Annotated in this window: 54 protein-coding genes and 1 pseudogene (2 of these 55 running past the window's edge); 25 read left to right on the top strand and 30 right to left on the bottom strand. The window is 60.9% G+C overall.

Features of this window, described 5'->3' with window-relative positions; translation table 11 throughout:
• From BFQ01_RS07420 to BFQ01_RS31230, 8 genes and pseudogenes are all read right to left on the bottom strand, one after another.
• Positions 1-40 carry the start of an HNH endonuclease gene (locus BFQ01_RS07420; protein WP_141691253.1) on the bottom strand. The gene continues 1,172 nt to the left of window position 1, outside the view, so only the first 40 of its 1,212 coding nucleotides appear in the window; it begins with the start codon at positions 38-40; its stop codon lies off the left edge, out of view.
• Between the two features lie 1,291 nt (positions 41-1,331).
• Positions 1,332-1,601 carry a short-chain dehydrogenase gene (locus BFQ01_RS07415; protein ID WP_065924801.1) on the bottom strand — a complete coding sequence of 90 codons (270 nt, stop codon included), beginning with the start codon at positions 1,599-1,601 and terminating at the stop codon, positions 1,332-1,334.
• A 338-nt stretch (positions 1,602-1,939) separates the two neighbouring features.
• Complete coding sequence (locus BFQ01_RS07410; RefSeq protein WP_065924800.1) at positions 1,940-2,980, bottom strand: DMT family transporter; 1,041 nt, start codon at positions 2,978-2,980, stop codon at positions 1,940-1,942.
• 62 nt (positions 2,981-3,042) lie between these two features.
• Positions 3,043-3,378 (bottom strand): hypothetical protein, encoded by a 336-nt coding sequence (locus tag BFQ01_RS07405; protein ID WP_032887540.1) that lies wholly within the window; start codon positions 3,376-3,378, stop codon positions 3,043-3,045.
• Between the two features lie 91 nt (positions 3,379-3,469).
• Positions 3,470-4,048 carry a DUF4337 domain-containing protein gene (locus BFQ01_RS07400; RefSeq protein WP_065924799.1) on the bottom strand — a complete coding sequence of 193 codons (579 nt, stop codon included), beginning with the start codon at positions 4,046-4,048 and terminating at the stop codon, positions 3,470-3,472.
• 54 nt (positions 4,049-4,102) lie between these two features.
• Positions 4,103-4,468 (bottom strand): DUF2784 domain-containing protein, encoded by a 366-nt coding sequence (locus tag BFQ01_RS07395; RefSeq protein ID WP_065924798.1) that lies wholly within the window; start codon positions 4,466-4,468, stop codon positions 4,103-4,105.
• Positions 4,469-4,517: 49 nt separating this feature from the next.
• A complete protein-coding gene (locus BFQ01_RS07390) occupies positions 4,518-4,844 on the bottom strand; it encodes a helix-turn-helix domain-containing protein (RefSeq protein ID WP_065924797.1) in 327 nt (108 codons plus the stop codon).
• A pseudogene (locus BFQ01_RS31230) lies at positions 4,828-5,079 on the bottom strand (type II toxin-antitoxin system RelE/ParE family toxin); the annotation flags it as partial. The pseudogene BFQ01_RS31230 and the gene BFQ01_RS07390, both read right to left, overlap by 17 nt.
• 259 nt (positions 5,080-5,338) lie before the next feature.
• Between BFQ01_RS31230 and BFQ01_RS07385 the strand changes: the two are divergent.
• Positions 5,339-6,028: an HAD-IA family hydrolase gene (locus BFQ01_RS07385; RefSeq protein ID WP_053132697.1), complete on the top strand. Its 690-nt coding sequence runs from the start codon at positions 5,339-5,341 to the stop codon at positions 6,026-6,028.
• A 48-nt stretch (positions 6,029-6,076) separates the two neighbouring features.
• Here the strand turns inward: BFQ01_RS07385 and BFQ01_RS07380 are convergent, their stop codons facing one another.
• On the bottom strand, positions 6,077-6,823 hold the full coding sequence (locus BFQ01_RS07380) for a 3-oxoacyl-ACP reductase family protein (RefSeq protein WP_027603657.1): 747 nt from the start codon (positions 6,821-6,823) through the stop codon (positions 6,077-6,079).
• Positions 6,824-6,949: 126 nt separating this feature from the next.
• On the opposite strand from BFQ01_RS07380, the gene BFQ01_RS07375 reads away from it, so the two are divergent.
• Positions 6,950-7,873: a LysR family transcriptional regulator gene (locus tag BFQ01_RS07375; protein WP_065924796.1), complete on the top strand. Its 924-nt coding sequence runs from the start codon at positions 6,950-6,952 to the stop codon at positions 7,871-7,873.
• Positions 7,874-7,886: 13 nt separating this feature from the next.
• Here BFQ01_RS07375 and BFQ01_RS07370 read toward each other — a convergent pair whose 3' ends face one another.
• From BFQ01_RS07370 to BFQ01_RS07360, 3 genes are all read right to left on the bottom strand, one after another.
• The gene (locus BFQ01_RS07370) at positions 7,887-8,615 is read right to left on the bottom strand and encodes an aspartate/glutamate racemase family protein (RefSeq protein WP_027603659.1); all 729 of its coding nucleotides are present in this window, start codon (positions 8,613-8,615) and stop codon (positions 7,887-7,889) included.
• Positions 8,616-8,628: 13 nt separating this feature from the next.
• Complete coding sequence (locus BFQ01_RS07365) at positions 8,629-10,158, bottom strand: NCS1 family nucleobase:cation symporter-1 (RefSeq protein WP_065924795.1); 1,530 nt, start codon at positions 10,156-10,158, stop codon at positions 8,629-8,631.
• A 574-nt stretch (positions 10,159-10,732) separates the two neighbouring features.
• Positions 10,733-11,467, bottom strand: a complete 735-nt coding sequence (locus tag BFQ01_RS07360; protein ID WP_027603661.1) for a phosphoadenylyl-sulfate reductase — start codon at positions 11,465-11,467, stop codon at positions 10,733-10,735.
• Between the two features lie 151 nt (positions 11,468-11,618).
• Between BFQ01_RS07360 and thrH the strand changes: the two genes are divergently transcribed.
• The gene (thrH, locus tag BFQ01_RS07355) at positions 11,619-12,236 is read left to right on the top strand and encodes a bifunctional phosphoserine phosphatase/homoserine phosphotransferase ThrH (protein WP_065924794.1); all 618 of its coding nucleotides are present in this window, start codon (positions 11,619-11,621) and stop codon (positions 12,234-12,236) included.
• Positions 12,237-12,312: 76 nt separating this feature from the next.
• Here the strand turns inward: thrH and BFQ01_RS07350 are convergent, their stop codons facing one another.
• From BFQ01_RS07350 to BFQ01_RS07325, 6 genes are all read right to left on the bottom strand, one after another.
• Complete coding sequence (locus BFQ01_RS07350) at positions 12,313-12,669, bottom strand: helix-turn-helix domain-containing protein (RefSeq protein ID WP_065924793.1); 357 nt, start codon at positions 12,667-12,669, stop codon at positions 12,313-12,315.
• A complete protein-coding gene (locus BFQ01_RS07345) occupies positions 12,669-12,971 on the bottom strand; it encodes a type II toxin-antitoxin system HigB family toxin (protein WP_065924792.1) in 303 nt (100 codons plus the stop codon). Before BFQ01_RS07345 ends, BFQ01_RS07350 begins: the two co-directional genes overlap by 1 nt.
• Before the next feature lie 229 nt (positions 12,972-13,200).
• Complete coding sequence (gene pabB / locus BFQ01_RS07340; RefSeq protein WP_065924791.1) at positions 13,201-14,544, bottom strand: aminodeoxychorismate synthase component I; 1,344 nt, start codon at positions 14,542-14,544, stop codon at positions 13,201-13,203.
• Positions 14,545-14,646: 102 nt separating this feature from the next.
• A complete protein-coding gene (locus BFQ01_RS07335; RefSeq protein ID WP_027603666.1) occupies positions 14,647-15,633 on the bottom strand; it encodes an alpha-L-glutamate ligase-like protein in 987 nt (328 codons plus the stop codon).
• Entirely contained in the window at positions 15,633-17,165 is a 1,533-nt protein-coding gene (locus BFQ01_RS07330) for an osmotic stress tolerance membrane protein RloB (protein ID WP_065924790.1), read from the bottom strand. Before BFQ01_RS07330 ends, BFQ01_RS07335 begins: the two co-directional genes overlap by 1 nt.
• Positions 17,166-17,170: 5 nt before the next feature.
• Entirely contained in the window at positions 17,171-17,707 is a 537-nt protein-coding gene (locus tag BFQ01_RS07325) for a retropepsin-like aspartic peptidase RloA (protein ID WP_065924789.1), read from the bottom strand.
• A gap of 273 nt (positions 17,708-17,980) precedes the next feature.
• Here BFQ01_RS07325 and BFQ01_RS07320 point away from each other — a divergent pair, with 273 nt between their 5' ends.
• From BFQ01_RS07320 to prpD, 6 genes are all read left to right on the top strand, one after another.
• A complete protein-coding gene (locus BFQ01_RS07320) occupies positions 17,981-18,691 on the top strand; it encodes a GntR family transcriptional regulator (protein ID WP_027603669.1) in 711 nt (236 codons plus the stop codon).
• Complete coding sequence (prpB, locus tag BFQ01_RS07315) at positions 18,688-19,581, top strand: methylisocitrate lyase (protein WP_027603670.1); 894 nt, start codon at positions 18,688-18,690, stop codon at positions 19,579-19,581. The genes BFQ01_RS07320 and prpB overlap by 4 nt, the downstream gene beginning before the upstream one ends.
• A 42-nt stretch (positions 19,582-19,623) precedes the next feature.
• Positions 19,624-20,751, top strand: coding sequence for a bifunctional 2-methylcitrate synthase/citrate synthase (gene prpC, locus BFQ01_RS07310; protein ID WP_065924788.1), 1,128 nt, complete (start codon positions 19,624-19,626; stop codon positions 20,749-20,751).
• Between the two features lie 148 nt (positions 20,752-20,899).
• On the top strand, positions 20,900-23,494 hold the full coding sequence (gene acnD / locus BFQ01_RS07305; RefSeq protein ID WP_065924787.1) for a Fe/S-dependent 2-methylisocitrate dehydratase AcnD: 2,595 nt from the start codon (positions 20,900-20,902) through the stop codon (positions 23,492-23,494).
• An 11-nt stretch (positions 23,495-23,505) separates the two neighbouring features.
• Positions 23,506-24,696 (top strand): 2-methylaconitate cis-trans isomerase PrpF, encoded by a 1,191-nt coding sequence (gene prpF / locus BFQ01_RS07300; RefSeq protein ID WP_065924824.1) that lies wholly within the window; start codon positions 23,506-23,508, stop codon positions 24,694-24,696.
• Between the two features lie 268 nt (positions 24,697-24,964).
• A complete protein-coding gene (gene prpD / locus BFQ01_RS07295) occupies positions 24,965-26,449 on the top strand; it encodes a 2-methylcitrate dehydratase (RefSeq protein WP_065924786.1) in 1,485 nt (494 codons plus the stop codon).
• A gap of 57 nt (positions 26,450-26,506) precedes the next feature.
• Here the strand turns inward: prpD and BFQ01_RS07290 are convergent, their stop codons facing one another.
• The 5 genes from BFQ01_RS07290 to BFQ01_RS07270 are packed head-to-tail and all read right to left on the bottom strand — an operon-like array spanning position 26,507 to position 31,977.
• Positions 26,507-27,235, bottom strand: a complete 729-nt coding sequence (locus BFQ01_RS07290; RefSeq protein WP_027603675.1) for an alanyl-tRNA editing protein — start codon at positions 27,233-27,235, stop codon at positions 26,507-26,509.
• A gap of 2 nt (positions 27,236-27,237) precedes the next feature.
• Complete coding sequence (locus BFQ01_RS07285) at positions 27,238-28,230, bottom strand: serine O-acetyltransferase (RefSeq protein WP_065924785.1); 993 nt, start codon at positions 28,228-28,230, stop codon at positions 27,238-27,240.
• 37 nt (positions 28,231-28,267) lie between these two features.
• Positions 28,268-29,182: a PLP-dependent cysteine synthase family protein gene (locus BFQ01_RS07280; protein ID WP_065924784.1), complete on the bottom strand. Its 915-nt coding sequence runs from the start codon at positions 29,180-29,182 to the stop codon at positions 28,268-28,270.
• Between the two features lie 15 nt (positions 29,183-29,197).
• Complete coding sequence (gene moeB / locus BFQ01_RS07275) at positions 29,198-31,060, bottom strand: molybdopterin-synthase adenylyltransferase MoeB (protein WP_065924783.1); 1,863 nt, start codon at positions 31,058-31,060, stop codon at positions 29,198-29,200.
• 23 nt (positions 31,061-31,083) lie between these two features.
• Positions 31,084-31,977, bottom strand: coding sequence for a DMT family transporter (locus BFQ01_RS07270; RefSeq protein ID WP_161985727.1), 894 nt, complete (start codon positions 31,975-31,977; stop codon positions 31,084-31,086).
• Positions 31,978-32,137: 160 nt separating this feature from the next.
• Between BFQ01_RS07270 and BFQ01_RS07265 the strand changes: the two genes are divergently transcribed.
• Complete coding sequence (locus BFQ01_RS07265; protein WP_065924781.1) at positions 32,138-33,562, top strand: aminotransferase-like domain-containing protein; 1,425 nt, start codon at positions 32,138-32,140, stop codon at positions 33,560-33,562.
• Between the two features lie 199 nt (positions 33,563-33,761).
• On the opposite strand, the gene BFQ01_RS07260 is transcribed toward BFQ01_RS07265, so the two are convergent.
• A complete protein-coding gene (locus BFQ01_RS07260; protein WP_027603681.1) occupies positions 33,762-34,580 on the bottom strand; it encodes a posphoenolpyruvate synthetase regulatory kinase/phosphorylase PpsR in 819 nt (272 codons plus the stop codon).
• A 177-nt stretch (positions 34,581-34,757) separates the two neighbouring features.
• Between BFQ01_RS07260 and ppsA the strand changes: the two genes are divergently transcribed.
• From ppsA to BFQ01_RS07220, 8 genes are all read left to right on the top strand, one after another.
• Complete coding sequence (gene ppsA / locus BFQ01_RS07255; protein ID WP_065924780.1) at positions 34,758-37,133, top strand: phosphoenolpyruvate synthase; 2,376 nt, start codon at positions 34,758-34,760, stop codon at positions 37,131-37,133.
• 104 nt (positions 37,134-37,237) lie between these two features.
• A complete protein-coding gene (locus tag BFQ01_RS07250) occupies positions 37,238-38,227 on the top strand; it encodes an alpha/beta fold hydrolase (RefSeq protein WP_065924779.1) in 990 nt (329 codons plus the stop codon).
• Positions 38,228-38,415: 188 nt separating this feature from the next.
• Entirely contained in the window at positions 38,416-38,907 is a 492-nt protein-coding gene (rraA, locus tag BFQ01_RS07245) for a ribonuclease E activity regulator RraA (protein WP_065924778.1), read from the top strand.
• A 25-nt stretch (positions 38,908-38,932) separates the two neighbouring features.
• Positions 38,933-39,928 (top strand): zinc transporter ZntB, encoded by a 996-nt coding sequence (locus BFQ01_RS07240; protein WP_065924777.1) that lies wholly within the window; start codon positions 38,933-38,935, stop codon positions 39,926-39,928.
• 86 nt (positions 39,929-40,014) lie between these two features.
• Positions 40,015-40,260, top strand: a complete 246-nt coding sequence (locus BFQ01_RS07235; protein ID WP_015885347.1) for a hypothetical protein — start codon at positions 40,015-40,017, stop codon at positions 40,258-40,260.
• A 2-nt stretch (positions 40,261-40,262) separates the two neighbouring features.
• Positions 40,263-41,087 (top strand): mechanosensitive ion channel family protein, encoded by an 825-nt coding sequence (locus BFQ01_RS07230; protein WP_003175519.1) that lies wholly within the window; start codon positions 40,263-40,265, stop codon positions 41,085-41,087.
• A gap of 87 nt (positions 41,088-41,174) precedes the next feature.
• Positions 41,175-41,765: an RNA polymerase sigma factor SigX gene (gene sigX, locus BFQ01_RS07225; RefSeq protein ID WP_003175518.1), complete on the top strand. Its 591-nt coding sequence runs from the start codon at positions 41,175-41,177 to the stop codon at positions 41,763-41,765.
• A gap of 107 nt (positions 41,766-41,872) precedes the next feature.
• Entirely contained in the window at positions 41,873-42,853 is a 981-nt protein-coding gene (locus BFQ01_RS07220; RefSeq protein WP_065873888.1) for an OmpA family protein, read from the top strand.
• 58 nt (positions 42,854-42,911) lie between these two features.
• Here the strand turns inward: BFQ01_RS07220 and cobA are convergent, their stop codons facing one another.
• From cobA to BFQ01_RS07195, 5 genes are all read right to left on the bottom strand, one after another.
• The gene (gene cobA, locus BFQ01_RS07215) at positions 42,912-43,655 is read right to left on the bottom strand and encodes a uroporphyrinogen-III C-methyltransferase (RefSeq protein WP_065924776.1); all 744 of its coding nucleotides are present in this window, start codon (positions 43,653-43,655) and stop codon (positions 42,912-42,914) included.
• A gap of 26 nt (positions 43,656-43,681) precedes the next feature.
• Positions 43,682-45,352: a bifunctional protein-serine/threonine kinase/phosphatase gene (locus BFQ01_RS07210; RefSeq protein WP_065924775.1), complete on the bottom strand. Its 1,671-nt coding sequence runs from the start codon at positions 45,350-45,352 to the stop codon at positions 43,682-43,684.
• Positions 45,352-46,563 (bottom strand): nitrate/nitrite transporter, encoded by a 1,212-nt coding sequence (locus BFQ01_RS07205; protein WP_053132785.1) that lies wholly within the window; start codon positions 46,561-46,563, stop codon positions 45,352-45,354. The genes BFQ01_RS07210 and BFQ01_RS07205 overlap by 1 nt, the downstream gene beginning before the upstream one ends.
• A gap of 227 nt (positions 46,564-46,790) precedes the next feature.
• Positions 46,791-47,366, bottom strand: coding sequence for an ANTAR domain-containing response regulator (locus BFQ01_RS07200; protein WP_027603690.1), 576 nt, complete (start codon positions 47,364-47,366; stop codon positions 46,791-46,793).
• Positions 47,367-47,379: 13 nt separating this feature from the next.
• Positions 47,380-48,606 (bottom strand): CmpA/NrtA family ABC transporter substrate-binding protein, encoded by a 1,227-nt coding sequence (locus tag BFQ01_RS07195; RefSeq protein WP_065924774.1) that lies wholly within the window; start codon positions 48,604-48,606, stop codon positions 47,380-47,382.
• Positions 48,607-48,912: 306 nt separating this feature from the next.
• Here BFQ01_RS07195 and sctC point away from each other — a divergent pair, with 306 nt between their 5' ends.
• The 5 genes from sctC (at position 48,913) to BFQ01_RS07165 (ending at position 52,659) form a co-directional block, all read left to right on the top strand.
• Positions 48,913-50,307 carry a type III secretion system outer membrane ring subunit SctC gene (gene sctC / locus BFQ01_RS07190; protein ID WP_083244850.1) on the top strand — a complete coding sequence of 465 codons (1,395 nt, stop codon included), beginning with the start codon at positions 48,913-48,915 and terminating at the stop codon, positions 50,305-50,307.
• 15 nt (positions 50,308-50,322) lie between these two features.
• Positions 50,323-50,535, top strand: a complete 213-nt coding sequence (locus tag BFQ01_RS07185; RefSeq protein WP_027603693.1) for a FliM/FliN family flagellar motor switch protein — start codon at positions 50,323-50,325, stop codon at positions 50,533-50,535.
• A 166-nt stretch (positions 50,536-50,701) separates the two neighbouring features.
• Entirely contained in the window at positions 50,702-51,097 is a 396-nt protein-coding gene (locus BFQ01_RS07175; RefSeq protein WP_065924771.1) for a winged helix-turn-helix domain-containing protein, read from the top strand.
• Positions 51,090-51,551, top strand: coding sequence for a transglycosylase SLT domain-containing protein (locus BFQ01_RS07170; RefSeq protein WP_027603696.1), 462 nt, complete (start codon positions 51,090-51,092; stop codon positions 51,549-51,551). The genes BFQ01_RS07175 and BFQ01_RS07170 overlap by 8 nt, the downstream gene beginning before the upstream one ends.
• A gap of 85 nt (positions 51,552-51,636) precedes the next feature.
• A complete protein-coding gene (locus tag BFQ01_RS07165; protein ID WP_065924770.1) occupies positions 51,637-52,659 on the top strand; it encodes a quinone-dependent dihydroorotate dehydrogenase in 1,023 nt (340 codons plus the stop codon).
• A gap of 259 nt (positions 52,660-52,918) precedes the next feature.
• On the opposite strand, the gene rmf is transcribed toward BFQ01_RS07165, so the two are convergent.
• The gene (gene rmf / locus BFQ01_RS31225; RefSeq protein WP_002553055.1) at positions 52,919-53,134 is read right to left on the bottom strand and encodes a ribosome modulation factor; all 216 of its coding nucleotides are present in this window, start codon (positions 53,132-53,134) and stop codon (positions 52,919-52,921) included.
• Between the two features lie 532 nt (positions 53,135-53,666).
• Here rmf and rlmKL point away from each other — a divergent pair.
• Entirely contained in the window at positions 53,667-55,931 is a 2,265-nt protein-coding gene (gene rlmKL, locus BFQ01_RS07160) for a bifunctional 23S rRNA (guanine(2069)-N(7))-methyltransferase RlmK/23S rRNA (guanine(2445)-N(2))-methyltransferase RlmL (RefSeq protein WP_065924769.1), read from the top strand.
• A 141-nt stretch (positions 55,932-56,072) separates the two neighbouring features.
• A protein-coding gene (locus BFQ01_RS07155) for a sensor domain-containing diguanylate cyclase (protein WP_065924768.1) crosses the window boundary here: on the top strand, positions 56,073-56,808 show its 5' portion. It continues 1,664 nt past the right edge of the window; only the first 736 of its 2,400 coding nucleotides appear in the window; its start codon is at positions 56,073-56,075; the stop codon falls past the right edge of the window.

The raw sequence follows: 56,808 nt of genomic DNA, 5'->3' as shown, positions 1-56,808 counted from the left end.
TATGCTCACTGTTGAATTTGTTATCTTCACCGCAATACACGCAATTTACGCTCAATGTTATGCCCTTCTGTTTTCTTATTATCTAGCTTAATCGACACCACCAGGACTGCGCATAAACGCACCCATCAGCATACTTTATCCCGTTCAGAACAAAGCCGGTCACCGCCATCCTCGAGAGCGTAGCATCTAGTTGGCGCGGCAGTGGATCTCGCTCGAGCGGCATCCCGACATCCACCCGAGGAACTGCTGACGGTACATGCCAAGCCATGGCAGGCCGAAAACCTGCCACCGAAGAAAAAATCTTGAGAAAAAGCACTTATCCCCCTCCCGCCGACGGGCTTTGTGTCCCTTTTTTGTGCAAACGGGGAGTGGGTTGCAAACGCGGCTCCCGCCCAAGCCCGCTGCGGGGGCTGGGGGATGTTTCGCAATTGCACAGAGTGCAAGGCTTTGCAAAAAAGTGCAGTGGCCTTGCACATGTGTCACGGGGCGGCAGGGGACTGGTCACCGAGGCGAGGTGTCCAGTTTACGGGGACTACGGTTGTGAAAACTGGCTGCAGGTGGTGTTTTCGTTTTCGGCACCGTTCATATCTGAGGTCAACCAGCTGCTCTCGAATCCTACGCAAAACCGACTGTGAGGCCCAGCCTATCTGGGTTTCCAGCACTCTGAGGCATCGCACAGCATCACCATCAATTTCAGGCTGTCAGTCCCAATCAATAGCGTATGGAAAAAACGCGGAAGCGGTGGGCGGATGGCTTTTTTTCAGGCGAGGGGTGGGAAAAGGGTAATTTTAGTAATTGGCAGGTCAGAACGGGCTGGAGCCCTTGTAGGGCGTGGCTTTCAGCCATTACCTTGGAGGGTAATATTAGGTAACGAGAGAGGTAATATTTTGTTCAAGCCCCCAATTTACTGGGTTTGGCGGCTCACTGGCATTACTAGCACTGAAAGTAATTTTCTAACCTATTACTTACCCTATTATTACCTCTATAAAACCATATCAACTAACTGATTTTATTAGGGTTTATCCGGTTTTTCACAGCTCATTACCAAAATTACCTTTTTCCCATGCCTCAACATAAATCGTTCAAAACGCCTGTCGTGACCGTTTTCTGCAACCTGGTGCATTTAAGCCATGGGACTGCCATGGGACAGATCCTGCGCGCACCACCGGGCTGCAGCCCTTGTAAACCGGGGGGCTTGGTTTCGAAAACTGCAAACGGGTAGTTTCGAATCTCTCCTTCACCGCCAAATTCGATGTAAACAAAACCCCTGGTTTCGAGAGAAACCAGGGGTTTTGTGATTTCTGGGGTTTGAAACACTAACCTAATTCAAATCATTCGCTTGGCGTATCCATCCTTCGCCCTATGACGTCCAGCAAGTCACACCCATCGCGTAACGGGATTGAGCACAGTAAGGCAAAATCGCTGAGTACGACCGCATCGCTATTTATTTCACCGCGCAGCGCAAGGTTCTCTAGGACCTGTGTCACGGCACGCAGTCGATAGGTCGCGGCGTCGAGGAGGATTTCCAGTGGTGCGGTTGTATCGACAAAAAGCGCAGGTGTGGCACTGTCATTGCTGGTTAGGGCCATGTATTGGTTCATATGTGGAGCTCCGGTTGTCGAAGGGTAGCAACCACACATTTGTCGCCAAACAAAAGGGTGGCAGCTGTACGCAGGTTGGCGAACCGGGACAATCGGAAAAACCGGCAGACCCGAAGGTCTCCCACGCACAGCTACCATCGAGCAGCTTATTGCGCGCAGAAGCATCCCGCAAATCGCCGGGAGGCATCTGTCGATTTATCCTCGAGTCGCCAAACCCGATCGCCATGTCAGCGACCGAGGGACTATAGGTTGGGCGGTTTTGAAGTGGGAGAGTGGCGCTTCTGAGAGCTTTGTAGGAAGTTGCTCAAATCTATTGCTGCTGCGCAATACATCTCCCTTCAATGCCTATGCCGATGATGCACATCCGGAAAATGCGCATGGCTGTGCCTCAGCGGACTGTGCACATGCACATGGCTATGGGGTTCCGCCGGATCCCACGCAAACCCGTGCTCATGCTGATGGTGTTCATCATGTACATGCCGATGCCCGTGTTCCGTCGCGTCATGCTGATGTTCATGGGCATGCCGTTCCGTCAGGTGCAGCCAAACCCCCACGGCCATCAGCGCTGAGGCAATCCAGAACGCCAGCGTCACTGACTCACCCAACAACAGCACCGCAATCGCAGCACCCAGGAACGGCGCGGTGGAAAAATAGGCTCCCGTGCGTGCGCTGCCCAGTCCGCGCAACGCCAGCACGAACATCACCAGGCTGATGCCATAGCCCAGAAAACCCACCAGCAAGATAGGTGCAAGCCGCGCCATGCCCGGGATCTGCGCCCCGAGATAAAGCGCCAACCCGCCATTCACCAGCCCCGCAATCAACCCCTTGGCCCCGGCGATAAACAGCGCGTCCGATGCAGACACCTTGCGCGTCAGGTTGTTATCGATCCCCCAGCACAGGCACGCCACGGCAACCGCCAGCGGCCCCGTCCAGTCATGGCTGGTGCCACCGCCGTCGGCCCCCGACAGCACCACGCCGCCCAGCACGATGGCGATCATCCCCAGGACGATGCGACGGTCGGCGTTTTCCCTGAACACGACCCAGGCGATAACGGCGGTCAGCACCGATTCCAGGTTGAGCATCAGGGAGGCGGTGGCGCCAGCGGTGCGGGTCAGGCCGAACATCAACGCGACGGGCCCGAGGATGCCGCCGAATGCGATGGCGCCGAGCAGCCAGGGCCATTCCGAAGGGGTTAGCCCGGAGGGTTTCCAGCCGCGATCACGAATAACGCGCACACCAGCGAGGCCGACGCCACTGCCAAGATAGAGCAGGCCGGCGAGCAGCACGGGCGAGAGGCCCAGGCCGAGGTGTTTGGCGAGCGGGGTGCTGGCGCCGAACAGGGCGGCGGCGGCGAGTGCATAGAGGATACTGAGGTTCATGGGCCATCCTCGAAAGGTTGGCCCATGATACGTCGCGGGCTCAGTTGAAAGCCCGAGCGATTTTACTGCGCGGTTTTCAGCTTGATCACATCACCGGAAATCTTGGTGGTGTAACCGCTGAGCACCCAGGCCCAGAACCAGTTTTCCTGCACTTGGGTGTTGATCAGCGCATCGCCGCCTTTTGCCTTGATGGCGGCGTCCTGGGCGCGCACGAAACGGCTGTTCTGGCCGATCGGGATCACGCCGAACAGCATGATGCCGGTGGCGCTGGCTTCGCTGTGACCCAGCACGGTGTACTGGCTGCTGTCGTATTGCGGGGATTTGATGGCGGTGCCGGTGCAACCTGCGAGGGTGAAACCGAGAACGGCTGCTGCAACCACTTTACTGATGTACTTCACTGGGAAACTCCATGGACTAAAGCCCGAGATTCAATTCTCGGGGGCTGCACTTTAATCGCCCCGGCAAGGGATTGAAATCAATCTTCCCCTGTCAGATATGCAACCACGCCAGGCTACCTAACACCACCGCCACACCCGCCGCCGCATAGGACATGCGCTTCAACCACTCCCTCCTCGTCAACAACGTAATCGCCGCCAGCGAAATCGCGATCTGAATCGCGGTCATCGCCTGGGCCCAACGATGGTGCTGGTGCAGGGCCTGCTCGGATTTTTCATCCCATTCCTTTGAGGTCGCCTCTAGTTTCTCCGCTTGCTTGCGTACCTCTTCCTTCTGGCTTTTGTAGCGCTCGATCTCATCCTTGTAATGGGCGGCATCCACACCGGGAATATGGGTCGCGAGTTCCGCCAGGTTCTGCCGGCTGGACTTGGCCTGGTAGTAGTTCCACTGGTTGGCGGCTTCGGTCTTGATGATGGCCGCGTTGTTCTTGTCCATCGCCGCTTCGCTCTCGGTGGAGCCGGCCTGGTAGCTGAGCATGGCGCCAAGGGTGGCCATCAGTGCGGTCATGACGGCGATGCGACTGGCGAAACTGTCGCCGTGGGCGTGGGCGTGTTCGGTGGTGTGTTCGAGGTGTTTTTCGTGGGGGCTGGGGACTTCGAAGGCTTCGGACATGGTGGCGCCGGTGAAGGGACTGAGGGAGTCTGATTCTTCACCAGTGAAGCTGTCTCAAGCCTGTACGTAACGCCGGATCAAGCGCACATACACCGCAATATTGATCGCCAGCACCAATGCGCCCAGGCCCAGCTGGATCTGTGGCGTCAGCCCGGCCGGGTAGATCAGTGTGAGGATGTAATGCTCGATAAACCCACCGCCATAACCGTCCTGCCCGGCGAGGTGGCGGAACAGGTTTTCCCAGCGGGTCAGCGGGCAGGGCAGGTGGAACACTTCGACCGCCACGCCCCACGCAGCGGCGGGTAAGTGCAGCCAGATAACCGGGCGCCATTTCAGCGCCAGCAGCCCACCAAACAGTACGAACAGGATGAAGCACAGGTGGAACAGCACGAGGCTGTCTGCGGCTAGACGATAGAGCATGTTTGGTTTCGCTTTTAGGTGACTGAAGGCGCGGACTGTCCCGTTGAGGCTATAGCTCCAGTTGACCGGGGTTGATGCCAAATGCCTTGGCAATCTTTTCCCGCGTCGTCCGGCGAGGTTTGTTCACCGCCTCTTGCTGGGCAAATGCGGATTGGGAAATGCCCAGGCGTTGGGCGACTTCTTCCTGGGTCAGGTTCAGGTGTTCGCGCCAGGCTCGGATCGGAGTGGCTCCATCTACCAGGCGGCTGACGACCGCGTGAGGAATGAGGTTTGGATCGTTCTGCCGGGCCAGATAGTGTTCATAAGGGATCACCACGAAGGCTGGCTTGCCCTCCGTATTGTGGATGATCTGTATGGCAGTAGGTTCGCTCGTCACGTTTCTTGACCTCTTGAATGCTGACTACCTGGATATTGCCGTCCCAGTCGAAAAGGACTCGGTAATGACCCACCCTTAATCGGTAACCGTGGGGGTGGTTGACCAACGCCTTGACGTTGACTGCCTCGGGCATGCGTTCAAGCGCGAAGACGGCATCGCGTACTTGTTGCTGATGATACGAATGCAATCGAAGCAATTGCTTGACGGTTTTTCGGGTCCAGTGGATTGAGTTCATCAGAGGTTAATAAGTCTTTTATAAGGTTTGCAAGGGGTATTTTTCAAAGGAGAGCTATCGGCCGAACGCTCTGTTCCTACAAACCCTAGACGGCCGCATCGCAGGCGGGCGGGTAAAACTGTTGCCCGGTATGAATCACTGATCGCACACAGACTGCAGTCCTGTGCCGACTCAATACCTGGCCGCGAAGGTTGCTTGCAGGTAACCCAGGCCGTTATTGTGCTGAATCCATTTAGTCCTTCTTCCAGGGTTTGTAGTGATGAATGCACCGCGTACCGCAGTCGGTCCGATCAAGGCCGTGATTTTCGATATGGACGGGTTATTGCTGGATACGGAAGGCATCTACACCGAAGTCACGCAGATCATCGCTGAACGCTACGGCCGAACCTACGACTGGGGCATCAAGCAGCACATCATCGGGCGCGGCGCCCAGGATTTGGCCGACTATGTGGTCAAGGCGCTGGACCTGCCGATTACCCCGGCTGAATTCCTCGAAATTCGCGAACCGCTGATGAGCGAGCGCTTTCCCAAGGCCTTGGGCATGCCTGGCGCGGAAGCTCTGGTGCGGCACTTGAAGGCGCACAACATTCCGATTGCCGTGGGCACCAGTTCGTCGCGCAATTCGTTTGGCCACAAAACCACCTTGCACCGCGAGTGGTTTGGTTTGTTCGACACCATCGTCACCGCTGACGACCCGGAAGTCGGTGCCGCCAAGCCGGCGCCGGACATCTTCCTTACCGCCGCGCGCCGCCTGGGCGTTGCGCCCGAGGATTGCCTGGTGTTCGAAGACTCGCCGTTTGGTGTAACGGCGGCGAAGGCCGCCCATATGACCGCCATCGCCGTGCCCGATGAAGCCATGGCCGACAGCAAGTACCAGCATGCCGACCAGATCATCCGCAAGCTTGCGGACTTCGACCTGGCGGCCTATGGCCTGCCCCCCATCTCCTGAACCAACAAGGTCAACAGGTGGGAGGGGGCAAGCCGCTCCCACATTGGGTTATGCGCTGAAGCCACCATCGATAGTCAGGCTGGCACCGGTGATATACCCCGCTTCCGGCCCGGCCAGATATGCCACGAAACTGGCAATCTCTTCCACGTGCCCGTAACGGCCCACCGCCATCAACCCGATCAGGCTCTCGGCAAAATCACTGTTTGCCGGGTTCATATCGGTGTCCACCGGCCCAGGTTGCACGTTGTTGATGGTGATGCCGCGCGGCCCCAGGTCCCGCGCCAAACCCTTGGTCAAACCGACCAGCGCCGCCTTGCTCATTGCGTACGGGCCACCACCGCCAAACGGCATGCGCTCGGCATTGGTGCTGCCGATGTTGATCACCCGGCCACCTTCACCCATATGCCTGGCGGCTTCCTGGGTGGCGATAAACACGCTGCGCACGTTGATCGCCAAAGTCTGGTCGAAGTCTTCCAGCTTGAAGTCCTCCAAGGGTGCGATGGCCAACACGCCGGCGTTATTCACCAGGATGTCCAGGCGGCCAAAGGCTTCCACGGTGGCGTTGACCGCGTTGCGAATCGCAGTGGCATCGGCGCTGTCGGCGTGGATCGCCAGGGCTTTGCCGCCTTCGCTGATCACGCTGTGCTGCAGGGCTTCAGCCTTGGCGGCCGAGCTGACGTAGGTAAAGGCAACGGCTGCACCCTGTGCTGCCAGGCGCTTGACGATGGCGGCGCCGATGCCGCGGGAACCGCCTTGGATCAAGGCGACTTTGCCGCTGAGGTTGTGTGTGGTCATGTCGATCTCCTGGTCATTCAAGGCGCAATGCCCTGTTGTTGGAGCCGAGTATCGACCTCGCTCGCCGCTGCCGGTAGACCGTGATTGCTATAGTCTGTGTAAACCAAAAGTTTAGAGTGTGGCGTTATGGAAAGCTTTGGCAGTATCGAATGCTTTGTGCGCAGCGCCGAAGGCGGCAGCTTTGCCGAGGCGGCCCGGCACCTGAGCCTGACCCCGGCGGCGGTCGGCAAAAGCGTCGCCAAGCTGGAGGTGCGCCTCGGCGTGCGGCTGTTCCAGCGCAGCACCCGGCGTCTGGCCCTGACCGAAGCCGGCAAGTTGTTCCTGGCCGAAGTCAGCGGCAGCCTCACCACCATCCAGAATGCCGTGGCTAACCTGGCCAGCGCCGAAGGCCGGCCGGTGGGCACGCTCAAGGTCAGCATGGGCACCGTGTTTGGCAATCGCTACGTGGTGCCGTTGCTGGGGGCGTTCATGGCGCGCTTTCCGGATATCAGCCCGGACTGGCATTTCGACAACCGCCAGGTGGACCTGATCGGCCAGGGCTTCGATGCCGCCATCGGTGGCGGTTTTGAGCTGCCCCAAGGGGTGGTGGCGCGCAAGCTGGCGCCGGCGCATCGGGTGTTGGTGGCCTCGCCGGATTACCTGGCGCAGCGCCCGCCGGTGCGCGAGCCCGAAGACTTGTCGCGCTGCAAGGGCATTCTGATCCGCTCGCCGCAAACCGGGCGTATCCGGTCCTGGCAATTGACCAGTGTCGCGCGCGAACACCGCCCGCTGGTGCTCAAGCCCGGCATGACCATGAGCGACTCCGAAGCCGCCTGCTGTGCCAGCGCCCAGGGCCTGGGGATTGCGCTGGTGAGCATGCCCATGGCCGTGCCGTTCCTTGACAGTGGCGCGGTGGTGCGCGTGTTGCCCGGCTGGTGTGTCGACGACGGCAATATTTCCATCTACTACGCGGAGCACAAACTGCTGCCCGGCAAGACCCGGGCGTTTGTGGATTTCATCATCGAGCAGTTTGCCGAGAAGAAGCTGGGCCAGAGGTTCAGCGCAATCTGAAACCAGGCGCAGATCAGCGGCCGAACCGAGTTGGCCAGCCAATCACCTGCTTCGGTCGAGGCGTCGCGTAAGTGCGGATCTTCGACGTCGACAACCCCAGCCGCACCAGGGATTCGGCGATGGTCACCGCCGCCGTCACCCCATCCACCACCGGCACGCCGGTGCGCTGGCGAATCTGCTCATCCAGCCCGGCCATGCCGCCGCAACCCAGGCAGATCACTTCGGCCTTGTCCTCGCGGATGGCCAGTTCCGCCTGGCGCACGATGGCTTCCATGGCGGCCAGCGGGTCTTCCTCCAGTTCCAGCACCGCCATGCCGCTGGCGCGCACCGAGGCGCAGCGCTGGTACAGGCCGGCGAGTTTCAGGCGGTCTTCGATCAGCGGCACGGTGCGGTCCAGGGTGGTGACCACGGAGTAGGCGTGGCCCAGGAACATTGCGGTGCTGGCCGCCGCTTCGGTGATGTCCACCACCGGCACATTCAGCAACTCCTGCAAGCCTTCCCGGCCGTGCTCGCCGTAGCCGGCCTGGATCACCGCATCGAACGGTTGGTCGTAGGCCATCACCCGGTCCATTACGGCGATGGCGGCCAGGTAGCTTTCAAAGTTGCCCTCCACCGATTCCGCGCCGAAGTAGGGCGTGAGCCCGACAATCTCGGTGCCCGGCGAGGCCACGGACCGCGCCTGTTGAGCGATGGTTTCAGTGATGGATTCGGTGGTGTTGACGTTGACCACGAGGATACGCATGGAAGGTCCTTACTCAGTGACTGACGTTATCGACGGCAATGCTTTCGCCGCTGACATCGGCGTAGAACGGCTGGCGCTTGGCGATCAGCAGGTACAGCAACCCTGCAATACCGGCGCCAAACAACCAGGAAAACGGCGAGACGCTGGCAAATCCCGGCAACAGCGCCAGCAGGATGGCGATCACGGCTGCAGGAATAAACGCCGCCACTGCACGCATATTCACCCCACGGCTGTAGTAATAAACGCCATTCGGGTTTTCGCTATACAGCTGCGGTACGTCCACCTGGCTTTTACGAATCAGCCAGTAATCGACCATGATCACCCCGTACAGCGGCCCCAGCAGCGCGCCCAGGCCGGAGAGGAAATACACGATCACCAGTGGGCTGTTGTAGAGGTTCCACGGCAGGATCAGCACGGCCACGGTGGCGCTGATCAAGCCGGCACGGCGGAAGTTCAGGTATTTGGGTGCCAGGTTGCTCAGCACAAAGGCCGGCGCGACGAAGTTGGCCATGATGTTCACCGCCACGGTCACGATCAGGAACGCCAGGCAGCCCAGCACGAGAAAGAAGGTATTGGGGATGGCTGCAATGATTTCAGTCGGGCTTTCGATCACTCGGCCATTGAGTTGGAATTGCCCGCCGCACAGCAGCACGGTGATGGCGGCAAACACCAGGATATTCACCGGCAGGCCCCAGAAGTTGCCGACGAGGATGGTCTTGCGGCACGGCGAAGAGCGCGCGAAGTCGCAGAAGTTGAGGATCAGCGTGCCATAGATCGCCAGCCACAACGCGCCACCGGCAAAGATATTGCGCCACATCTCGCCGCCGCTCAGCGGTTCGCGGATCGACCAGGCAATGTGGCCGCCGGCCTGGAAGTACATCCAACCGGCCAGCGCCGCCACCGTCAGCAAAATCACCGGCCCGGCGAAGCCTTCATAGCGGCGCACCATCTCCATGCCATAAGCGAGGATCACCAGTTGCACGAACCAGATCGCCACGAAACAGGCCCAACCCAGGGTCGATAGTCCCAGGATCGAGTTGTGGTCATAGTCGGCAAAGCCCGGATGAATCGCCGTCAGCAGTACGCGGAAAACCACCGACGCCAGGTACGTCTGGATACCAAACCAGGCAATCGCTATCACGGCGCGGATCAACGCCGGGATCTGCGCGCCGTGAATGCCGAAACTGATGCGGCTGATCACCGGAAACGGCACGCCGGTCTTCTGGCCCATATACCCCGACAAGTTCATGAAGAAGTACACCAGCGCCGCGCCGATGCCCAGGGACAACAGGATCTGCCAGCCGCCCAGGCCCAGCGCGTAGAGGCCGATGGCGAACGAATAGTTGGCGATGTTGTGCACGTCATTGGTCCAGAGCGCGAAGATGCTGTAGCGCCCCCAGCGTCGGCCTTCGACCTTGGTGGGCGCCAGGTCCTTGTTGTGCAGGCGCGGGCTGAGCACCAGGGGGCCGGGGCTTGCGGCGTCCGGGTTCAGGGTGGAGGAGGGCAGATCCAGTGCGATGTTATTCGAGAGGCTTGTACGCATTCCGGCAGGCTCCGGCACATCTGCCGAGGCGCTGCAGATGGCAAAGTGTATGTAGGTTTTGTATTTATTGTATACAAGGCGTATTTCACCTTAAGCCACATGCGTGCCAGCTTTGGATCTATGAAAGTCCTGGGTAATTTCGTTTTTATAGGTTAGTTAAATAACTGGCTGAATTTGAAGAGATATAAATTGACCGATTGAACAGCTATTTATTTTTGCGTTGTCAGCCTGTGATTCACCAGGCCAACCGAGGGGAGGGGGGAGGTGTTACGTTATGGTGCGGCTGAAGAAAAATTGCACACATAAATGGCACCGATGGTTACATCTATGTGTACATCTCTAACACTCAACCCAAAACAAAATGAGGGAGGGGGCTTGCCCTAATACCAGTCAGTTAAGCGTACATCGCCTCCTGTAGGAGCGAGCTTGCTCGCGAAAAACGTCAACGATAACGCGTGCTTCCTGAATGAACGCGGCGCCTGTGAGTTTTTCGCGAGCAAGCTCGCTCCTACAAAAAGCCTCAACTGACTAGCATCAGGGCAAGCTCCCTCCCACATTTTTTACAGCATCAACTTCAAGCCTTGCTGATGATATTCCCGGCATGCAGCCCGCATTCCTTCTGCGTGGCTTCTTCCCACCACCAGCGTCCTTCGCGCTCGTGCTGGTTCGGCAGCACAGGACGGGTGCACGGCTCACAGCCGATGCTGATAAAGCCGCGCTCATGCAGGCTGTTGTACGGCAGCTCCAGCATGCGGATGTAACCCCAGATCTCCTCGCTGGTCATCTGCGCCAGCGGGTTGAACTTGTACAGGGTACGTTCCGGGGTGGAGAAGGCGGTGTCGATTTCCAGCGCCGCCACCTGGCTGCGGGTGCCGGGGCTCTGGTCGCGGCGTTGGCCGGTGGCCCAGGCGCTGACGCCGGAAAGCTTGCGGCGCAGCGGCTCGATCTTGCGCACGCCGCAGCATTCGCCATGGCCGTCCTTGTAGAAGCTGAACAGGCCTTTCTCCTTGACGAAGGGTTCCAGCTTGCTCTGGTCTGGCGAGATCAGTTCGATGTCGATCTTGTAGAAGTCGCGCACCTGCTCGATAAACCGGTAGGTCTCCGGGTGCAGGCGACCGGTGTCGAGGCTGAACACCTTGACGTTCTTGTTCAGCTTCCAGGCCATGTCCACCAGCACCACATCCTCGGCGCCGCTGAAGGAAATCCACAGGTCATCACCGAACTGGCTGAACGCCAGCTTGAGAATGTCCTGGGCAGACTTGTTGGCATAAGTCGTGGCGAGTTCAACGACGTCGAAGGCTTGGTTCATCAGGACGGTTCCTACAGGTCAATGGCGCTGAGCGCTCTATAGGGGAGCGATGGTATCAAAATCCGCCCTGCGTTGCGGCGGCGGGCTTGAATCGCTAGAGTTCGGCAGTCCTTTTGCTCGCTCAACTAACAACATCTAATGGGAGTGTCTTGTGGAAATTGCCTGTCTCGACCTGGAAGGGGTGCTGGTGCCGGAAATCTGGATCGCCTTCGCCGAAAAAACCGGTATTGAATCCCTGCGGGCCACCACCCGTGACATTCCCGACTACGACGTGCTGATGAAGCAGCGCCTGCGCATCCTCGACGAACACGGGCTCAAGCTCGCCGACATCCAGGAAGTGATCGCCACCCTCAAGCCGCTGGACGGTGCCATCGAGTTCGTCAACTGGCTGCGCGAGCGCTTCCAGGTGGTGATCCTGTCCGACACCTTCTACGAATTCTCCCAGCCGCTGATGCGCCAGCTGGGTTTCCCGACCTTGTTGTGCCACCGTCTCATCACCGACGAAAACGACCGCGTGGTCAGCTACCAACTGCGCCAGAAAGACCCCAAGCGCCAGTCGGTATTGGCGTTCAAGACCCTCTACTACCGCGTGATCGCTGCGGGCGACTCCTACAACGACACCACCATGTTGGGCGAGGCCGACCGCGGGATTCTGTTCCATGCGCCGGACAATGTGATCCGCGAATTCCCACAATTCCCGGCGGTGCATACGTTTGAAGATTTGAAGAAAGAGTTCATCAGGGCGTCGAATCGGCCGTTGAGCCTGTAATTTCTTTCGGTTCGGCTGATGGCCCTATCGGGGGCTTGCTCCCGATGGGGAAGGTAGCGCCACTACCATGTTTCTGTCAGCTCCCTGCAAGCAACCGCTCATAAGGAATACTCAAGCCTTCATGCAGCCGCTTGATCATCGATAGGCTCAGCTTGCGCTTGTGGTTCAGCACTTCGGATACACGTCCGCTGGTGCCGATAAATGGCTCCAGGTCGCGGGCAGTCATGCCCAGTTGCTCCATGCGAAATTTAATGGCTTCCACCGGATCAGAAGGTGGTATTGGGTAATGTTCGGCTTCGTACTTCTCAATGAGTACTGCAAGAATTTCCAGCTCATCGCCTTCAGTCGAGCCGATGTCCGCTCCCCAGAGCTGCTGTACCCGCGCGAGTGCAGCAGTGAGGTCTTCCTCGGAGTGTATGGGTTTGATGTTCATTACACGGTCTCCGCGTTGATCTGGTCGTACTGCGCATGAGTCCCTACGAACCGTATGAACCCAAGCTGTCGCTGGTAATCGATCGCCATGATCACTCGATATTTGTTGCCGCCCACGTTGAATACAACCCTGCCACCTTTGAGAATGCTCGCGGTCCTGAGCGCTGCCTTGAGTGCTTGTGGCGTCGGGTAAATGGCCTTTTCCATATGCCGATACAATTCAATAAGCGGCGCTTTTGCATCGATATAGGCGGGTTGGTTTTCCCAGAATATTCGTAAGGTCGATAGAGCGATTATCCGCATCGCTGCAACCTCCCAATTTGGGAGATAGTAGATGCGCTTGAGAGGAGATGCAATCTCGGAAGTATTTCCTGACGGGTAGGCAGTCGCTTCATGTGATCCTTCACAGACGGCGGGCGGACGGTTGAAGCCGGACGCTATCCTCCGACGTTCAACTGCGTCTACTGTGGGTCTGATTCAGGTTTTTTCTACTGCTTGGCTCTGCGTCTGAGAGCCAGGAAGGCACTGCGCGCTACAGGTTTTCCAGCGTTTGTAACAACACCTGTACCTTCGTCAGCGACTCCTGGTACTCCGCCTCCCACTGCGAATCCGCCACGATCCCACCGCCGCCCCAGCAACACACCTGGCCATCCTTGACCAGCAAACTGCGGATGGCGATGGAGCTGTCCATCTCGCCGCGCACATCCAGGTACACCAGCGAACCGCAGTACAACCCACGGCGTGTGGGCTCCAGTTCGTCGATGATCTGCATCGCGCGGATCTTCGGCGCGCCGGTGATCGAACCGCCGGGGAAGCTGCCGGCGATCAGGTCGAGGGCGTCTTTGTCGTCGGCCAATGTGCCGGTCACGCTACTGACCAGGTGATGCACGTTGGGGTAGCTTTCCAGGCTGAACAGTTCCGGCACGTTTACCGAGCCAGTGCGGCAGGTGCGGCCGAGGTCGTTGCGCAGCAGGTCGACGATCATCAGGTTCTCGGCGCGGTCCTTGGGGCTGGCCAGCAGTTCGGCGGCATTCGCCGCGTCTTCTTCCGGCGTAAGGCCGCGGGGGCGGGTGCCTTTGATCGGGCGGGTCTCGACGTGGCGCTCGCTGATGCGCACGAAACGCTCCGGCGACAGGCTCAGCACCGCGCCGTCGTCCGGCAGGCTCTGGAACCCGGAAAATGGCGTCGGGCAGGCTTCGCGCAACGCGCAGTAGGCGGCCCAGGGATCGCCCAGGCACGGCGCGCGGAAACGCTGGGCGAAGTTGACCTGGTAGCAGTCGCCCGCCTGGATGTAATCCTGGATCCGCACGATGGCTTGGCGGTAGGCCTCGGCGCTGAGGTCGGGGGCCATCGGGCCCTGGAGTTTGAACGTCGCGCAGGTGTCGACAGCCCCCTGGCTGAACAACGCGATCAGCCGTTGCCGTTCGCTGTCTGCCAGCGAGGGATGAAACACCAGCTGGCTGGCCTGCGCCTGGTGGTCACTGATCAGCGCCCAGGCATACAGCCCGAAGCGCGCGTCCGGCAGGTGCAGGTCATCCACCGCCAGGTGCGGCATGTGTTCCAGGTGCCGGCCGAAGTCGTAGCTCAGGTAGCCGATCAAGCCGCCGGCGAACGGCAACTGCAAACCGGCTGGAATTGCGGCTTCACCCAATCGCGTCAGGTTTTCCCGTAAGCGATGCAGGAAAGCAGCGCCGCTTTCGTCAGGCGCTACCGTCAAGGTTGCTTCGGGCCAGGCGCTGAGCAAATCGTAACGCCCACGCTCGGCCGCCGGGCGGCCGCTGTCGAGCAGGACCGCGCCGGGAGCGTGGCGAATCGCCGCAAAATACTCGGCGGGGTTGGCCCGGTAGGGCAATGGGTGTACGGAGCAGGTCAACATGCGGGGTTGGATCAGCTAATGGCGCGGGAGGAGGGGGATTGTAGTCCCCTGTAGGATTTGCTCCTAGAGGGGATGTCGGGGATAGACAGTTCGAAGACCGGATCAGCCTTCCACGGGCGGAATATGCCCGAACATCTCCTGCACGAACTTCACCCGCTCTTCCGGGGTTTCCGTCACGCCGGCGGCTTTCAGTTCTTCCAGTCGAGCCTCCACCGCATGGGTGCGCAAGGTCAGGCCGCAGTCGTTGGCGATCTGGATATTCAGCCCCGGCCGCGCATTCAGCTCCAGGATCAGCGGGCCCTTTTCCTGGTCGAGCACCATGTCCACGCCGATATACCCCAGCCCGCACAGCTCGTAGCAGCCGGCCGCGAGCTTCATGAACCCGTCCCAGTTGGGCAGTTGCACGCCATCCACCGCGTTGGTGGTGTCGGGGTGTTTGGTGATGATGTTGTTCAGCCAGGTGCCGCGCAGGGTCAGGCCGGTGGCGAGGTCGACGCCCACGCCAATCGCGCCCTGGTGCAGGTTGGCCTTGCCGCCCGACTGGCGGGTGGGCAAGCGCAGCATCGCCATCACCGGGTAGCCCATCAGCACGATGATGCGGATATCCGGTACGCCTTCGTAGCTGATGCTCTTGAAGATCTGGTCAGGCACCACGCGGTACTCGATCAGCGCACGGTCGCGGTGGCCACCCAGGGAGTACAGGCCGGTGAGGATGCTGGAAATCTGGTGCTCGATCTCTTCATGGCTGATGATCTTGCCCGACACCGTGCGGTAGCGCCCCTCGAAACGGTCCGCCACCACCAGGATGCCGTCGCCGCCGGCGCCCTGGGCCGGCTTGATCACGAAGTCGCTGCGCCCACCGATGATCTCGTCGAGCTTGTCGATTTCCTTCTCGGTGGAGATCACCCCGTACATTTCCGGCACATGGATGCCGGCGGCGATGGCCCGTTCCTTGGTGATGATCTTGTCATCCACGATCGGATACAGGCTGCGCTTGTTGTACTTGAGCACGTAGTCGGCATTGCGCCGGTTGATGCCCATGATCCCCCGCGCTTCCAGGGCCTTCCAGGTCTTCCAGAAGCCGAACATTACGAATCAGCCTTGAGGAAGGCCTTGAATCGCACCAGCTCGGTCAGGCGGTAGCCGCGATAGCGACCCATTGCCAGCATGAAGCCCACCAGGATCAGCAGGATCGCCGGGAAGGTGAATACGAAATAGATCAGCTCCGGCACGCTCATGATGATGTGCGCCAGTGACGCGGCGAACAGCGTACCAATCGCGACTTTCATGGCATGGCTGGCGCCGCGTTCTTCCCAGGTGATCGACAGGCGTTCGATGGTCATGGTCAAAATCACCATCGGGAACAGCGCCACCGACAGCCCGCGCTCCAGCCCCAGCTTGTGGCTGAACAGGCTGATGGCGGCGATCAGCACCACCACGAAGGTCAGCACCACCGACAACCTCGGCAGCATCTGCAGCTTCAGGTGTTCCAGGTACGACCTGAGGGACAGGCCCAGCGCCGTGATAATCGTGAACAGCACAATCCCGAAGCCCAGCTGCGTCTCTCGGAACGCCAGGGCAATCAGCACCGGGGTAAAGGTGCCCAGGGTCTGCAGGCCGATCAGGTTGCGCAGGATCAGGATCACCAGCACCCCAATCGGGATCATCACCATGATCATGAAGGTCTGCTGGGTTTGCAGCGGCAGGCCGTACAGCGAGTATTCGAGGAAGTTGGCGTCGGTGTTCTCGTCGGTCAGCTTGGCCAGGCGAATCGCGTTCATTTCGCTGTTGTTCAGGCTGAAGGTGACCATGGCTTTCTTGCCGCCATCGACGGTGATCAGGTTTTCATCGCCGGTCCACCACAGCAGGCGGTCGGCGGGCAGGCCCGGTTCGCCGGTTTCCGGGTTGAAGTACAGCCAGTCGTTGCCATTGAAGCTACGCAGCCACAGCTCCGGGGTTTGCGGCTGGTCGGCCACCAGGCGGATGGTGTGGACCTTTTCCACCGGCACGTGGGCAATGGACAGCAGCAGCTCGACGATCTTGGCCTTGTGCGGCGTCGACGGGTCGCCGGCCAGCAACAGCTTCACGTTGTCGTCGTTGAGGTTGTTGGTGCGCTTGATGGCTTCGGTGATGAAGGTCTCGACGTCGGCCGAATGCTGGCGGATCGGCGCCAGCAGGGCTTCGGCGGCGATTTTTTCCGGGCCTTCCACGGCAATGCTGTCGCGGAAGGTCGGGCCCTTGATCTTGGTTTTTTCGCCGCTGTAGCGCTTGGTCAGCACCAGGCGGTAATACAGGGTCTGGTTGCCCTTGGCGCGGCGTGCCGACCAGGTGACCTTACGGTTGCCGTCGATGCGGTTGACGCTCACCCCGTAGTTATTCGAGATAAAGCTCTCATTAAGGCTGACGAAGTCGCGGCTCAAGGGCGGCACGAACATCTGGATCTTCACCGGGTCCTTGGGGTTGGCGACGAACTCGACCTTGGCGTCGATGTTCCACAGGTCGTCGGTGGCGTCCTCGGTGACGGGAATGCCCAGCACGAAGATCTGGTAGGCGGTGACCGAAATACCCAACACCACCAGGATGGCGATCAGGATTCTCAGGTGCAGGGTTAGAGCGCGCATTCGGTTTACTCGGCGGTATGAGCGTCGGCGGCGCAGGCGGGTTTGCCTGCTGCGTATTTAAGACTGGGGTCGACCAGCGCATCAAAGCGTTTGAGCGCTTCGGAGCCGATCAGCAGCGGGTATTGGAAAGCGCTGCGGTCAGTCAAGTTCACTTCGATGCTGCGTAAAGCGGTGCCCATGCAGATATCCAGGGCAATCACAGGACGGGCGGTGTAGTTCTTGTCCTCATCGGGGTCGTAGTCGCCGGCGCGCCGCTTGATCTTGCTGACGCGGGCCAGGGGGCGTTCGATGGGATGGGAATGGGCGGTGTCGATGGCCAGGTAGAAGCGCACCCAGGATTCGCCGTTGCGCTTGAAACGCTTGATGTCACGGGCGCTGAGGGAGGCGGTCTTGGCGCCGGTGTCGAGCTTGGCGGCTACTTCCAGGTCGATGCCGGCCAATTGCGCGTATTCATTGAGGCCATACACGGTCTTCTCGGCGGCAGCGCCAAGGCTCGGCATGGACAATAGGCAAAACAACAGGGGGAAGGGCTTGAGTCTCATAGATCCTGAGGCGGTGCAGTGCGATGTTCAATTCAAGGCGACTGGCATTGCTGCGCAAGCTCCCTTCGTGCGCCGTTTCATCAAGTGATGTCAGGCAAATGCGGCGGGCATTCTAACATGATGCTTTTCTGGCGCCAGCGCTGGCAGCCGGCCATGCCCTGAGCGAGTGCAGCCCGGATTATTAGACGATTGTCGACAATATCGATTTATTCTTTGACTGGTAGCGGTTTATTGGCTAGTTTTTGCCACATTGCTTTCCAAGGTGTCGACAATATGCTGGGTCAATCAGAAGCTCCGATAATGGCGTCGGACGAATCCCAAACGATGTCCGAGAACGTCTTCCGACGCATCCAGGCCGCCATCGTCAAGGGTGAGATCGCTCCCGGCAGCAAGATTTCCGAGCCGGAACTGGCCCGCACCTACGGCATCAGCCGTGGCCCGCTGCGCGAGGCGATCCACCGCCTCGAAGGCCAGCGCCTGCTGGTGCGCGTGCCCCATGTGGGCGCCCGGGTCGTGTCCTTGAGCCACGCCGAGCTGGTTGAACTGTATGAAATCCGCGAGTCCCTGGAAGGCATGGCCTGTCGCCTGGCCGCCGAGCGCATGACCGACGCGGAAATCGAAGAATTGCGCCAGGTGTTGCACACCCACGAGCGCGACGCCGCGTTCCAGGCGGGTGTCGGCTACTACCAGCAGGAAGGCGACTTCGATTTTCATTACCGGATCATTCAAGGTGCGGGCAACCGCACGCTCACCCAGATGCTCTGCGGCGAGCTGTACCAGCTGGTGCGCATGTACCGCATCCAGTTCTCCGCCACCCCCAATCGTCCACGCCAGGCCTTTGCCGAGCATCACCGCATTCTTGATGCGATTGCCGATCGCGACGGTGAACTGGCCGAGTTGTTGATGCGCCGGCATATCGGTGCTTCCAAACGCAATATTGCCCGTCATTTCCCAGGCGGCGCCCCTGATAGAGGTGAGTCATGAGTTCTAACAACAAAAGCACACCCGGCCAGCGTTTCCGTGACGCGGTCGCCAGCGAGCACCCCTTGCAGGTGGTCGGTGCGATCAACGCCAACCATGCGCTGCTGGCCAAGCGCGCCGGCTTCAAGGCGATCTACCTGTCGGGTGGCGGCGTGGCGGCCGGTTCCCTCGGCGTGCCGGACCTGGGCATCACCGGCCTGGATGACGTACTCACCGACGTGCGCCGTATCACCGACGTCTGTGACCTGCCGCTGCTGGTGGACGTGGACACCGGCTTCGGCTCCTCGGCGTTCAACGTCGCGCGCACGGTCAAATCAATGATCAAGTTCGGCGCCGCCGCCATCCATATCGAAGACCAGGTCGGCGCCAAGCGCTGCGGCCATCGTCCTAACAAAGAGATCGTGTCCCAGCAGGAAATGGTCGACCGCATCAAGGCCGCCGTGGACGCGCGCACCGATGATAGCTTCGTGATCATGGCGCGCACCGACGCGTTGGCCGTGGAAGGCCTGGAGTCTGCCCTGGAGCGTGCCGCCGCCTGCATTGAAGCCGGCGCCGACATGGTGTTCCCGGAAGCCATCACTGAACTGGAAATGTACAAACTGTTCGCCGCCCGTGTGAAGGCGCCGATCCTGGCCAACATCACCGAGTTCGGCGCGACGCCGCTGTATACCACCGAACAGTTGAAATCTGCCGATGTTTCCATCGTGCTGTACCCGCTGTCGGCCTTCCGCGCCATGAACAAGGCCGCCGAGAACGTCTACACCGCGATCCGTCGCGACGGCACTCAACAGAACGTGATCGACACCATGCAAACCCGCATGGAGCTTTACGATCGCATCGACTACCACACCTTCGAGCAGAAGCTTGACGCGCTGTTCGCCGCGAAAAAGTGACGAACACGCCTCCCTGAATAACGACAAAATTGGAGAAAAACCATGGCTGAAGCAAAAGTACTGAGTGGTGCCGGCCTGCGTGGCCAGGTCGCCGGGCAGACCGCACTGTCCACCGTGGGCCAGGCCGGAGCCGGCCTGACTTACCGTGGCTACGACGTGCGCGAACTGGCCGCCGATGCACAGTTTGAAGAGGTCGCTTATCTGCTGCTGTACGGCGAACTGCCTACCCAGGCCGAACTGGCTGCCTACAGCGCCAGGCTGAGCACGCTGCGTGACCTGCCGCAAGCGCTGAAAGAAGTGCTCGAACGCATCCCGGCCGACGCCCACCCGATGGACGTGATGCGCACCGGTTGCTCCTTCCTCGGTAACATCGAGCCGGAAAAAGACTTCAGCGTGCAACGCGACGTGACCGACCGCCTGCTTGCCGCGTTCCCGGCGATCATGTGCTACTGGTACCGCTTCAGCCATGACGGCAAGCGCATCGACTGCGTGACCGACGAGCCGAGTATCGGCGGCCACTTCCTGCACCTGCTGCATGGCAAGAAGCCGAGCGAGCTGCATGAGAAGGTCATGAATGTGTCGTTGATCCTCTACGCCGAGCACGAGTTCAACGCCTCGACCTTCACCGCGCGGGTGTGTGCCTCGACCCTGTCCGACCTGTACTCCTGCATCACCGCCGCCATCGGCTCCCTGCGCGGCCCGCTGCACGGCGGCGCCAACGAAGCGGCGATGGAAATGATCGAGCGTTTCGGTTCGGCAGAGGAAGCCGTCGAAGGCACCCTCGGCATGCTGGCTCGCAAGGACAAGATCATGGGCTTCGGCCACGCGATCTACAAAGACAACGACCCGCGTAATGAAGTGATCAAGGGCTGGTCGAAAAAGCTCGCCGACGAAGTGGGCGACACCGTGCTGTTCCCGGTCTCCGAAGCCATCGACAAGACCATGTGGGAGCAGAAGAAACTGTTCCCCAACGCCGATTTCTACCACGCCTCGGCGTACCACTTCATGGGCATCCCGACCAAGCTGTTCACGCCGATCTTCGTCTGCTCGCGGCTGACCGGCTGGGCTGCGCATGTGTTCGAACAGCGCGCCAACAATCGCATCATCCGTCCAAGCGCCGAGTACATCGGCGTTGAACAGCGCAAGTTCGTGCCAATCGAACGTCGCTGAAGACCGACGATCCCTGGACTGGAATGAGGTCAAAGTGTGGGAGGGGGCAAGTCGAATCGTCGCACCGCCCCTCCCACATTTGGATCGCATTTCAATTCCGGATCGGCCCAGGTCTTCCTTTTGCAATCACCGTGACCGAGTCCTGACGATGAACACTGAATTTCGCAAACCGCTCCCCGGCAGCCGCCTGGATTACTTCGACGCCCGCGCGGCCGTCGATGCAATCAGCCCCGGCGCCTACGCCACGTTGCCCTACACCTCTCGTGTGCTCGCCGAGAACCTGGTGCGCCGCTGCGACCCGGCCACCCTCAATGCATCCCTGAGCCAGCTGATCGAGCGCAAACGCGACCTCGACTTCCCCTGGTTTCCGGCCCGCGTGGTGTGCCACGACATTCTCGGCCAGACCGCCCTGGTCGACCTCGCCGGCCTGCGTGATGCCATCGCCCTGCAAGGCGGCGACCCGGCCCAGGTCAACCCGGTGGTCCCCACCCAGTTGATCGTCGATCACTCCCTGGCTGTCGAAGCCGGTGGTTTCGACCCGGACGCGTTCGAGAAAAACCGCGCCATCGAAGACCGTCGCAACGAAGACCGCTTCCACTTTATCGAGTGGACCAAAAAGGCCTTCAAGAACGTCGACGTGATCCCGCCGGGCAACGGCATCATGCACCAGATCAACCTGGAGAAAATGTCCCCGGTGGTCCAGGTGCGTGACGGTGTGGCCTTCCCGGATACCTGCGTCGGCACCGACAGCCATACCCCCCACGTCGATGCCTTGGGCGTGATCGCCATTGGTGTCGGCGGCCTTGAAGCCGAAAGCGTCATGCTTGGCCGCGCCTCGTGGATGCGCCTGCCGGAAAGCGTCGGTGTCGAATTGACCGGCCAGCTGCTGCCGGGCATCACCGCCACCGATATGGTGCTGGCCCTGACCGAGTTTCTGCGCCAACAGAAAGTGGTCGGCGCCTGGCTCGAATTCTTCGGTGAAGGCGCGTCCAAACTGACCCTCGGCGACCGCGCGACTATCTCCAACATGGCCCCGGAATACGGCGCCACGGCGGCCATGTTTTATATCGACCAGCAGACCATCGCCTACCTGAAACTCACCGGCCGCGAAGACGAGCAAGTCGCCCTGGTCGAGCAATACGCCCGCCACACCGGCCTGTGGGCAGACGATCTCAAAGGCGCGCAATACGAGCGTGGCCTCACCTTCGACCTGTCCAGCGTGGTGCGCAACATGGCTGGCCCGAGCAACCCGCACGCCCGCGTCGCCACCCGCGACCTGGCCGCCAAGGGCATCTCCGGCCAGTGGGATGAAGTGCCGGGGCAAATGCCCGACGGCGCGGTGATCATCGCCGCCATCACCAGTTGCACCAACACCAGTAACCCGCGCAACGTGATCGCCGCCGGGCTGCTGGCGCGCAACGCCAACAGGCTTGGGCTGACGCGCAAACCTTGGGTCAAGTCGTCCCTGGCGCCGGGTTCGAAAACCGTGGCCATGTATCTGGAAGACGCCGGCCTGGGCCATGAGCTGGAAAAGCTCGGCTTTGGCGTGGTGGCGTTTGCCTGCACCACCTGCAACGGTATGTCCGGCGCGCTCGACCCGGCGATCCAGCAAGAGATCATCGACCGCGACCTGTACGCCACCGCCGTGCTCTCGGGTAACCGCAACTTCGACGGGCGTATCCACCCGTACGCCAAGCAGGCGTTCCTGGCTTCGCCGCCGCTGGTGGTGGCCTATGCGATTGCCGGCACCATCCGTTTCGACATCGAGAAGGACGTGCTCGGCCTGGACGCCGACGGCAAGGAAATCCGCCTGCAGGACATCTGGCCGAGCGACGAAGAGATCGACGCGGTGGTCAAGGCCTCGGTCAAGCCGGAGCAGTTCCGCGCGGTGTATATCCCGATGTTCGCGATCCACGAAGACACCGGCCCGAAAGTTGCGCCGCTGTACGACTGGCGCCCGCAGAGCACCTATATCCGCCGCCCACCGTACTGGGAAGGCGCGCTGGCCGGTGCGCGGCCGCTCAAGGGCATGCGCCCGCTGGCGGTGCTGCCGGACAACATCACCACCGATCACTTGTCGCCGTCCAACGCGATCATGCTCGACAGCGCCGCCGGCGAATACCTGGCGAAAATGGGCCTGCCGGAAGTCGACTTCAACTCCTACGCCACCCACCGTGGCGACCACCTGACCGCCCAGCGCGCGACGTTCGCCAACCCGAAACTGTTCAACGAAATGGTGCGGGAGAACGGCAAGGTCAAGCAGGGCTCCCTGGCGCGGATCGAGCCGGAAGGCCAGGTCACGCGGATGTGGGAAGCCATCGAAACCTACATGGAGCGCAAGCAGCCGCTGATCATCATTGCCGGCGCCGACTACGGCCAGGGCTCGTCCCGCGACTGGGCCGCCAAGGGCGTGCGCCTGGCGGGTGTGGAAGCGATTGCGGCCGAGGGTTTCGAGCGCATCCACCGCACCAACCTGGTGGGCATGGGCGTGCTGCCCCTGGAGTTCCTGCCGGGCACCGACCGTCACACCTTGCAGATTGATGGCAGCGAAACCTACGACGTGATCGGCCAACGCACCCCGCGTGCGCAGTTGACGCTGGTGATCAATCGCAAGGATGGCGAACGTGTCGAGGTGCCGGTGACGTGCCGCCTGGACACCGCCGAAGAAGTGTCGATCTACGAGGCGGGCGGCGTGTTGCAACGTTTTGCCCAGGATTTCCTGGAATCGGCGACCACCGCCTGAAGAGGATGACCATGGCACACGCAGCGCAAATCAAGATCCCCGCCACCTATATGCGTGGCGGCACCAGCAAGGGCGTATTTTTCCGCCTCCAGGACCTGCCCGAGTCGGCGCAGGTGCCGGGAGCGGCGCGGGATGCCTTGCTGCTACGGGTGATCGGCAGCCCCGATCCCTACGACAAGCAAATCGACGGCATGGGCGGCGCCACATCGAGCACCAGCAAAACCGTGATCCTCGCCAAAAGCACCCGCGCCGATCATGACGTCGACTATCTGTTTGGCCAGGTCTCCATCGACAAGCCCTTTGTCGACTGGAGTGGCAACTGCGGCAACCTGTCGGCGGCGGTGGGTTCGTTCGCCATCAGCGCCGGGCTGGTCGATGCGGCCCGCGTGCCCCATAGCGGCGTGGCCGTGGTGCGGGTGTGGCAGGCCAATATCGGCAAGACCATCATCGCCCACGTGCCGATCACCGACGGGGCGGTGCAGGAAACCGGCGACTTCGAGCTGGACGGCGTGACCTTCCCGGCGGCCGAAGTGCAGCTGGAATTCATGGACCCGGCGGCGGAAGAAGAGGGCGGCGGCGGCTCGATGTTCCCCACCGGCAACCTGGTCGACGACCTGGAAGTGCCCGGCGTCGGCACCTTCAAGGCCACGCTGATCAACGCCGGCATCCCGACGATTTTCATCAACGCCGAAGACCTCGGCTACACCGGCACCGAGCTGCAAGGCGCGATCAACAGCGACCCCAAGGCCCTGGCGATGTTCGAGACCGTACGGGCCTATGGCGCGTTGCGCATGGGGCTGATCAAGCACCTCGACGAAGCGGCCCAGCGCCAGCACACGCCGAAGGTGGCGTTTGTGGCCAAGCCTGCCGACTACGTAGCGTCCAGTGGCAAGGCGATCAAGGCCGGCGATGTGGATTTGCTGGTGCGCGCCCTCTCCATGGGCAAGTTGCACCACGCGATGATGGGCACGGCGGCGGTGGCGATCGGCACGGCGGCGGCGATTTCGGGGACCTTGGTCAACCTCGCAGCTGGCGGTATTGAACGTAATGCCGTGCGCTTCGGGCATCCCTCCGGCACCTTGCGCGTGGGGGCTGAAGCCACCCAGGTGGACGGTGAGTGGGTGGTGAAGAAAGCCATCATGAGCCGCAGTGCACGGGTGTTGATGGAAGGTTTCGTCCGCGTACCCGGCGACGCCTTCTAAAACCCTGCACAGATCCAATGTGGGAGGAGGCTTTTTGTAGGAGCGAGCTTGCTCGCGAAAAACTCACAGGCGCCGCGTTCATTCAGGAAGCACGCGTTATCGTTGACGTTTTTCGTGAGCAAGCTCGCTCCTACAGGAGGCGATGTGAACTGGCATTAGGGTAAGCCCCTCCCACAGAGGATTTCTATTCCTAAAGGCAGGCATCCAAGATCTGCTTCCAGTAACCGTTAGCCCGAGGATTGACCCCACCCATTTTTGGAGATCTGCCATGAGCACCAACGTCGACCAGAACAACCGCCCCGACTACGACCAGGTTTTGCAGGACATCGCCGACTATGTCCTCAACTACCGGATCGAGTCCCAGGCCGCCTTGGACACCGCCCGCAACTGCCTGATGGACACCCTCGGTTGCGGCCTGCTGGCCCTGCGTTTTCCCGAGTGCACCAAGCACCTGGGGCCGATGGTTGAAGGCACGGTGGTACCGTTTGGCGCGCGGGTGCCGGGCACCTCGTTTCGCCTGGACCCGGTCAAGGCGGCCTGGGACATTGGCTGCATCGTGCGCTGGCTCGACTACAACGACACTTGGCTCGCCGCCGAGTGGGGGCATCCCTCGGATAACCTCGGTGGCATCCTTGCCGTGGCGGATCACCTGTCGCAACAGCGCGTGGCCAATGGCGACGCACCGCTGACCGTGCGCGCGGTGCTGGATGCGATGATCATGGCCCACGAAATCCAGGGTGTGATTGCCCTGGAAAACTCGTTCAACCGTGTCGGCCTCGACCATGTGCTGTTGGTGAAAGTCGCCTCCACGGCGGTCACCGCCCAGCTGATGGGCGCCAACCGCGAACAGCTGCTGTCGGCACTGTCTCACGCCTTCGTCGATGGCCAGGCCTTGCGCACTTACCGGCATGCGCCGAATGCCGGCTCGCGCAAATCCTGGGCGGCGGGGGATGCGTCGAGTCGCGGCGTACGCCTGGCGGACATCGCCCTGCGCGGCGAAATGGGCATCCCCGGTGTGCTGAGCGCGCCGCAATGGGGCTTCTACGACGTGCTGTTCAGCCACACCAACAAAGACCTGGCGCTCAAGCCCGAGGACAAGCGTGCGTTCAGCCTGTCCCAGCCGTATGGCACCTACGTGATGGAAAACGTGCTGTTCAAGATCAGCTTCCCCGCCGAGTTCCACGCGCAGACCGCCTGTGAAGCCGCGGTGACCTTGCATCCGTTGGTCAAGGATCGCCTGCACGACGTCGAGCGCATCGTGATCACCACCCATGAGTCGGCGATTCGCATCATCTCCAAGGTCGGGCCACTGGCCAACGCCGCCGACCGCGACCATTGCCTGCAATACATGACCGCCGTGCCCCTGGCATTCGGCAATCTGGTGGCCGAGCACTACGAGGATGCATTCCACGCCGCTCACCCGATCATTGATCAGTTGCGCGACAAGATGGTCATCGTCGAAGACCCACGCTACAGCCGTGAATACCTGGAAGCCGACAAGCGTTCCATCGCCAATGCCGTGCAGGTGTTCTTCAAGGATGGCTCCAGCACCGAGCAAGTGGCGGTGGAATACCCGATCGGCCATCGCCGTCGTCGAGTGGAGGGCATTGCGTTGCTGGAAGACAAGTTCAAGGCCAACCTGGCCACGCGCTTTACCGCCCAGCGCAGTGCCGAGATATTTGCGTTGTGCACGGACCAGGCGAAGCTCGAGGCCACGCCGGTCAACCGCTTCGTGGACCTGTTCGTCATCTAGCAGGCGCCGCAAAAGCAAAAATGTGGGAGAGGCAAGCCCCTCCCACAGTTGTTGCGTTCACTCAAACCGCAGGATCACCCGGCGGTTGTGCTTGCTCTTCTTCTCGATCTTCTCGCAGAACACCCGGCCGATTTCCTCGGTGTTGAGCACATGGGTACCGCCGCACGGCTGGATATCGATCCCGCCGATTTCAATCACCCGTACCGAGCCCTGGATCACCGGCGGCGCAACCGCCTGGGTGCGGGTGATCTGCAGCAGGGTGGCGTACTCCGAAGCCGGCATCGACAGGGTCTTCACCTCGTGGGCCTGTTCGATCAGCGCATTGAGGTCACGGGTGATGCTGTCCTTGTCGAGGGTCATTTCCGGCAGGTCGAAATCCAGGCGGCCTTTGTCGGCACTGATGCTGCAACCGGTCACCGGTGCGTCGATGAGCGAGCACAGCAGGTGCAGGCAGGTGTGCATTTTCATGTGCTGGTAGCGCCGCTCCCAATCCAGGCCGGCGTCCACCAGCACGCCGGCGATCAACTGCTCCGGGCAGTGTTCCACCTGGTGCCAGATGATCGAACGCAGCACCGGGTCGCGCACCGTGCCGGTCACGTCGACCCGGGTACCGTCCGCCAGGGTCAGGTGGCCGGTATCGCCGGGTTGGCCGCCGCCGGTGGGGTAGAACAGGGTGTGCTCCAGGGCGATGCCGTGTTCGCTGACGGCAATCACCCGGGCGCTGAATGCGTTCTGGTAGGGCGCGCTGTCAAACAGCGCCAGGGTTTCCATGGTGTGCACGGACATGTTCAACCTCCGACGATCAGTGGGCTGGCTTGCAGCAGGTGGCGCACCATCGCGCTCAAGCCAGGGGGGGAGAGCAGGGTGATTTCGAATTCCGGCCCGCAGACTTTCAGGTTCAGCGGCAGGCGCGGCAGGTGGTTGCCGGATTCGAGGCGGTGCAGCCTGAATTGCAGGTGGTGACGTTCCTTCACCGTTGGCTCCAGCATCAGGCCTGGCAACGGATGAAAGTCGGCGTCCAGCACCGTGACCTTGTGGCTGGCATTGACCTCGCCGACCACGTGCAGGCGCTCATCCAGGGCGAAGGCCCCGAGGTAGTTGCTGTGGTCCGATTCATCGTTTTTTTGCAGTTGGATCTGGTTCACCACCTTCACCTTGGTGCCGGCGGGTACGTCCTGGGTGATCACACAGGAGGGGCTGATAAACACGTTGTCGCCGATCAGCACATAGCCCAGCACCCGGGCCCCGGAGCCGACCTCGACGTTGTTGCCCAGGCGCGGATGGCGCTTGCCATCGGGATTGTTGGCGATGCCGCGGGCACCCAGGGTTACGCCGCAGAGGATGTAGCAGTCGTTGCCGATCTCGCAGGTCTCGCCGATTACCGTGCCGTAGCCGTGGTCGAGCACAAAGCGCCGGCCGATACGCGCCGCCGGGTGGATTTCGGCCCCGGACAGGACCTTGCCCTGGTTGCTCAGCTTGAGGGCGATGCGTGAAAACACGCCGTTGGTCTGGTCGGGGAAATTCCACACCAGGTGCGCAAGCCGGTAATAGAGCACCGCCTTGAACGACGCGTAGGACTCCAGGATCAGTTCGCCGCGCCCACGGGATGCCGGGTCGCGATAGGCATAGGCGATCAGGTCTTCGGCCACCGCCTGGGCGGCATTCTGGATCAGCGGCGCGAGGTGCGGCTCCAGCTGTTTCATCTGCATGGGGGTGAGGGTCTTGATGAGCTGGGTGAGCAACTCATCGTGCAACTGTTGCATGTCGATAAAGCCGCCCATGGAGGCATCCCCGCATTCTGGATGGTTGGAAAACCGGTTATTCGAAACTGGGCAGGTAGCTGTCGGCATTGTCGTAGACCAGGGTCAACACCACCGTTTCGGGCGGCAATTCGGGGGCGAGCCTGGCGATGGCCACCATGTTGGCGGCGGAGGACAGGCCCAGGCTGATGGCATCGGTGCGCATGATGCGTTTGATCATGTCGATGCAGTCCTGGCGCGAGACCTTGAGCATGCCGTCGATCACATCCAGGTTGAGGATGCTCGGGATCAGGCCGATCGACAGGCCCTGGATATGATGCGGCGCGTGCTGGTTCTTCAGCAGGTCGCATTCTTCGGGCTCCACGCCCATCACGCGCAGGGCTGGCCAGGCGGCCTTGAGGGTTTCGCCGATACCGGTGATATGGCCGCCGGTGCCGATGCCGCTGACAAAATAATCCACGCGGCGATCACCGAAGGCGCGGAGGATTTCCGGCGCTGTGGTGTCACGATGGGTTTGCGGGTTGGCGCCGTTGCGTTGCTGGTTGAGCATCACGTAGCTGGGGTTTTCCAGCTGCAACTCCATGCATTTTTCACCGTGGGAATTGTTGCCGAGGCGGCTGTCGGAGAGCACCACCTTGGCGCCGTACAGGCGCAGCAGCTTCTGTTTTTCGGGGCTGTAGTTGTCCGGGATCACCAGCAGCACCTTGTAGCCCAGCACGTTGCCGGCCATCACCAGGCCGATACCGGTATTGCCACCGCTGGGTTCGATGATGGTTTGCCCGGAGTCACGGATCAGAACGCCGCGCCGCTCGGCGTCGAGGATCATGCCCAGGGCGATGCGCGCCTTGTGGCTGCCCCCCGGGTTGAGGGATTCGAGCTTGGCGTAGACCTCGATGCCGAGGTCTTCGGAAAACTGCGCCAGGCGGACGATCGGCGTATGGCCGATGGCGTCGAGGATAGAGTTATGCAACATCGGTCAGCCCCCGGGTCAGTACAACGGCATGTCGGGTTCGACGTCGCGAACCCAGTGTTTCATGCCGCCTTGCAGGACTTTGGTGTTGGCGAAACCCGCCGCCAACAGGGTGCTGGCCGCTTGCTCGGCGCGGGTGCCGGCGTAGCAGATCAGGTAATGGGTGTTGTCGCGGCTGAGACGCCCGAGCTGGCCATCCAGCTCGGCCAGGGGGATATGCACCACCCCCGGTAATTTGCACACCTCCAGTTCGCTGGCGTCGCGCACATCCAGCAGGACGTCGGCGCTGCTGGGGTGTTCGAGTACCTGCTTGAGTACGCGCGGCTTGATGTAGCGCTCTTCGGCCAGGGACGGTTGGCTGGGCACGGCGTCCGCACAGACGGCTGGCGCCAGGGTTTCGCTGGGGCGCAGGTCGGAGCAGCACGGGCAGTCGGCACGGCGCTTGAAACGGATTTCGCTGAACTTCATCGCCAGTGCATCGAAGCGCATCAGGCGGCCGGACAGGGGCTCGCCAATGCCGATCAACAGTTTGATCGCCTCGGTGGCCTGGATCATCCCGACTACCCCGGGAAGCACGCCGATCACCCCTCCGGCGCTGCAATTGGGTGCCAGTTCCGCGGGCGGTGCGCTGGGGAACAGGCAGCGGTAGCACGGCCCGCCTTGGTAGTTGAGCACGCTGATCTGCCCGTCGAAGCGGTAGATGGCGCCGTACACCAGGGGTTTGCCCAGTTGCACGCAGGCGTCGTTGACCAGGTAGCGGGTGTCGAAATTGTCGGTGCCGTCGATGACCAGGTCATAGGCGCCCACCAGTTCCAGGGCATTGTCGGCGTTCAGGGCGGTGTCGTGGGCGTTGATCTGGATATGGCGGTTGAGGTCCTGCAAGCGCTGCTTGGCCGAGTCGACCTTGGGCATGCCCAGGGTGCTGTTGCCGTGGACGATCTGGCGTTGCAGGTTGCTGCTTTCCACCACGTCGAAATCCACCAGCCCCAGGGTACCGACGCCGGCCGCTGCCAGGTACAGGCTGATGGGCGAGCCCAGGCCGCCGGTGCCGATAATCAGGACCTTGGCTTTCTTGAGGTTCAACTGGCCTTCGCGGCCGACGCCGGGCAGGGTGATATGGCGCACATAACGTTGCACTTCCTCGTTGCTGAGGCTGTCGACGTCCATACCGCCGGAGGTGGCGAGCAGCACTTCGATGCGGGCTTTTTCCGGCAGCCGGTCATCGGCGCCAATCAGCTCTTCCTCAGCGGTGAACAGGAAGTGTTCCTTGAGCTGGTTGTTCTTTTCGTGAAACAGATGGGCGCGCAACTGCGGGTGGCTGCTGCAGAGGTTTTCAATGACTTCGCGCAATGTCGATCCGGCGCCCTCGAGGGTCGATTCCGGCAGCTTGGCCACGCGAACCAGAATGTCGGGGAAAGAGACAGCGTTCATGGACAACTCCGTGTGCAGGTCGTTGAAGGGGTTAAGGGTGAAATGCTCGCCATCCCAGGCAAACAGTTTTGAACCCAGGGCCTGGCCCTGGCGAACGTCGACCACCAGGTAACTGACGGGGTAGATCGGCTCGCCCATGAACAGGGCCTTGTCCTGGTCTTCATCGCTGAAATAGGCGCCGACATCCGGGTGGGAGTGGTAGATCACCACCACCGGGTTGTCGCTGCGAAACGCCTTGTTCATCAGCAGGGTGTCGGCCACCGAGAAGGTGTAGCCATTGGCCGCGCTGCGCGGGTACATCTCGGGGTTTTTGCGGTGCAGTTCGTTCTGGATGTTGCTGCCCAGGTACACGCTGCCGTCGGCGAAGACAAAGCCGCAGCATTCCTCGGGGTAGCTGCGGCTGGCGTGGGCGTAGATCTGTTCCAGGGCTTTTGGGCGGAGGACGTCCATGTTTCTCTCGCGTTGATGGCGGGTCAATTTTTCTTGGCCAGGAGTTTTTCAATGGGCAACTTGGTGATCGCAAAGCCGGCCAGCAGGATGGCCGAATACAGCATCAGGTCGCGGGAAATCGCCACGCCTTCGTACCAGGCGCCGATGATCACCGCGAACACCGGGAAGATGATGAACACGAACGACAGGATGATCGGGCTCAAGCGCTTGAGCAGCATGAAATACACGATGAACCCACCCACCGAGGCCACCAGCCCCAGGTAGAACAGCGCGCTCCAGGAGCGCAGGGTGATGGCTTCGAAGGTCGGTGTCTCAAACCACAACCCGGCCACGAACAGCATCAGCCCGGCAATGCCGATGGGCAGGGTGTTGTAGGTGATCACGCTGATGGCGCTGCCTTTTTGCTTGGTGATGACGTAGCACAAGGCGTGCATGATCGCGGCCGCCAGGATCGCCAGTACCCCCAGGAACTCGGCGTGGTCCAGGTGCAGGCCCTGGCTCCTGATGATCATGTAGAGGCTGCCGAAGCCGATACCGATGCCGACCACCTGGGAAAAGTAGATGCGCTCGCGCAGGAACAACGCGGAGAAAATCAGGATGAATACCGGCATGCAACTGAACAGCAGGGCGGTAAGACCGGATGACACATGCATCTCGCCGTAGTTGAGCAGGTAGTAGGGCACGCTGAAGTAGGACAGGGTCACGAATACGAAAAACCAGCGACTCTCGCGGGGAAACAGGATGGGCTCGCGGCGCACCTTGGCAAAACACAGGAACAGCGGGAAGGCGATCAGGAAGCGCAGACCGGCGGACGTCAGCGGCGGCACACTCTCCACGGCGATCTTGATCCCCAGCCACGTGGTGCCCCAGCTCAGGCACACGATCAGGAACATCACGCTGGTCACCAGCCCGGCCAGCCACTGCTTTTGCGTTTTGGTTTTGGCGTTGTTTTCGAGAACGGCGGACATTGGCATCGTTTATTGCTTCCCTGAGCCTGAATTGAACTCTATATTGAACTTGTAATGAGTTATGAAATTCGGCGATTGAACCCGTAAAAGCACACTATTAGGGCGAAAGATGGCTGTCAAAACAAATATTGACATGGTGTCAATTATGCGTGAGGGGTTGTCCAACGGGCAGGGCGTGAAGTACAAGCGCCTGTCCGATGTCATGGAACGGGGCATCCTCGAAGGCTTGATTGAGCCGGGACGAAAACTGCCGCCTCATCGGGTGCTTTCCGACAATCTGGGGGTGACCATCGGCACCATCAGCCGGGCCTACGGTGAGCTGGAGCGTCTGGGTTTGGTGGTAGCGCGAGTGGGTGACGGCACTTTCGTCCGCAAGCGTGGGATGGAGCGCCAGCGTGATGAAGGCTTTCGTAACTTCAGCGAGGAGCCGCGCCAGTGCTTCGACATGAGCCGCAACATGCATATCCCGGGTCAGGAAACCACCTTCCTGGCACAGAGCTTCCAAACCCTGTCGACCAACGCCAAGTTCCTCCAGGACATCAGCGCCTACACCCCGGATGCCGGCCTGCCGCGTTATCGCGACGCGGGCGCGCAGTGGCTGGTGCAGCGTGATTTTCATCCGATCCCCGAGCAGGTGATCTGCGTCAACGGCGGCCAGCATGGACTGCTGTGCGCGATGATGGCCCTGCTGCGCGCCGGCGATACGGTGGTCACCGAACAATTGACTTATCCGGGGCTGATCACCGCCGCACGCATGCTGGGTATCCGCCTGATCGGCCTGGAGATGGACGAAGAAGGCGTGCTGCCGAGCGCGCTGGATGAAGTCTGTCGTAATCACCGGGTTTCAGCGCTGTATTGCACGCCGACCATCCAGAACCCGACCACGGCGGTGTTATCCGTGGCGCGCCGCGAAGCCTTGGTGAAGGTGTGCCGGGAACATAATCTGCTGATTCTTGAGGACGAAGCCCACGGCGTATTGGTTGAAGACCGTCCACCGCCCCTCAGCCATTTCGCCCCCGAACGTACGATTTTGATCAGCAGCCTGAGCAAGGCCGTGTCTGCCGGGCTGCGTGTGGGCTATGTGCATGCGCCCCCGGCGCTGGTCAGCCGTATCTCGGCGGCCTTGCGCTCCACCTGCTGGATGGCCACGCCGGTGACCCTGGAACTGGCGACGCAGTGGATCGAAAACGGCACGGCGGAATACCTGCTGCGCCAACAGATCAACGAGATCAGCCGCCGCAAGACCCTGGTGCAGGACTTGTTGGCCGGCCTGGCGTACCGCACCCACCTGAACAGCCCGCACTTCTGGATCGAAGTGCCGGAGCCCTGGCGCGCGTCGGAAATCGAGGCGGAGCTCAAGCAGAATAATTACCTGATCGCCACCGCCGAGGCGTTTGCCGTAGGGCAGACGGCGGTGCCGCAGTTCATTCGGGCGAGTATCTGCAATACCTCGGGCGATGATCAGTTGTTGCGGGCGGGGTTTGATGCATTGGCGACGGCGTTGGGGCAAGGGGGAGGGCGGTTTCACCTATAGCGAGTGGACGTCGATGCTGTGAGCAGGCTCGTTGTGAGCGGGCTTGTCGAATCGTCGCACCGCCCGCGCTGGGCTGCGAAGCAGCCCCAATCAAGATAAATGCGGTGTGTCAGCCAGTTCTCGGTGACTGGTTTAGGGCTGCTGCGCAGCCCAGCGCGGGGCAAGCCCGCTCGCCACAGTAAAACAGTGTCTCAAGGCATTATTTGAAGCGCCGCTCCACACCTTTTTCCACCAGAATCTTCGCCGAAATCTCTTCCACCGAAAAATGCGTGGAATTGATGTGCGCAATATTCTCGCGACGGAACAGATTTTCTACTTCGCGCACTTCGAACTCGCACTGGGCATAACTGGAGTAGCGGCTGTTGGGCTTGCGCTCGTTGCGGATGGCGGTGAGACGGTCCGGGTCGATGGTCAGGCCGAACAGCTTGTGCGAATGGGCGCGCAGCGCGGCGGGCAGCGTCAGGTGCTCCATGTCGTCTTCGGTCAGCGGGTAGTTGGCCGCACGGATGCCGAACTGCATGGCCATGTACAGGCAGGTGGGCGTTTTGCCGCAGCGCGACACGCCGACCAGGATCAGGTCGGCCTTGTCGTAGTAGTGGGTGCGGGCGCCGTCGTCGTTGTCGAGGGCGAAGTTCACCGCCTCGATACGCTCCATATAATTGGAGTTATGCCCAATGGAATGGGACTTTCCGACCGAATAGGAGGAGTGTTCGCTCAATTCCTGCTCCAGCGGCGCCAGGAACGTCGAGAAAATGTCGATCATGAAACCATTCGACGTTGCGAGAATCTCACGGATGTCTTGATTGACGATGGTGTCGAAAATGATCGGCCGAAAGCCGTCTTTTTCAGCCGCCAGATTGATTTGTTGTACCATGGCCCGCGCTTTATCCACGCTGTCGATATAGGGCCGCGTGAATTTGGCGAAGGTATTGTTTTCGAACTGCGCGAGCAGGCTCTGACCCAGGGTTTCGGCGGTAATGCCGGTGCCGTCGGAGATAAAGAAAGCAGATCGTTTCATTTGAGCCCTGGGCCTTAAGCTGATGACGAATCTTGGATATGATAGGCGCGATTTTGCCGTCCCATAGTGGGCCGCATTCTCACTTATTTTCCAGGTCCAGGCCACAAACGCAGGTAATCGCTCCTACGAGCAGCCGGCGTCCTGAGCTTTTCCAACACAGTTAGTGGAGAGATCACCTTGGTAGAGTACGTAGTTTCCCTCGATAAGCTCGGCGTCCATGATGTAGAGCACGTAGGGGGCAAGAACGCATCCCTCGGCGAGATGATCAGTAATCTTGCAGGCGCAGGTGTGTCGGTGCCGGGTGGTTTCGCCACCACGGCCCAGGCCTACCGCGATTTCCTCGAACTGAGCGGCCTCAACGCTCAGATCCACGCCGCGCTGGATGCCCTGGACGTCGATGACGTCAACGCCCTGGCCAAAACCGGCGCCCAGATCCGCCAATGGATCATGGAAGCCGAGTTCCCCGAGAAGCTCAACGAAGAAATCCGCACCGCCTTCGCCACCCTGTCGGCCGGCAACCCGGACATGGCCGTCGCCGTGCGCTCCTCGGCCACCGCCGAAGACCTGCCTGACGCCTCCTTCGCCGGCCAGCAAGAGACTTTCCTTAACATCCGCGGCGTGGAAAACGTGATCCGCGCCGCCAAGGAAGTGTTTGCCTCGCTGTTCAACGACCGCGCCATTTCCTACCGTGTGCACCAGGGTTTCGACCACAAGCTGGTGGCCCTGTCTGCCGGTGTGCAGCGCATGGTGCGTTCGGAAACCGGCACCGCCGGCGTGATGTTCACCCTCGACACCGAGTCGGGCTTCCGTGACGTGGTGTTTATCACCGGCGCCTACGGCCTGGGCGAAACCGTTGTACAAGGCGCGGTCAACCCCGACGAATTCTACGTGCACAAGCACACCCTTGAAGCCGGCCGTCCGGCCATCCTGCGCCGCAACCTGGGCAGCAAGGCCATCAAGATGATCTACGGCGACGAGGCCAAGGCCGGTCGTTCGGTGAAAACCGTGGACGTCGACAAGGCCGAGCGCGCGCGCTTCTGCCTGAGCGACGCGGAAGTCAGCGAGTTGGCCAAGCAAGCGATGATCATCGAAAAGCACTACAAGTGCCCGATGGACATCGAATGGGCCAAGGACGGTGATGACGGCAAGCTGTACATCGTGCAGGCCCGCCCGGAAACCGTGAAGAGCCGTACCTCGGCCAACGTCATGGAACGCTACCTGCTGAAAGAAACCGGCACCGTGCTGGTGGAAGGCCGTGCCATCGGCCAGCGCATCGGCGCCGGCAAGGTGCGGATCATCAAGGATGTGTCCGAGATGGACAAAGTCCAGCCTGGCGACGTACTGGTTTCCGACATGACCGACCCGGACTGGGAACCGGTGATGAAGCGTGCCAGCGCTATCGTGACCAACCGTGGCGGGCGTACCTGCCATGCGGCGATCATCGCCCGTGAGCTGGGGATTCCTGCGGTGGTCGGTTGCGGCAACGCCACCCAACTGCTCAAGGACGGCCAGGGCGTGACCGTGTCCTGTGCCGAAGGCGACACCGGCTTCATCTTTGAAGGCGAGCTGGGCTTCGACATCAAGCAAAACTCCATCGACGCCATGCCCGACCTGCCGTTCAAGATCATGATGAACGTCGGCAACCCGGACCGTGCCTTCGACTTCGCGCAGTTGCCGAATGCCGGTGTGGGCCTGGCCCGCCTGGAGTTCATCATCAACCGCATGATCGGCGTGCACCCCAAGGCCCTGTTGAACTACGACGGCCTGCCGCTGGACATCAAGGAAAGCGTGGACAAGCGCATCGCCGGCTACGACGACCCGGTGGGCTTCTACGTCGAGAAGCTGGTGGAAGGCATCAGCACCCTGGCGGCGGCGTTCTACCCGAAAAAGGTCATCGTGCGCCTGTCGGACTTCAAGTCCAACGAATACGCCAACCTGATCGGCGGCAAGCTCTACGAGCCCGAAGAAGAAAACCCGATGCTGGGCTTCCGTGGCGCCTCGCGCTACATCAGCGAAGCGTTCCGTGACTGCTTCGAGCTTGAATGCCGCGCCCTCAAGCGTGTGCGCAACGAGATGGGCCTGACCAACGTCGAGATCATGGTGCCGTTCGTGCGCACCCTGGGCGAAGCGAGCCAGGTCGTCGACCTGCTGGCCGAAAATGGCCTGTCCCGCGGCGAAAACGGCCTGCGCGTGATCATGATGTGCGAACTGCCGTCCAACGCCATCCTCGCCGAAGAGTTCCTGGAGTTCTTCGACGGTTTCTCCATCGGTTCCAACGACCTGACCCAGCTCACCCTGGGCCTGGACCGCGATTCCGGGATCATCGCCCACCTGTTCGACGAGCGTAACCCTGCGGTCAAGAAGCTGCTGGCCAATGCCATCCAGGCGTGCAACAAGGCCGGCAAGTACATCGGTATCTGCGGCCAGGGCCCTTCCGATCACCCGGACCTGGCCAAATGGCTGATGGAGCAGGGTATCGAAAGCGTCTCGCTGAACCCTGACTCCGTGCTGGAAACCTGGTTCTTCCTGGCGGAAGGCCAAGCGTCCGCCTGAGGTCGCCATGTCAAAAGTGCCGGTCCCCCGTCAGGGTGACCGGCATTCTTATCTGTACAGGGCGGAATCCTTGCGGACGTCGCCCTTTTTTGTGCAAGAGCATTATGCAAAGCAGCAGCAACCTGTTTCCTGTCGCCCTGATCAGCGCTGAGCGTCGTGGCGACCTGAGTGAAGACGTGTATCGCCTCAAGCCCGGTAACAGCCCCGACGGTACCGTCGAGCTGGCGGTGACCCGTTTGGGCCTGGCCGATGTCCCGGAAAACCGGGGCATCCCGGTTATTTTGTTGCACGGCAGTTTTTCCAACCGGCGTTTCTGGTATTCGCCCAAGGGGATCGGCCTGGGCGCCTACCTGGCCCGCCAGGGGTTCGATGTGTGGATCCCGGAAATGCGCGGTCATGGGCTGTCCCGGCGCAACCAGGACTACGCCAGCAACCGCGTCGCCGACTATGCGCGTTACGATCTGCCGGCCATTGGTGCCTTTGTGCGTGAGCAAAGTGCGCAGATTCCCCATTGGATGGGTCATTCTCTCGGCGCTACAACCCTGGCGGCGGCCCTGGGTGGGCAGTACCTTGGCGCGCCGGCAGTGGCCTCGGTGGCACTGTTTGGCTGTCAGGTCAGTCGCAGCCACTGGCCATTGAAACTTCCTCCAGTGGAGTGGACCGGCCGTCTGCTGTTGAAGCGCTTCGGCGCAGTGTCCGGCTCGCGGCTCAAGCGGGGCCCGGAGGACGAACCGGCCGGCGTGCTGATCGAAGCCATGCGCTGGAATGGCCTGTTCGGTCGCTTTGGCGAGGGTAAGCGCGATTGGTGGAAAGGCCTGGCGGACGTCGATGTGCCGCTGCTGGCCGTCAGCGCGGCGGGCGACCGGCAGGATCCGGACTGGGCGTGCCGTAAGCTGTTCGAGCAGATCGGCTCCGAGCACCGTCAGTACCTGTGCCTGGGGCGCCAGCAAGGGTTTAGCGGTGATTTCGGACATGTGGAAATGCTCGTCAGCAAGGCCGCCCAGGCCGAGGTCTGGCCGCTGGTTGAGCAATGGTTGAACGACCCGCTGACACCTTTATTGGCTGCCAAGCCCGAGGCATTGGTCGTAGTTTGACCCAGGGCTCTGCCAAGGGCGTTTCGCTCGTGTGTGGTTGCGGCTAATATATGACGCGTTAAACGCTTCTGGTCATATTCAGTCGCGCAGTGGTTATTGCGTTGCGATGAAGCGAATGGGATGTTGCGCACCGGCTCCGGCTGGTGCTTCTTTCGAAAGACACTTCTTTGGCGGAAAGGAATTTTTCAATGAACCATTACGTGACCCCCGACCTGTGCGACGCCTACCCGGACCTGGTGCAGGTAGTCGAGCCGATGTTCAGCAACTTCGGCGGCCGAGATTCCTTCGGCGGCGAGATTGTCACCATCAAATGTTTCGAAGATAACTCCCTCGTCAAGGAGCAGGCCGACCAGCCGGGCGCCGGCAAGGTGCTGGTGGTCGACGGTGGTGGTTCCCTGCGCCGCGCGCTGCTGGGCGACATGGTCGCCGAGAAAGCCGCGAAGAACGGTTGGGAAGGGTTGGTGATCTATGGCTGCATCCGTGACGTCGATGTGATCGCCCAGACCGACCTTGGGGTACAGGCGCTGGCCAGTCATCCGATGAAAACCGATAAGCGCGGCATCGGCGACCTGAACGTCGTGGTGACATTTGCGGGTGTGACGTTCCGCCCGGGTGAGTACATCTACGCCGACAATAATGGCGTGATCGTCTCGCCAAGCCCGCTGCAGATGCCTGAATAAACCGCAATAACCGACAGGGGTGAGGATGTTCGAGGAAGAAAACGCGCAGTGGGGGCTGGTGCATGCCCTGGTGCTGGACGGTAAAGGCGGTGCGCGTTCGATTGCCCGGACTGAGCTCGACGACTTGCAACTGCAGCCCCAGGAAAGCCTGTGGCTGCACTGGGATCGCAGCCATCCCCAGACCCAGACCTGGCTGCGCAAATCCAGTGGCTTGAGCGAATTCGCCTGTGACCTGCTGCTGGAGGAGAACACCCGCCCACGCCTGTTGCCGCTGCCGGATGCCGAGTTGCTGCTGTTCCTGCGCGGGGTCAACCTCAACCCGGGGGCCGAGCCGGAAGACATGGTCTCGGTACGTATCTTCGCTGCCGCCAGCCGCGTGATCTCCCTGCGTCTGCGCCCGTTGCGCGCCACCGATGAACTGCTGGTGCAGTTGGCGGATGGCAAGGGGCCGAAAACCGCTTCGGAGCTCATCCTTTATATGGCGCAGTACCTGACCAACAAGGTCCAGGATCTGGTCACGGATTTGTCGGAAAACGTCGATGCGGAGGAAGAAAAACTCGATACCGACGAACGGTATACACCTGAACATGGCAGTGTTTTGCAGATCCGTCGCCGAGCGGCCGGGCTCAAGCGTTTCCTGTCGCCGCAGCGGGATATTTTTGCCCAGCTCACGCGGATAAAATTGCCGTGGTTCTGTGACGACGATGCCGACTACTGGAACGAATTGAACAACAGCCTGACCCGCTACCTGGAAGAGCTCGAATTGACCCGGGAGCGCGTGGGGCTTGTGCTTGAGGCCGAAGACCGGCGCTTGAGCGTGCGCATGAACCGCACCATGTACCGCTTCGGGATCATCACGGGAATCTTCCTGCCGATGAGTTTCCTGACCGGTTTGCTGGGTATAAATGTGGGGGGGATACCGTTCTCCGCCAGTCCCTACGGATTCGTGATTGCATGCCTGTTGATGGTCTCGGTGGCACTCGGACAATGGTGGCTGTTTCGACGATTGCGCTGGGTTTGAGCTGAATATGACCTGAACGTAGGAAGGGGCCTATGTGACCCCAGGAATTTTACCCTCGTCTTTTAAAACACTTGCGAGAGGTCTTTATGCACGATCCGTTCGAACAGTCTTTGCGTGACATGCTCAATGCCTCGCCGTCCAACCGTGACGACGATGCCTGCCTGGGCCGCGTATTGAAAACCGCTAACCGCCAGGTGGGCGCGGGTGACCTGTTCGGTCTGCTCGGCCGCTGGATGCCGGCGTTGATGATGGCCCTGAACAACGGTTCGGCCCACGTGTCGCCGGTTTCCCGTCGTAAACCCCTTGCTCGCACTGCTGATAAGGCTGATTGAATATGGAACTTGATCTCTGGACCCAGAGCCTGGTCACCGCGATGACCGCATTGTGGACCAAGGTGGCGAATTTCATCCCCAACCTGTTTGGTGCCCTGGTCCTGGTGTTGCTGGGCTTTGTCGTGGCCAAGCTGCTCGACACCCTGCTGTCCAAATTGCTCGCGAAACTGGGTCTTGACCGCCTGATGGCCGGCACTGGCCTGACCAAGCTGCTGGGCCGCGCCGGGTTGCAGGTGCCGATCTCCACGTTGATCGGCAAGATCGTCTATTGGTTTGTTTTGCTGATTTTTCTGGTTTCTGCGGCGCAATCCCTTGGACTTGAGCGAGTTTCAGCTACGCTCGACATGCTGGCGCTGTATTTGCCGAAGGTTTTCGGCGGCGCGCTGGTGCTTCTCGTAGGCGTTTTGCTTGCTCAACTGGCCAATGGGCTGGTGCGCGGCGCCGCTGAAGGTGTGGGGTTGGATTATGCCGCTGGCCTGGGGCGTATCGCCCAGGGGTTGGTGATCATCATCAGTATTTCGGTCGCGATCAGCCAGTTGGAGGTCAAGACTGACCTGCTCAACCACGTGATCGTCATCGTTTTGATTACCGTTGGTCTGGCCGTTGCGCTGGCCATGGGCTTGGGAAGCCGGGAAATTGCCGGCCAGATTCTCGCGGGAATCTATGTGCGTGAGTTGTATCAGGTTGGGCAACAGGTGCGTGTGGGCGAGGTCGAAGGGCAAATCGAGGAGATCGGCACAGTCAAGACGACGGTGCTGACCGATGACGGCGACCTGGTGTCGCTGTCCAATCGGATTCTCCTCGAGCAGCAGGTCAGTAGCCGCTAACCCGGTAAACCCTGCTAATGTACGCCGCCGCAAGCCCGGCTGACCGGGCTGTAGCGGACATTGACCTGACTGTCGGCACGACTTGTTTTGAATAAAGCCCAAACGCTGTCCACGCGCTATGACCCCCGTGAGCTCTCTGATGAGGAGTTGGTCGCGCGCGCACACACGGAGCTGTTTCACGTAACTCGCGCGTATGAAGAATTGATGCGCAGATATCAACGCACTCTGTTCAACGTTTGTTCAAGGTATTTAGGGAACGATAGAGATGCGGATGATGTCTGTCAGGAAGTGATGCTCAAGGTGCTGTACGGCCTGAAGAACTTCGAGGGCAAATCGAAGTTCAAGACGTGGCTGTACAGCATCACCTACAACGAGTGCATCACGCAGTATCGGAAGGAACGGCGAAAGCGTCGCTTGATGGACGCCTTGAGTCTGGACCCCCTTGAGGAGGCGTCTGAAGAAAAGGCGCCGGCACCCGAGGAGAAGGGCGGACTTGATCGCTGGCTGGTGTATGTGAACCCGATTGACCGGGAAATTCTGGTGCTACGATTTGTCGCAGAGCTGGAGTTCCAGGAAATCGCTGACATCATGCACATGGGTTTGAGTGCTACAAAAATGCGTTACAAGCGTGCTCTAGATAAATTACGTGAGAAATTTGCGGGCGAGACTGAAACTTAGTGCGTGGCAAATATCTCTTACGTGTAGGCAAGTTCTGTTAGACTTGTCGCCGAGTTGTCCCCCGGTTTGTGGGACTGCTTTACAATCACCAGATGGGGATTTAACGGATGAAACTGAAAAACACCTTGGGCTTGGCCATTGGTTCTCTTATTGCCGCTACTTCTTTCGGCGTTCTGGCACAAGGCCAAGGCGCAGTTGAAGGCGAGCTGTTCTACAAGAAGCAGTACAACGATAGCGTCAAGCACATCGAAGACGGCTTCAATCCTGGCGCTCGCATCGGTTACTTCCTGACCGACGACCTGTCCTTGAACCTGTCCTACGACAAGACCAACCACACCCGTTCGAACGACGGTACTGGTAACCAGAAGATCAAAGGCGATACCGGCAGCCTGGTTGCCCAGTATCACTTCGGTCAAGCTGGCGTAGACAGCCTGCGTCCATACGTAGAAGGCGGCTTCGGTCACCAGAGCCGTACCAACGTCCAGGCTGACGGCCACAGCGGTCGCGACCAAACTACCTTCGCTACCGTTGGTACTGGTGTGAAGTACTACTTCACCAACAACCTGTACGCTCGTGCCGGTGTTGAAGCTGACTACGGTCTGGACAACGGCAAGTGGGACTACTCCGCACTGGTTGGCCTGGGCGTGAACTTCGGCGGTAACGCTGGCGCAGCTGCTCCAGCTCCTACCCCAGCACCAGCTCCAGAGCCAACTCCAGAGCCAGAAGCTCCAGTTGCCCAGGTTGTTCGTGTTGAGCTGGACGTTAAGTTCGACTTCGACAAGGCCGTTGTTAAGCCTAACAGCTACGGCGACGTGAAAAACCTGGCCGACTTCATGGCTCAGTACCCAGCTACCAACGTAGAAGTTGCTGGTCACACTGACTCCGTAGGTCCAGACGCCTACAACCAGAAGCTGTCCCAGCGTCGTGCTGACGCTGTTAAGCAAGTCCTGGTTAAAGACGGCGTGGCTCCTAGCCGTGTAACTGCTGTAGGTTATGGCGAATCCCGCCCAGTTGCTGACAACGCAACTGAAGCTGGTCGTGCTGTTAACCGTCGCGTAGAAGCGTCGGTTGAAGCTACCGCTCAGTAATTACTGAGATGTAGAAGAAACCCGGCCTCGGCCGGGTTTTTTTTGCTTGGTATTTGCCTCAGGCGCTGACTGCGGCAGCGACATAAGCCGTCTGCTCGGCGGCCGCAACATGGCCGATCACCAGAATCGCCGGGCTCTTCAAGGCAAATGCCTGTGCGTCTTCGTGCATCCGCGACAGCTCACTGCGGCATTCGCGCTGTTGGGGCAAGGAGGCGTTTTCGATCATTGCCACCGGCATATCTGCCGCCATCCCGCCTTCGAGCAATTGCTGGCGAATCTCCTCCAGCTTGGCCACTCCCATATACACCACCAATGTCGTCCCGCCCTCGGCCAATGCGCGCCAATTAAGGCTGCTGTCGTCCTGGGTATGGGCCGTGACCAGGGTCACACCGCGGCTGACGCCACGCAACGTCAGTGGAATCGCGCAATTCGTTGCCCCCGCCAGCCCGGCGGTGATCCCGTTGACCAACTCTACCTCGACGCCGCGTTCGCGCAGCCACACGGCTTCTTCGCCACCGCGGCCGAAAATGCACGGGTCACCCCCTTTCAGCCGCACTACGCACTTGCCTTGGCGGGCGTAACGCAGCATCAGGCGGTGGATAAAGTCCTGCGGGGTCGAGCGGCAGCCGCCGCGTTTGCCGACCGTGATCACCCGTGCCTCCGCGCAGTGCTCCAGCACTGCGGGGTTGACCAGGTCATCGATCAGTACCACATCGGCTTCGTGCAGGGCCCGTACAGCCTTGAGGGTCAACAGCTCCGGATCGCCAGGGCCCGCGCCCACCAGCCAGACTTTTGCGTTCATGGGTTTTTCCTCGTCTAGAGCTGACGTCAGTTGTGAAAGAGTGAATACAGAAGAATCAGGTTGATCAGCATCGAGACCAGGCCCAAGGTGCGCCAGACCTTCAATGGTTCGCGCTCCAGCAGGGGCCTGGGGCGGATGCTCAGCTCCTGGCGGTCGGCCTGTTCCAGCACCAGCAGCCATTCCTCGGCGGTTTCATAGCGATGCGCCGGCTGTGCAGCCACGGCGCGCTCCAGGCTCAGGGGGAGCCAATCGGGGAGATCCGGGCGATAGCGGCTGGCGCTGACAGCCTGGGCAAATCGAGGCCGTTGGAAGGCTTCGATTTCCCCGTAGGGGTAATGCCCGGTCAACAGGTAATACAAGGTGACGCCTACGCTGTACAAATCCTGCTGGGCTGTCGGACGGTCGCCATTGAACGCTTCGGGCGCGATAAAGCTCGGGGTGCCGGGCAGTACGTGGGCCCGGTCCTCGGAAAGACCGGGGCAGTAGGCCAGACCGAAATCCAGCACGCGCAATTCACCGTCATCCCCCAGCAGCAGGTTTTCCGGCTTGATGTCGCGGTGAAGGATCTGCCGTCGGTGCAGCATGCCGACTGCGCGCAGCAAACGCTCGGCGACGGACTGCCATTGCGCCAGGGGCAATGGGCCCTGGTGCTGGAACAGCTCGGCCAGGGTTTGCCCCGGATATTCCCGCATGACGTAGTACAAATGCTGGCGCCCGCTGGCGGCGTGCACCTCAGGAAAGGCACGCCCGGCTACCCGTCGCAAAAACCACTCTTCCGACAGTAATGCCTGGCCGGCGTCGCTGTCGTCGTCGCGGCTCAGTGGCAAGGTTTTCAGCAGCCAGGGTTGCTGTTGGGCATCGCGCACCCGGTACAGCAACGACTGCCTGCTTTGCGCCAGCACGCTGTCCACCTGCCAGCCTTCAAAGCGTTGCCCGGATTTCAGTAGCGGTGGCAAGGGCCATTGCTGCAATTGCACCAGGGCGTCGCCGAGGGTGGCGGCGCCAAGCGTGTCGATGCGCACCAGCAAGGCGCTGGCATTGTCCTGGCTGCCCGCCAGGTGTGCGGCATTGACCAGCGTGGTGACCGCCAGGTCCAGGTCGGTTTGTTCGCGCAGGATCGCGCTGATGCTGTGATCGCCCAGGGTGGCCCAGACGCCGTCGCTGAGCAGCAGGAAGCACTCACCTTCGCGCAATTGACCGTCGAGAAAATCCAGCACCAGGTGCTGATCCAGGCCGAGGGCACGCTTGAGTACGTGCTGCATGCCCGGTTGTTCCCACACATGGTCTTCGCTGATGCGCTGCAACTCACCGTCCAGCCAGCGATACGCCCTGCAATCACCGACATGGGCCAGGGTGAAACGCTGGCCGCGAAAGACCAGGGCACTGAGGGTGGTCAGCAACGGCAGGCCGCCGCCATTGGCCTGCAACCAGCGGTTTTGCGCCAGCAGCAAGCGCTCCAATGCCTGTGCCACACCCCAGGTTTGCGGCGTGGCGTAGTAATCCAGGGCCAGGGCCTGCAAAGTCGAGCGTGCGGCCAGTCCGCCGTCGGCGCACTGGCTCACACCGTCGGCCATGGCGCACAGGTAACCTTTGCTCGCCGCCAGTTCCGCTGCGGGGGTGACGACCCGCAGCGCATCCTGGTTTTCCGCCCGTGGGCCGATGGCGCTGGCGTGGGCGACGCTCAGTTGCAGGCTCATCAGACGCGCGCAGCGGTCACTGCGGCCGAACCCCAGGTGGTTCTCCAGCGACGTTTGACGCCATGCAGGCCGAACCAGGCCAGTACGCCCAGGCTGGCGAACAGCCACAAGGCCAGTTGATAGCTGCCGGTGCTCTGCTTGATCGCGCCCATGCCCGCGGCCAGGGCGAAACCGCCGATGCCGCCGGCCATGCCGATCAAGCCGGTCATCACACCAATCTCACGCCGGAAACGCTGTGGCACCAACTGGAACACCGCGCCATTGCCCGCACCCAGGCCGAGCATGGTGCAGACGAAGAGCGCCAGTGCCGCATAGGAGCTGGGCAGGTTGAAACCCACCGCCGCAATGCAGATCGCCGCGACGCTGTACATGCCGAGCAGGGTGCGGATTCCGCCGAAACGGTCGGCCAGGGCGCCGCCCAGTGGGCGCATCAGGCTGCCACCGAACACGCAGGCGGCGGTGTAGTAGCCGGCAGTCATGGGGCTCAGGCCGTATTGGTCGTTGAAATAGCCGGGCAGGGCGCTGGCCAGACCGATAAAACCGCCGAAGGTTACGCTGTAGAAAAACATGAACCACCAGCTGTCGCGGTCGCCCAGGGCCTTGAAGTAATCGGCCATGGACTTGGCTTTCGGCCGCTCGGGTGCATTGCGTGCCAGCCAGGCGAAGACGATCAGCGTCAGGATCAGTGGAATCAGCGCAAAGCCGAACACATTGCTCCAGCCAAACGCCGCCGCCAGCACCGGGGCCAGCAACGCCGCGAACACCGTGCCCGAGTTACCGGCACCGGCGATGCCCATGGCCTTGCCCTGGTGTTCGGCCGGGTACCATTGGGACGCCAGCGGCAGCGCCACCGCAAAGGATGCGCCGGCCATGCCGAGGAACAGTCCCAGCAACAAGGCTTGTTCGTAGCTGTGAATCCCCAGTTTCCAGGCGCCGAACAAGGCGACGATCACAATCACCTGGCCAATCAGCCCGGCGGTCTTGGGCGACAGCTTGTCCGCCAGCATGCCCATCAGGAAGCGCAGCACCGCGCCGGCCAGGATCGGCGTCGCCACCATCAGGCCGCGTTGTTGGGTGGTCAGGTGCAGGTCGGCGGCAATCTGCACCGCCAGGGGGCCCAACAAATACCAGACCATGAAGCTCAGGTCGAAATACAGGAACGCGGCAAACAGGGTCGGGGTGTGCCCGGATTTCCAGAAGCTTGATTTCATCACGCACCTCAACGGTTGGGAGTCTTGTAAGAAGGCCTGGTGATGGAGCCGCCGGCTGAGGCCGCCCCACCGGCCCCGTGCTACCGGGGCCAAAACAAAAAAACGCCGCCACCGGGTTCGCAAGGGCAAACCGGGTGTGCGACGTCTTTGTCGTGAAGGGGCAACCGCCGTTGGTTACCTGTGGTGATTACTTGGCAAGTCCTGTGCCAACCTGTTGTTTCGGGTGTTCAGCCGAGCAGTTCACTCATGGCGATGATCTGCTCCGCCACCTGGATCAGTTTTTGCTGGCGGCTCATGGCCTGGCGGCGCATCAGGGTGTAGGCCTCTTCCTCATTGCAGGCCTTCATTTTCATCAGCATGCCCTTGGCCAACTCGATGCGCTTGCGCTCGGCCAACTGTTGGTCACGGGCCTGGAGCTGGGCGCGCAAGGCCTGGTCGCTCTCGAAGCGAGCCATGGCCACGTCGAGGATCGGTTGCAGGCGCTGCGCCTGAATGCCTTCGACGATGTAGGCGCTGACCCCGGACTTGATGGCCTGGCGCATCACGTCGGGGTCGTGCTCGTCGGTAAACATTACGATGGGCCGGGGCTGGTCGCGGCTGACCAGTACCACTTGCTCCATCACATCGCGGCCCGGTGACTCGGTATCGATCAGGATGACGTCCGGGCGCACCGTTTCGACGCGCGCAGGCAGGTCGATGGTCAGGCCGGATTCATCGATCACTTCAAAGCCAGCCTCGATCAGCGCTGTCCTCAGGCGGCCGACTTTGCGTGGCGTGTCGTTGATCAACAGGATTCGCAGCATGGACATCCTCCTGTCAGCGCAAGGCTTGGCGGCTGGTAGGGTCCGCCATGGCATGCAGGCGGAAGCTGCGCGCGTAGCCGGCGGGATCCGAGCCGTCCCAGATCTTGCCGTCGATCAGTTGACTGCTGCGCATGTCCTGGCCGTTGTCGCCGAGGCCCAGTGCCTCGGCGGCCTGACGATACAGCGCCAGCTGTTGCACTTGGCGCGCAACGCCGAGGTAATCAGGGTCTTCGCGCAACAGGCCCCAGCGTCGAAACTGGGTCATGAACCACATGCCATCGGAGAGGTAGGGCAGGTTGACCTCGCCATCGGCAAAAAAACGCAGGGCGTGGGGGTCCTGCCATTGGTTGCCCAGGCCGTCGTCATAGGCGCCCAGCAAACGCGGCTCGATGCAGTCGAGCGGGGCATCGAGGTACTCGCGGCCACTGAGCAATTGTGCGGTGGAGCGGCGGTTTTCGGTGTTTTGCTCGATAAAGCGGCTGGCCTCGAGGATCGCCATCACCAACACGCGGGCGGTGTTGGGGTACTGGTCGACAAACGCCTGGGTGCAGCCGAGCACCTTTTCCGGATGGTTCGGCCAGATCGCCTGGGTGGTCGCCAGGGTAAAGCCCTGGTGTTGCTTGACTGCACTGGCGCACCAGGGCTCGCCGACGCAAAAGCCATCGATACGCCCGGCCTGCAGGTGCGCGAGCATTTGCGGGGGCGGTACCACGACGCTGTCCACATCCTGTAGCGGATGAATGCCTTGGCTCGCCAGCCAGTAGTACAACCACATGGCGTGAGTGCCTGTGGGAAAGGTCTGGGCGAAAGTCAGTTTTGTTCGGCTTTGGTGCACGTGGCGGTCCAGCGCCTCAGGAGTGACCACGCCCTGCTGTTGCAGGCTGCGGGACAGGTTGATGCTTTGGCCGTTCTGGTTCAGCCCCATCAAGACTGCCATGTCGGTAGGTGCGACGCCGCCGATGCCCAGGTGCACGGCATAGACCAGCCCGTACAGGCTGTGGGCGGCGTCCAGTTCGCCGCTGACCAGTTTGTCCCGCAGGTTGGCCCATGAAGATTGGCGCTTGAGGTTGAGGGTCAAGCCATAAGGCTGGGCGAACCCTTGGGTCGCTGCCACCACCAGGGATGCGCAATCGCTCAAGGCCATGAAGCCCAGGTCAAGGCTGCTCTTTTCCGGGGCATCACTGCCGTTGACCCAGGCCAGCGGGTCGTTCGTCGGGCTGTTGCCAACCGAATCGTTCATCAACACCTACCTTTTCTTTCACAAAAAAGCGTCGTTCCCTCAGATGGCGATGCAAGGCCATTGCGGGTAACGACGCCTTTGTCCGTAAGCCCGCTCCGCCGTTGGTGCGCGCCTTGATACGGAGTCCGTAGCAAGGCACATGCCACGGGCCGATGGGCGCCGCCAGCCGTCAACTTTTCATCAAGATTGAAACTCGGCTGCCTCTCAGTATGGCCGCTTCTTACTGCCAGGCCGCCCAGGAAATCCCAGGTGTACGCTCACTTTTCCGTAACAACTCCCTGTCTCTGGCTGCTGCTTGCCGCGCTGATGCTGGGAAGTGCCGGTGCCCGGGGCGAAACCTACCAGGCGCAGGACGAGAGCCTGCATACCGTCTTTACCGCCTTGTCCGTGCCCATGGGCCTGCCCATCGTCGTGAGCGGTGAAGTGGCGCGCATACGCATCAGCGAGGTCATTGACCTCGCTATGCCGCTGCACGCCCTGGAGACGCTTGCGTTGCAGTACGGCTTGATCTGGTACAGCGATGGCCAGGCGCTCTACCTCTACAACGCCAGCGAGGCAAAACGTTCGGCAGTGGTGCTGCGGCATATATCTGTCGAGCGGTTTCGTGGCCTCATGCGCCGTTCGGGTCTTGATGAGACGCGCTACCCCCTGCGCGTGAGCGGGGCACGCACATTCGATGTATCCGGGCCACCTCATTATGTCGACCACGTTTTGCGCCTGGCCCAATTGATGGATCGCGAGCGTGCTGAATTAAAGGTAGGTAACCAGGCGTTTGCTGTCGTTCAGGTACTCAACACCCACGTGGCAGACCGCGGCTATGCCATGGGTGACGAAAAGGTCACGGTGCCGGGAATCGCGTCGACGATCGAAACCCTGTTGGGTTCTGAACAGAAGGGACCGCTGGCCGACAAGAACCTGGTGGTGATCGCATACCCGGATACCAATAGCCTGCTGATCAAGGGTAAACCTGCGCAGTTGGGGTTCATCGAGCGCCTGGTGGCGGAGTTGGACACGCCCAAGCGGTCTATCGAAGTCTCGCTATGGATGGTGGACGTGGACCGTGACGAACTGAAAAAGCTGGGCTTTGACTGGGACAAGGATGGGAAGGCCCAGGCCAAGCGCATTCTGGAGCCGATGGACGATAACCGCGTGATGGCGCAAATCGCCACGCTGGAGCGCCGGCGGCGAGCAAGGGTGATGACGTTGCCGGTGATTCTCACCCAGGAGAATGTGCCGGCCATGTTCCAGGATAACCACACCTTCTACCTGCCTGCTCCCGGAGCCGACCATGCTGATTGGAAGCCCGTGCAATACGGCTCCCAGGTCAGCGTACTGCCGCGTTTTGCCGAAGCGAACCAGATCGAGATGCTGCTCCATGTCGAGGATGGTCGACAATTGAGCCAGGCGGGGCGGCGCGGCAAACCGACCGCGGTCGGACGGGTGAGTGCCAGCAGTGTGGTGAGGGTCGCGCAGGGCAAGCGCCTGTGGCTGGGAGCGTTCAGCCGTGAGGCGCATGAGCCGGGACGCAGCACCGCTCCAGCCGGCCCGGCCAAGGTTCGCCTGTTTGTCATTCAGGCCCGGGCCGCGGGTAGCGAGTTGAAGGCGTTGGCCACAGGCGTGGGCGCACCACCGTTGAGTGCGGCGCAATACGAGCGCGTGCAACGTGCGTTTGTACGCCCGGGTCGCGATAGCTCTCCGTGAATAAGGTGTTGACCCATGCATTTGGAAATTCTTCTACAGGAACAACTGATCAGCCGCAGGCGCCTGGCAGCCTTTGCTGCTGGAAAGGTGCTGCCATTGTCGCCGGGCATCATCCACTGCGTGGAAGTTCGGGTTAATGGCCGGTTGCTCGCATTGGGCGAGTTGGTGCAACTGGAGGATCGGTTGGGTGTTGAGTTGCACGAGGTCTATAAATGGGGGAGCGCCTGACGTATGTGGGTGAAGTGTCTTACAGGGTGTTGCTAAAAAGCGTCGGCTGTATGGGGTTTTTCCTAGCGTGGGCTGCAAGGTGGTTTTTTATAGTCGTGATGTGGGCACAAGAGCCAGTACTGGAAAATAAGGACTTCAATGTCAGTAGTCGGATGTCGAGGTAGATATGGCCGTCGTGAATGATGAGTTGACGACGTCCCTGCTCTTTTCCCAGTGGACGCTGCATGGCGATGGTCGCCTGACCGGCGACGGCAGCGACGTCCAGTTGCCACCCAAGGAGCTGCATGTTTTGCGGCTGCTGTTGGTCTCTGGCGGTGTACTGATGACCAAGGATCGTTTGCTCGAGTTGGCCTGGCCCCAGGGGGAGGTCGCCGAGGAGTCGCTGACCCGTTGCATTTATTCGCTGCGCAAGCATCTTGGCGCTGACAAAGGCTTTATCAAGACCATTTATGGTCGCGGGTATCGCTTTACATGCCCGGTGAAGGCTGAGCGAGCAGGGCCCGGGCCTATGGATACCCTGCCGCATGTGTGTTCGGCCTGTGGACAAGTCAGTCATGGCTGAGTTCTGGCGCCGGCTGCTGTGGCTTGGCCTGGTGACGAGCGGCAATCAGGCACTGGCCTATTGCTGGGAGGAAACCGCCCATCGCTACGATATCGAGCCGGAGTTGCTACAGGCTATCGCCGCCGTGGAGTCGGATTTTCGCCCGGATGCGATGAACTACGCCAACGGTAACGGCACACGGGATATCGGCCTGATGCAGATCAACAGTATCCATTTGCCTCGCCTGCTCAAGCTGGGTATCACCGAGGAAAGGTTGTTGAGTGAGCCTTGCCTGTCGGTGGAAGTCGGGGCGTCCATACTGGCCGAGTTTATCCAGCGCTTTGGCTACAACTGGACGGCGGTGGGGTCCTACAATGTCGGGCCCGGCTCCGGCCCTGAGCGCGACGCGTTGCGCATGCGCTATGCGGAAAAAATCTGGGCACGTTATGAGGCCCTGGTACAGCAACGCTACTGACGTTTGGGCGGCGCGCCTCGCGTGCACCCCGCCACCCCGCTATAATCGCCGCCACCTTTCGCCGCCATCCGAGTCTAGCCCGCCCATGTATACCCTGGCCCGCCAGCTGTTGTTCAAACTCTCCCCGGAAACCTCCCACGATCTGTCCCTGGACCTGATCGGTGCCGGTGGCCGCCTGGGGCTCAATGGCCTGGTATGCAAGGCGCCGGCGAAAACGCCGGTGTCGGTGATGGGGCTCGACTTCCCCAACCCGGTCGGACTGGCTGCCGGCCTGGACAAGAACGGTGCGGCCATCGATGGCTTCGCGCAGTTGGGTTTCGGTTTTGTGGAGATCGGCACCGTGACGCCGAGACCGCAACCGGGCAACCCCAAGCCGCGTATCTTCCGCCTGCCGGAAGCCGAGGCGATCATCAATCGCATGGGGTTCAACAACCTGGGCGTCGATCATCTGCTGTCGCGCGTCGAGGCCGCAAAGTACAAGGGCATCCTCGGCATCAATATCGGCAAGAACTTCGACACGCCGGTCGAGCGCGCAGTGGATGACTACCTGATCTGCCTGGACAAGGTCTACGCCCACGCCAGCTATGTCACCGTCAACGTCAGCTCGCCCAACACCCCGGGCCTGCGCAGCCTGCAGTTCGGCGATTCGCTCAAGCAACTGCTCGAAGCCCTGCGCCAACGCCAGGAAGACCTGGCCGTGCGCCATGGCAAGCGTGTGCCGCTGGCAATCAAGATCGCCCCGGACATGAGTGACGAAGAAACCGTGCTGGTGGCCCAGGCCCTGGTGGATGCGGGCATGGATGCGGTCATCGCGACCAACACCACCCTCAGCCGTGTCGGCGTCGAAGGGTTGGCCCATGGCGATGAAGCGGGCGGCCTGTCGGGGGCGCCAGTGCGTGACAAGAGCACTCATATCGTCAAGGTGCTGGCCGCTGAGCTGGCCGGGCGTTTGCCGATCATCGCGGTGGGCGGCATCACCGAAGGCAAGCATGCAGCCGAGAAGATCGCTGCGGGTGCCAGCCTGGTGCAGTTGTACTCGGGTTTTATTTACAAAGGCCCGGCGCTGATCCGCCAGTCAGTGGATGCAATTGCGGCCTTGCGCGTGTAGGAGCGAGGGGGACGCCTAGTTCTTGCTCGCGAAGAGCGTCAACGATAGCGCTGCGCATCTGGCTTAACGCGGCGCCCTCAGGTTCTTCGCGAGCAAGAACTAGGCGTCCCCCTCGCTCCTACGGTAGTCCTCATTATTCTCAGGCCAATAAAAAGGGCTCCTTAAGAGGAGCCCCTGGGCCGAAGCCCGCCGCCTGGATAGGGCGTGCGTGGTTAAGTCGCTACATATTCGAGGTGGTGTCGGAATTAAATGCCCTTGATTAGCCGACGGCGTGAAGTTCGTTGAGTCTGTGGATTCCCGCAGTGCCAGTCATACCGTCCCAGTTGTCGCCGCGTCCTTCTCGCCAGCCGTTGATCCAGGCTTGGCGTACCGACGGTAGAGTAAATGGGCAAAGCTCACGGGATTTGCCATGAACGCCATATTGATATCCGCGTAAAAATGCTCTTTCCAACGGATCACGCTTAAGTCTTCTCATAGGGTGTTTCCCTCACTTGTTGACTGTCTTGATATCCTTCGGCCTCGTCTGAGGCCGGGCAGAGTTTTTCTGCCGTTGGTGGGCTCGCTGCCGGCGTGGCGAGCCTAGGTGTCGGCGTCGTTACGGCGCCAACCTGTGTTGAGTTCTAACCAATAGGTCACATGGATTCAATGATCGTTTTGTCATAAGCACGTAACGATAACGATGCTATAGCCATAAGCTGGGATGGCTTTTCGCCCCATTTGTTGGGCAAAGCCAGCTATGATGCACCCTGCAAAGAGGATGGGTTTAATCCTTTAGTGAGAATGTCCTTCTGTTGCTGTCGGTTATTATTCGACGAAGGGTCGGAATATTTCTTTTTGTTGCGTCAAATTCTCTCTCTGCCCCGTCAATAAAGGCTCCAAGGCCCGTCAGACGGGGTGGAACGGCACATTCGTGCCACGCGAGCACTCTTCAAGAAAAGTGCTTGATTGAAAACCGAGCCGGCGATGCGTCGCCCGTTCACTTATTGCTGAAAAGCCTGGAATGCCCCATGTCGGACCGTTTTGAACTCTTCCTCACCTGCCCCAAGGGCCTCGAAGGCCTGCTGATCGAGGAAGCCGTCGGGCTTGGCCTTGAGGACGCCCGCGAGCACACCTCGGCCGTGCGCGGCATGGCCGACATGGAAACCGCTTATCGCCTGTGCCTCTGGTCGCGCCTGGCCAACCGTGTGTTGCTGGTGCTCAAGCGCTTCCCGATGAAGGACGCCGAAGACCTCTACCACGGTGTGCTGGATATTGAATGGGCCGATCACATGGTTTCTGACGGTACCCTGGCGGTGGAATTCAGCGGTCACGGCTCAGGCATCGACAACACCCACTTCGGCGCGCTGAAGGTCAAGGATGCGATCGTCGACAAGCTGCGCACCCCGACCGGCGAACGCCCGTCCATCGACAAGATCAACCCGGACCTGCGCATCCACCTGCGCCTGGACCGTGGCGAAGCGATCCTGTCCCTTGACCTGTCCGGCCACAGCCTGCACCAGCGCGGCTACCGCCTGCAGCAGGGCGCCGCGCCGTTGAAGGAAAACCTCGCTGCGGCGATCCTGATTCGTGCCGGCTGGCCGCGCATTGCTGCCGAAGGCGGCGCGCTGACTGACCCGATGTGCGGCGTGGGCACCTTCCTGGTGGAAGGCGCGATGATCGCCGCCGACATGGCACCTAACCTGAATCGCGAATTGTGGGGCTTCACCACCTGGCTCGGCCACGTCCCGGCGCTGTGGAAAAAACTCCACGCCGAGGCCACTGAACGCGCGGCCATCGGCATGAACAAGCCGCCGTTGTGGGTGCGGGGCTACGAAGCCGACCCGCGCCTGATCCAGCCCGCCCGCAACAACATCGAGCGCGCCGGCCTGAGCCACTGGATCAAGGTGTACCAGGGCGAAGTCGGCACCTTCGAGCCGCGCCCGGACCAGAACCAGAAAGGCCTGGTGATCTGCAACCCGCCCTACGGCGAGCGTTTGGGTGACGAAGCCAGCCTGTTGTACCTCTACCAGAACCTCGGCGAGCGCCTGCGCCAGGCCTGCATGGGCTGGGAAGCGGCGGTGTTCACCGGCGCGCCGGACCTGGGCAAGCGCATGGGGATCCGCAGCCACAAGCAGTATTCGTTCTGGAACGGCGCATTGCCGTGCAAGTTGCTGCTGATCAAGGTCAACCCGGATCAGTTCGTCACCGGCGAGCGCCGTACCCCGGAACAGCGCCAGGCCGAACGTGAGCAGGCGGTTTACGACCAGGCGCCGGCCGAGCCGCAGGAGCGCCAGTACAACAAGAACGGCAACCCGATCAAGCCCGCCCCGGCCCCCGTGGTCGAGCAGGCGCGCCTGAGCGAAGGTGGGCAGATGTTTGCCAACCGCCTGCAAAAGAACCTCAAGCTGCTGGGCAAGTGGGCCAAGCGTGAAGGGGTGGATTGCTACCGCGTATACGACGCCGATATGCCTGAATACTCCATGGCCATCGACCTGTACCACGATTGGGTCCACGTGCAGGAATACGCTGCGCCAAAATCCATCGATCCGGAAAAAGCCTCGGCCCGCATGTTCGACGCCCTGGCGGCCATTCCCCAGGCGCTGAACATCGACAAGAGCCGCGTGGTGGTCAAGCGTCGCGAGCGCCAGAGCGGTACCAAGCAATACGAGCGCCAGAGTGCCCAGGGCAAGTTCACCGAGGTCAGCGAAGGCGGCGTGAAGCTGCTGGTCAACCTCACCGACTACCTGGACACCGGTCTGTTCCTCGACCACCGTCCGATGCGCATGCGTATCCAGAAGGAAGCGGCCGGCAAGCGTTTCCTCAACCTGTATTGCTACACCGCCACCGCCAGTGTGCACGCAGCCAAGGGCGGCGCGCGCAGCACCACCAGTGTCGACCTGTCCAAGACCTACCTGGACTGGGCACGTCGCAACTTCTCGCTCAACGGTTTTTCCGACAAGAACCGCCTGGAGCAGGGCGATGTGATGGCCTGGCTGGAGGCCAGCCGCGATGAGTTCGACATGATCTTCATCGACCCGCCGACCTTCTCCAACTCCAAGCGCATGGAAGGCATCTTCGACGTGCAGCGCGACCACGTGCAGTTGCTTGACCTGGCCATGGCGCGCCTGGCACCGGGTGGCGTGCTGTACTTCTCGAACAACTTCCGCAAGTTCCAGTTGGAGGACAATCTCAGCGAACGCTATGCGGTCGAGGAAATCAGCGACAAGACCATCGATCCGGATTTTGCGCGTAATGCGAAGATCCACCGGGCGTGGAAAATCACTGCTCGCTGATCGCCGCCACGAAAAAGCCGCAAGCCTGGACTATTCCGGGCTTGCGGTTTTTTTACGCTGGTCAAACCCTGGGCCGATGGCTATAACTTAGGGCCTAGCCAAAGTGACACCCCCCGCACGCTGGCGTTGTGAGTGTTGCCTATGCCGTTGCAAGCCGTTCGCCCGAAAATCCTAGGCTTTATCAGTGAACAGGCGTCGGCTTGGCTGGTGGCGTTGGTGGTGTTATTGGCAGGTTTTGCGCTGACGGCCATCGTCGCCTGGGCGGCCTCCGACCTCTATCAGCAACAGGTTCGCCAGCGCTTTCAGTTGCTGGTCAACGAGCGTTACAGCCGCTTGCAGGAACGTTTCGAGGATCAGGAACAACGCCTGAACAGCCTGCGGCGGTTCTTCGTCAACTCCGATGTTGTGTCCCGCGAGGAGTTCGACGGGTTTGCCCAGCCGTTACTGTTGCGCGCCCGGGCCTACGCCTGGGCACCCCGTGTGTTTCGCGGACAGCGCAGCCAATTTGAACAAGAGGTGTCCCGCCTGCGTGGGGTACCCTTTGTTATCCGTGAACTTAATAGCGTCGGCGAACTGGCCCCGGCGCCCGAGCGTGATGAATACGTTCCGGTGCTCTACAGCCAGACTCAAAGCTTGCTGGGGTCGCCCCTGGGTTTTGATCTGTTGGCCCAGCCCCTGCGGCGCTCGACCCTTGAGCGGGCGCAAAAGAGCGGCAAGCTGGCGGTGTCCCAACCGATGCAGTTGGTGGGGGTCGAGCCGGCTTATGCCACGGGTGTATTACTGGTCGCGCCGGTGAGTCACCTGCCCACGTCCGAGCCGTCCCCAAATGAGCCATACGGTTACGTAATGGCGGTGATCAGCATGCGCCAGTTGGTCG

The sequence above is a fragment of the Pseudomonas sp. 8 R 14 genome (genome assembly GCF_900005955.1).
Classification (GTDB): domain Bacteria; phylum Pseudomonadota; class Gammaproteobacteria; order Pseudomonadales; family Pseudomonadaceae; genus Aquipseudomonas; species Aquipseudomonas marginalis.
Note: the sequence above shows the minus strand (reverse complement) of the source record. Positions and strands in the feature narration are given on the sequence as shown.

Bases quoted from the DNA above. Each gene is read 5' to 3' on its own strand.
- moeB (WP_065924783.1), bottom strand. From the start codon at position 31,060: ATGGACGTCCTCCGCCCAAAAGCCCTGGAACAGATCTACGCCCACGCC.
- BFQ01_RS07170 (WP_027603696.1), top strand. From the start codon at position 51,090: ATGGCTGAGTTCTGGCGCCGGCTGCTGTGGCTTGGCCTGGTGACGAGC.
- BFQ01_RS07380 (WP_027603657.1), bottom strand. From the start codon at position 6,823: ATGACCACACACAACCTCAGCGGCAAAGTCGCCTTGATCCAAGGCGGT.
- BFQ01_RS07330 (WP_065924790.1), bottom strand. From the start codon at position 17,165: ATGCGCGCTCTAACCCTGCACCTGAGAATCCTGATCGCCATCCTGGTG.
- pabB (WP_065924791.1), bottom strand. From the start codon at position 14,544: ATGTTGACCTGCTCCGTACACCCATTGCCCTACCGGGCCAACCCCGCC.
- BFQ01_RS07290 (WP_027603675.1), bottom strand. From the start codon at position 27,235: ATGTCCGTGCACACCATGGAAACCCTGGCGCTGTTTGACAGCGCGCCC.
- BFQ01_RS07210 (WP_065924775.1), bottom strand. From the start codon at position 45,352: ATGAGCCTGCAACTGAGCGTCGCCCACGCCAGCGCCATCGGCCCACGG.
- BFQ01_RS07335 (WP_027603666.1), bottom strand. From the start codon at position 15,633: ATGTTCGGCTTCTGGAAGACCTGGAAGGCCCTGGAAGCGCGGGGGATC.
- BFQ01_RS07200 (WP_027603690.1), bottom strand. From the start codon at position 47,366: ATGCTGCGAATCCTGTTGATCAACGACACGCCACGCAAAGTCGGCCGC.
- BFQ01_RS07235 (WP_015885347.1), top strand. From the start codon at position 40,015: ATGCACGATCCGTTCGAACAGTCTTTGCGTGACATGCTCAATGCCTCG.
- BFQ01_RS07220 (WP_065873888.1), top strand. From the start codon at position 41,873: ATGAAACTGAAAAACACCTTGGGCTTGGCCATTGGTTCTCTTATTGCC.
- rraA (WP_065924778.1), top strand. From the start codon at position 38,416: ATGAACCATTACGTGACCCCCGACCTGTGCGACGCCTACCCGGACCTG.
- BFQ01_RS07395 (WP_065924798.1), bottom strand. From the start codon at position 4,468: ATGCTCTATCGTCTAGCCGCAGACAGCCTCGTGCTGTTCCACCTGTGC.
- BFQ01_RS07185 (WP_027603693.1), top strand. From the start codon at position 50,323: ATGCATTTGGAAATTCTTCTACAGGAACAACTGATCAGCCGCAGGCGC.
- BFQ01_RS07385 (WP_053132697.1), top strand. From the start codon at position 5,339: ATGAATGCACCGCGTACCGCAGTCGGTCCGATCAAGGCCGTGATTTTC.
- sctC (WP_083244850.1), top strand. From the start codon at position 48,913: ATGCTGGGAAGTGCCGGTGCCCGGGGCGAAACCTACCAGGCGCAGGAC.
- BFQ01_RS07400 (WP_065924799.1), bottom strand. From the start codon at position 4,048: ATGTCCGAAGCCTTCGAAGTCCCCAGCCCCCACGAAAAACACCTCGAA.
- BFQ01_RS07205 (WP_053132785.1), bottom strand. From the start codon at position 46,563: ATGAAATCAAGCTTCTGGAAATCCGGGCACACCCCGACCCTGTTTGCC.
- BFQ01_RS07345 (WP_065924792.1), bottom strand. From the start codon at position 12,971: ATGCGGATAATCGCTCTATCGACCTTACGAATATTCTGGGAAAACCAA.
- BFQ01_RS07285 (WP_065924785.1), bottom strand. From the start codon at position 28,230: ATGGGCGGCTTTATCGACATGCAACAGTTGCACGATGAGTTGCTCACC.
- BFQ01_RS07175 (WP_065924771.1), top strand. From the start codon at position 50,702: ATGGCCGTCGTGAATGATGAGTTGACGACGTCCCTGCTCTTTTCCCAG.
- BFQ01_RS07230 (WP_003175519.1), top strand. From the start codon at position 40,263: ATGGAACTTGATCTCTGGACCCAGAGCCTGGTCACCGCGATGACCGCA.
- BFQ01_RS07165 (WP_065924770.1), top strand. From the start codon at position 51,637: ATGTATACCCTGGCCCGCCAGCTGTTGTTCAAACTCTCCCCGGAAACC.
- cobA (WP_065924776.1), bottom strand. From the start codon at position 43,655: ATGAACGCAAAAGTCTGGCTGGTGGGCGCGGGCCCTGGCGATCCGGAG.
- BFQ01_RS07325 (WP_065924789.1), bottom strand. From the start codon at position 17,707: ATGAGACTCAAGCCCTTCCCCCTGTTGTTTTGCCTATTGTCCATGCCG.
- prpB (WP_027603670.1), top strand. From the start codon at position 18,688: ATGAGTTCTAACAACAAAAGCACACCCGGCCAGCGTTTCCGTGACGCG.
- rlmKL (WP_065924769.1), top strand. From the start codon at position 53,667: ATGTCGGACCGTTTTGAACTCTTCCTCACCTGCCCCAAGGGCCTCGAA.
- BFQ01_RS07195 (WP_065924774.1), bottom strand. From the start codon at position 48,606: ATGAACGATTCGGTTGGCAACAGCCCGACGAACGACCCGCTGGCCTGG.
- rmf (WP_002553055.1), bottom strand. From the start codon at position 53,134: ATGAGAAGACTTAAGCGTGATCCGTTGGAAAGAGCATTTTTACGCGGA.
- BFQ01_RS07360 (WP_027603661.1), bottom strand. From the start codon at position 11,467: ATGAACCAAGCCTTCGACGTCGTTGAACTCGCCACGACTTATGCCAAC.
- BFQ01_RS07250 (WP_065924779.1), top strand. From the start codon at position 37,238: ATGCAAAGCAGCAGCAACCTGTTTCCTGTCGCCCTGATCAGCGCTGAG.
- BFQ01_RS07280 (WP_065924784.1), bottom strand. From the start codon at position 29,182: ATGTTGCATAACTCTATCCTCGACGCCATCGGCCATACGCCGATCGTC.
- BFQ01_RS07375 (WP_065924796.1), top strand. From the start codon at position 6,950: ATGGAAAGCTTTGGCAGTATCGAATGCTTTGTGCGCAGCGCCGAAGGC.
- BFQ01_RS07370 (WP_027603659.1), bottom strand. From the start codon at position 8,615: ATGCGTATCCTCGTGGTCAACGTCAACACCACCGAATCCATCACTGAA.
- BFQ01_RS07240 (WP_065924777.1), top strand. From the start codon at position 38,933: ATGTTCGAGGAAGAAAACGCGCAGTGGGGGCTGGTGCATGCCCTGGTG.
- prpC (WP_065924788.1), top strand. From the start codon at position 19,624: ATGGCTGAAGCAAAAGTACTGAGTGGTGCCGGCCTGCGTGGCCAGGTC.
- BFQ01_RS07415 (WP_065924801.1), bottom strand. From the start codon at position 1,601: ATGAACCAATACATGGCCCTAACCAGCAATGACAGTGCCACACCTGCG.
- BFQ01_RS07260 (WP_027603681.1), bottom strand. From the start codon at position 34,580: ATGAAACGATCTGCTTTCTTTATCTCCGACGGCACCGGCATTACCGCC.
- prpF (WP_065924824.1), top strand. From the start codon at position 23,506: ATGGCACACGCAGCGCAAATCAAGATCCCCGCCACCTATATGCGTGGC.
- BFQ01_RS07410 (WP_065924800.1), bottom strand. From the start codon at position 2,980: ATGAACCTCAGTATCCTCTATGCACTCGCCGCCGCCGCCCTGTTCGGC.
- BFQ01_RS07350 (WP_065924793.1), bottom strand. From the start codon at position 12,669: ATGAACATCAAACCCATACACTCCGAGGAAGACCTCACTGCTGCACTC.
- acnD (WP_065924787.1), top strand. From the start codon at position 20,900: ATGAACACTGAATTTCGCAAACCGCTCCCCGGCAGCCGCCTGGATTAC.
- BFQ01_RS07265 (WP_065924781.1), top strand. From the start codon at position 32,138: ATGGCTGTCAAAACAAATATTGACATGGTGTCAATTATGCGTGAGGGG.
- BFQ01_RS07320 (WP_027603669.1), top strand. From the start codon at position 17,981: ATGCTGGGTCAATCAGAAGCTCCGATAATGGCGTCGGACGAATCCCAA.
- BFQ01_RS07365 (WP_065924795.1), bottom strand. From the start codon at position 10,158: ATGCGTACAAGCCTCTCGAATAACATCGCACTGGATCTGCCCTCCTCC.
- prpD (WP_065924786.1), top strand. From the start codon at position 24,965: ATGAGCACCAACGTCGACCAGAACAACCGCCCCGACTACGACCAGGTT.